The organism is Rhodococcus sp. NPDC058532 (genome assembly GCF_042719255.1).
In the GTDB taxonomy this organism is placed as follows: domain Bacteria; phylum Actinomycetota; class Actinomycetes; order Mycobacteriales; family Mycobacteriaceae; genus Rhodococcus_G.
This window is the reverse complement of sequence record NZ_JBHXNU010000005.1, coordinates 173,015-228,661: the sequence shown is the minus strand read 5'-3', so window position 1 is coordinate 228,661 and position 55,647 is coordinate 173,015. Positions and strand designations below refer to the sequence as shown.

Annotated in this window: 51 protein-coding genes and 1 pseudogene (2 of these 52 only partly in view); 25 read left to right on the top strand and 27 right to left on the bottom strand. The window is 71.4% G+C overall.

What is annotated here, in order from left to right; all coding sequences use genetic code 11:
* Positions 1-563, bottom strand: partial view of a DMT family transporter gene (locus ACFWQG_RS08875; RefSeq protein ID WP_378507225.1) — the 5' portion only. It extends 340 nt beyond the left edge of the window; only the first 563 of its 903 coding nucleotides appear in the window; its start codon is at positions 561-563; its stop codon lies beyond the left edge, outside the window.
* Between the two features lie 5 nt (positions 564-568).
* A complete protein-coding gene (locus ACFWQG_RS08870) occupies positions 569-1,915 on the bottom strand; it encodes a DEAD/DEAH box helicase (RefSeq protein ID WP_378507224.1) in 1,347 nt (448 codons plus the stop codon).
* 155 nt (positions 1,916-2,070) lie between these two features.
* Between ACFWQG_RS08870 and ACFWQG_RS08865 the strand changes: the two genes are divergently transcribed.
* On the top strand, positions 2,071-2,574 hold the full coding sequence (locus ACFWQG_RS08865; protein ID WP_378507223.1) for a DUF4262 domain-containing protein: 504 nt from the start codon (positions 2,071-2,073) through the stop codon (positions 2,572-2,574).
* Positions 2,575-2,603: 29 nt separating this feature from the next.
* On the opposite strand, the gene ACFWQG_RS08860 is transcribed toward ACFWQG_RS08865, so the two are convergent.
* The 5 genes from ACFWQG_RS08860 to ACFWQG_RS08840 form a co-directional block, all read right to left on the bottom strand.
* Positions 2,604-4,097 carry an FAD-dependent oxidoreductase gene (locus ACFWQG_RS08860; RefSeq protein WP_378507222.1) on the bottom strand — a complete coding sequence of 498 codons (1,494 nt, stop codon included), beginning with the start codon at positions 4,095-4,097 and terminating at the stop codon, positions 2,604-2,606.
* A gap of 159 nt (positions 4,098-4,256) precedes the next feature.
* Positions 4,257-5,708, bottom strand: a complete 1,452-nt coding sequence (gndA, locus tag ACFWQG_RS08855) for an NADP-dependent phosphogluconate dehydrogenase (protein WP_378507221.1) — start codon at positions 5,706-5,708, stop codon at positions 4,257-4,259.
* Positions 5,709-5,840: 132 nt separating this feature from the next.
* Positions 5,841-8,000, bottom strand: coding sequence for a DEAD/DEAH box helicase (locus ACFWQG_RS08850; protein ID WP_378507220.1), 2,160 nt, complete (start codon positions 7,998-8,000; stop codon positions 5,841-5,843).
* A gap of 254 nt (positions 8,001-8,254) precedes the next feature.
* A complete protein-coding gene (locus ACFWQG_RS08845; protein WP_378507219.1) occupies positions 8,255-9,199 on the bottom strand; it encodes a M56 family metallopeptidase in 945 nt (314 codons plus the stop codon).
* A 30-nt stretch (positions 9,200-9,229) separates the two neighbouring features.
* Positions 9,230-9,652 (bottom strand): BlaI/MecI/CopY family transcriptional regulator, encoded by a 423-nt coding sequence (locus ACFWQG_RS08840; protein WP_378507218.1) that lies wholly within the window; start codon positions 9,650-9,652, stop codon positions 9,230-9,232.
* A 120-nt stretch (positions 9,653-9,772) separates the two neighbouring features.
* Between ACFWQG_RS08840 and ACFWQG_RS08835 the strand changes: the two genes are divergently transcribed.
* Positions 9,773-11,083, top strand: a complete 1,311-nt coding sequence (locus tag ACFWQG_RS08835) for an alpha/beta hydrolase (RefSeq protein WP_378507217.1) — start codon at positions 9,773-9,775, stop codon at positions 11,081-11,083.
* On the top strand, positions 11,080-13,638 hold the full coding sequence (locus tag ACFWQG_RS08830) for a bifunctional lysylphosphatidylglycerol flippase/synthetase MprF (protein WP_378507216.1): 2,559 nt from the start codon (positions 11,080-11,082) through the stop codon (positions 13,636-13,638). Before ACFWQG_RS08835 ends, ACFWQG_RS08830 begins: the two co-directional genes overlap by 4 nt.
* 13 nt (positions 13,639-13,651) lie before the next feature.
* Here ACFWQG_RS08830 and ACFWQG_RS08825 read toward each other — a convergent pair whose 3' ends face one another.
* Genes ACFWQG_RS08825 through ACFWQG_RS08815 form a run of 3 tightly spaced genes read right to left on the bottom strand, consistent with a single transcriptional unit; the run spans position 13,652 to position 17,117 of the window.
* Positions 13,652-14,581, bottom strand: coding sequence for an ABC transporter ATP-binding protein (locus ACFWQG_RS08825; RefSeq protein ID WP_378507215.1), 930 nt, complete (start codon positions 14,579-14,581; stop codon positions 13,652-13,654).
* A complete protein-coding gene (locus tag ACFWQG_RS08820; protein WP_378507214.1) occupies positions 14,578-15,690 on the bottom strand; it encodes a FecCD family ABC transporter permease in 1,113 nt (370 codons plus the stop codon). The genes ACFWQG_RS08825 and ACFWQG_RS08820 overlap by 4 nt, the downstream gene beginning before the upstream one ends.
* Positions 15,687-17,117: a FecCD family ABC transporter permease gene (locus tag ACFWQG_RS08815; protein ID WP_378507213.1), complete on the bottom strand. Its 1,431-nt coding sequence runs from the start codon at positions 17,115-17,117 to the stop codon at positions 15,687-15,689. Before ACFWQG_RS08815 ends, ACFWQG_RS08820 begins: the two co-directional genes overlap by 4 nt.
* Positions 17,118-17,261: 144 nt before the next feature.
* Here ACFWQG_RS08815 and ACFWQG_RS08810 point away from each other — a divergent pair, with 144 nt between their 5' ends.
* Positions 17,262-18,032 carry a hypothetical protein gene (locus tag ACFWQG_RS08810; protein WP_378507212.1) on the top strand — a complete coding sequence of 257 codons (771 nt, stop codon included), beginning with the start codon at positions 17,262-17,264 and terminating at the stop codon, positions 18,030-18,032.
* 182 nt (positions 18,033-18,214) lie between these two features.
* Here ACFWQG_RS08810 and ACFWQG_RS08805 read toward each other — a convergent pair whose 3' ends face one another.
* Both ACFWQG_RS08805 and ACFWQG_RS08800 read right to left on the bottom strand, forming a co-directional pair.
* A complete protein-coding gene (locus ACFWQG_RS08805; protein ID WP_378507211.1) occupies positions 18,215-18,469 on the bottom strand; it encodes a hypothetical protein in 255 nt (84 codons plus the stop codon).
* A gap of 514 nt (positions 18,470-18,983) precedes the next feature.
* A pseudogene (locus tag ACFWQG_RS08800) lies at positions 18,984-19,815 on the bottom strand (DNA-binding domain-containing protein); the annotation flags it as partial.
* Positions 19,816-19,864: 49 nt separating this feature from the next.
* Between ACFWQG_RS08800 and ACFWQG_RS08795 the strand changes: the two are divergent.
* Positions 19,865-20,347 (top strand): PaaI family thioesterase, encoded by a 483-nt coding sequence (locus ACFWQG_RS08795; protein ID WP_378507210.1) that lies wholly within the window; start codon positions 19,865-19,867, stop codon positions 20,345-20,347.
* On the opposite strand, the gene ACFWQG_RS08790 is transcribed toward ACFWQG_RS08795, so the two are convergent.
* Complete coding sequence (locus ACFWQG_RS08790) at positions 20,344-21,750, bottom strand: NAD(P)/FAD-dependent oxidoreductase (RefSeq protein ID WP_378507209.1); 1,407 nt, start codon at positions 21,748-21,750, stop codon at positions 20,344-20,346. The two genes, ACFWQG_RS08795 and ACFWQG_RS08790, sit on opposite strands and share 4 nt — an antisense overlap.
* A gap of 325 nt (positions 21,751-22,075) precedes the next feature.
* Between ACFWQG_RS08790 and gdhA the strand changes: the two genes are divergently transcribed.
* A complete protein-coding gene (gdhA, locus tag ACFWQG_RS08785; protein ID WP_378507208.1) occupies positions 22,076-23,425 on the top strand; it encodes an NADP-specific glutamate dehydrogenase in 1,350 nt (449 codons plus the stop codon).
* A gap of 227 nt (positions 23,426-23,652) precedes the next feature.
* Complete coding sequence (locus ACFWQG_RS08780) at positions 23,653-24,252, top strand: hypothetical protein (RefSeq protein WP_378507207.1); 600 nt, start codon at positions 23,653-23,655, stop codon at positions 24,250-24,252.
* Here ACFWQG_RS08780 and ACFWQG_RS08775 read toward each other — a convergent pair whose 3' ends face one another.
* Complete coding sequence (locus ACFWQG_RS08775; protein WP_378507206.1) at positions 24,253-25,272, bottom strand: tyrosine-type recombinase/integrase; 1,020 nt, start codon at positions 25,270-25,272, stop codon at positions 24,253-24,255.
* Positions 25,273-25,509: 237 nt separating this feature from the next.
* Between ACFWQG_RS08775 and ACFWQG_RS08770 the strand changes: the two genes are divergently transcribed.
* Positions 25,510-26,025, top strand: coding sequence for a hypothetical protein (locus tag ACFWQG_RS08770; RefSeq protein WP_378507205.1), 516 nt, complete (start codon positions 25,510-25,512; stop codon positions 26,023-26,025).
* A 423-nt stretch (positions 26,026-26,448) separates the two neighbouring features.
* Here the strand turns inward: ACFWQG_RS08770 and ACFWQG_RS08765 are convergent, their stop codons facing one another.
* Together ACFWQG_RS08765 and ACFWQG_RS08760 are read right to left on the bottom strand one after the other, a co-directional pair.
* A complete protein-coding gene (locus tag ACFWQG_RS08765) occupies positions 26,449-27,015 on the bottom strand; it encodes a zeta toxin family protein (protein WP_378507204.1) in 567 nt (188 codons plus the stop codon).
* Positions 27,012-27,389, bottom strand: a complete 378-nt coding sequence (locus ACFWQG_RS08760; RefSeq protein ID WP_378507203.1) for a hypothetical protein — start codon at positions 27,387-27,389, stop codon at positions 27,012-27,014. Before ACFWQG_RS08760 ends, ACFWQG_RS08765 begins: the two co-directional genes overlap by 4 nt.
* 993 nt (positions 27,390-28,382) lie before the next feature.
* Between ACFWQG_RS08760 and ACFWQG_RS08755 the strand changes: the two genes are divergently transcribed.
* Both ACFWQG_RS08755 and ACFWQG_RS08750 read left to right on the top strand, forming a co-directional pair.
* A complete protein-coding gene (locus ACFWQG_RS08755; RefSeq protein WP_378507202.1) occupies positions 28,383-28,910 on the top strand; it encodes a DUF6328 family protein in 528 nt (175 codons plus the stop codon).
* Between the two features lie 67 nt (positions 28,911-28,977).
* A complete protein-coding gene (locus tag ACFWQG_RS08750) occupies positions 28,978-31,095 on the top strand; it encodes a catalase (RefSeq protein WP_378507201.1) in 2,118 nt (705 codons plus the stop codon).
* A gap of 28 nt (positions 31,096-31,123) precedes the next feature.
* Here the strand turns inward: ACFWQG_RS08750 and ACFWQG_RS08745 are convergent, their stop codons facing one another.
* The 3 genes from ACFWQG_RS08745 to ACFWQG_RS08735 form a co-directional block, all read right to left on the bottom strand.
* The gene (locus tag ACFWQG_RS08745; protein WP_378507200.1) at positions 31,124-31,582 is read right to left on the bottom strand and encodes a cupredoxin domain-containing protein; all 459 of its coding nucleotides are present in this window, start codon (positions 31,580-31,582) and stop codon (positions 31,124-31,126) included.
* A gap of 76 nt (positions 31,583-31,658) precedes the next feature.
* Positions 31,659-33,455 (bottom strand): glycoside hydrolase family 15 protein, encoded by a 1,797-nt coding sequence (locus tag ACFWQG_RS08740; protein WP_378507199.1) that lies wholly within the window; start codon positions 33,453-33,455, stop codon positions 31,659-31,661.
* 22 nt (positions 33,456-33,477) lie between these two features.
* Complete coding sequence (locus tag ACFWQG_RS08735; protein WP_378507198.1) at positions 33,478-34,440, bottom strand: TIGR03557 family F420-dependent LLM class oxidoreductase; 963 nt, start codon at positions 34,438-34,440, stop codon at positions 33,478-33,480.
* 157 nt (positions 34,441-34,597) lie between these two features.
* Here ACFWQG_RS08735 and ACFWQG_RS08730 point away from each other — a divergent pair, with 157 nt between their 5' ends.
* Both ACFWQG_RS08730 and ACFWQG_RS08725 read left to right on the top strand, forming a co-directional pair.
* Complete coding sequence (locus ACFWQG_RS08730) at positions 34,598-34,843, top strand: CsbD family protein (RefSeq protein WP_378507197.1); 246 nt, start codon at positions 34,598-34,600, stop codon at positions 34,841-34,843.
* A 212-nt stretch (positions 34,844-35,055) separates the two neighbouring features.
* Positions 35,056-35,259 (top strand): hypothetical protein, encoded by a 204-nt coding sequence (locus ACFWQG_RS08725; RefSeq protein WP_378507196.1) that lies wholly within the window; start codon positions 35,056-35,058, stop codon positions 35,257-35,259.
* A 33-nt stretch (positions 35,260-35,292) separates the two neighbouring features.
* On the opposite strand, the gene ACFWQG_RS08720 is transcribed toward ACFWQG_RS08725, so the two are convergent.
* Positions 35,293-35,448 (bottom strand): DUF6131 family protein, encoded by a 156-nt coding sequence (locus ACFWQG_RS08720; protein ID WP_378507195.1) that lies wholly within the window; start codon positions 35,446-35,448, stop codon positions 35,293-35,295.
* A 374-nt stretch (positions 35,449-35,822) separates the two neighbouring features.
* On the opposite strand from ACFWQG_RS08720, the gene ACFWQG_RS08715 reads away from it, so the two are divergent.
* The 3 genes from ACFWQG_RS08715 to ACFWQG_RS08705 all read left to right on the top strand — a co-directional run bounded on the left by ACFWQG_RS08715 (position 35,823) and on the right by ACFWQG_RS08705 (position 38,176).
* Positions 35,823-36,329: a DUF2231 domain-containing protein gene (locus ACFWQG_RS08715; protein ID WP_378507194.1), complete on the top strand. Its 507-nt coding sequence runs from the start codon at positions 35,823-35,825 to the stop codon at positions 36,327-36,329.
* Positions 36,326-37,519 (top strand): glutamate--cysteine ligase, encoded by a 1,194-nt coding sequence (locus ACFWQG_RS08710; RefSeq protein ID WP_378507193.1) that lies wholly within the window; start codon positions 36,326-36,328, stop codon positions 37,517-37,519. Before ACFWQG_RS08715 ends, ACFWQG_RS08710 begins: the two co-directional genes overlap by 4 nt.
* Before the next feature lie 219 nt (positions 37,520-37,738).
* Positions 37,739-38,176: an STAS domain-containing protein gene (locus ACFWQG_RS08705; protein ID WP_378507192.1), complete on the top strand. Its 438-nt coding sequence runs from the start codon at positions 37,739-37,741 to the stop codon at positions 38,174-38,176.
* A 127-nt stretch (positions 38,177-38,303) separates the two neighbouring features.
* Here the strand turns inward: ACFWQG_RS08705 and ACFWQG_RS08700 are convergent, their stop codons facing one another.
* Positions 38,304-41,210 (bottom strand): FAD-binding and (Fe-S)-binding domain-containing protein, encoded by a 2,907-nt coding sequence (locus ACFWQG_RS08700; RefSeq protein WP_378507191.1) that lies wholly within the window; start codon positions 41,208-41,210, stop codon positions 38,304-38,306.
* Positions 41,211-41,357: 147 nt separating this feature from the next.
* Here ACFWQG_RS08700 and ACFWQG_RS08695 point away from each other — a divergent pair, with 147 nt between their 5' ends.
* On the top strand, positions 41,358-43,172 hold the full coding sequence (locus ACFWQG_RS08695; protein WP_378507190.1) for a thiamine pyrophosphate-requiring protein: 1,815 nt from the start codon (positions 41,358-41,360) through the stop codon (positions 43,170-43,172).
* A complete protein-coding gene (locus ACFWQG_RS08690) occupies positions 43,153-44,265 on the top strand; it encodes an enolase C-terminal domain-like protein (RefSeq protein WP_378507189.1) in 1,113 nt (370 codons plus the stop codon). The genes ACFWQG_RS08695 and ACFWQG_RS08690 overlap by 20 nt, the downstream gene beginning before the upstream one ends.
* 3 nt (positions 44,266-44,268) lie before the next feature.
* Here ACFWQG_RS08690 and ACFWQG_RS08685 read toward each other — a convergent pair whose 3' ends face one another.
* Positions 44,269-45,285 carry an SDR family oxidoreductase gene (locus tag ACFWQG_RS08685; protein ID WP_378507286.1) on the bottom strand — a complete coding sequence of 339 codons (1,017 nt, stop codon included), beginning with the start codon at positions 45,283-45,285 and terminating at the stop codon, positions 44,269-44,271.
* Between the two features lie 115 nt (positions 45,286-45,400).
* On the opposite strand from ACFWQG_RS08685, the gene ACFWQG_RS08680 reads away from it, so the two are divergent.
* Positions 45,401-46,519 (top strand): Ku protein, encoded by a 1,119-nt coding sequence (locus ACFWQG_RS08680; RefSeq protein WP_378507188.1) that lies wholly within the window; start codon positions 45,401-45,403, stop codon positions 46,517-46,519.
* A gap of 19 nt (positions 46,520-46,538) precedes the next feature.
* On the opposite strand, the gene ACFWQG_RS08675 is transcribed toward ACFWQG_RS08680, so the two are convergent.
* Positions 46,539-47,036 (bottom strand): CinA family protein, encoded by a 498-nt coding sequence (locus tag ACFWQG_RS08675; protein WP_378507187.1) that lies wholly within the window; start codon positions 47,034-47,036, stop codon positions 46,539-46,541.
* An 87-nt stretch (positions 47,037-47,123) separates the two neighbouring features.
* On the opposite strand from ACFWQG_RS08675, the gene ACFWQG_RS08670 reads away from it, so the two are divergent.
* From ACFWQG_RS08670 to ACFWQG_RS08660, 3 genes are read left to right on the top strand one after another with little or no spacing between them, the layout of a single operon-like run.
* Entirely contained in the window at positions 47,124-48,131 is a 1,008-nt protein-coding gene (locus ACFWQG_RS08670; protein WP_378507186.1) for an iron-containing redox enzyme family protein, read from the top strand.
* A gap of 28 nt (positions 48,132-48,159) precedes the next feature.
* Positions 48,160-48,861 carry a methyltransferase gene (locus tag ACFWQG_RS08665; RefSeq protein WP_378507185.1) on the top strand — a complete coding sequence of 234 codons (702 nt, stop codon included), beginning with the start codon at positions 48,160-48,162 and terminating at the stop codon, positions 48,859-48,861.
* Positions 48,842-49,084 carry a CDGSH iron-sulfur domain-containing protein gene (locus tag ACFWQG_RS08660; protein ID WP_378507184.1) on the top strand — a complete coding sequence of 81 codons (243 nt, stop codon included), beginning with the start codon at positions 48,842-48,844 and terminating at the stop codon, positions 49,082-49,084. Before ACFWQG_RS08665 ends, ACFWQG_RS08660 begins: the two co-directional genes overlap by 20 nt.
* 21 nt (positions 49,085-49,105) lie before the next feature.
* Here ACFWQG_RS08660 and ACFWQG_RS08655 read toward each other — a convergent pair whose 3' ends face one another.
* Together ACFWQG_RS08655 and ACFWQG_RS08650 are read right to left on the bottom strand one after the other, a co-directional pair.
* Positions 49,106-49,813: a SigB/SigF/SigG family RNA polymerase sigma factor gene (locus ACFWQG_RS08655; RefSeq protein ID WP_378507285.1), complete on the bottom strand. Its 708-nt coding sequence runs from the start codon at positions 49,811-49,813 to the stop codon at positions 49,106-49,108.
* A 74-nt stretch (positions 49,814-49,887) separates the two neighbouring features.
* Complete coding sequence (locus ACFWQG_RS08650) at positions 49,888-50,301, bottom strand: ATP-binding protein (protein ID WP_378507183.1); 414 nt, start codon at positions 50,299-50,301, stop codon at positions 49,888-49,890.
* 138 nt (positions 50,302-50,439) lie between these two features.
* Here ACFWQG_RS08650 and ACFWQG_RS08645 point away from each other — a divergent pair, with 138 nt between their 5' ends.
* On the top strand, positions 50,440-50,613 hold the full coding sequence (locus ACFWQG_RS08645; RefSeq protein ID WP_378507182.1) for a hypothetical protein: 174 nt from the start codon (positions 50,440-50,442) through the stop codon (positions 50,611-50,613).
* Here ACFWQG_RS08645 and ACFWQG_RS08640 read toward each other — a convergent pair.
* Positions 50,597-51,055: an ATP-binding protein gene (locus ACFWQG_RS08640; RefSeq protein WP_378507181.1), complete on the bottom strand. Its 459-nt coding sequence runs from the start codon at positions 51,053-51,055 to the stop codon at positions 50,597-50,599. The genes ACFWQG_RS08645 and ACFWQG_RS08640 overlap by 17 nt on opposite strands.
* 267 nt (positions 51,056-51,322) lie before the next feature.
* Here ACFWQG_RS08640 and ACFWQG_RS08635 point away from each other — a divergent pair, with 267 nt between their 5' ends.
* Together ACFWQG_RS08635 and ACFWQG_RS08630 are read left to right on the top strand one after the other, a co-directional pair.
* Positions 51,323-52,051: a GAF and ANTAR domain-containing protein gene (locus ACFWQG_RS08635; RefSeq protein WP_378507180.1), complete on the top strand. Its 729-nt coding sequence runs from the start codon at positions 51,323-51,325 to the stop codon at positions 52,049-52,051.
* 93 nt (positions 52,052-52,144) lie between these two features.
* On the top strand, positions 52,145-52,885 hold the full coding sequence (locus ACFWQG_RS08630; protein WP_378507179.1) for a GAF and ANTAR domain-containing protein: 741 nt from the start codon (positions 52,145-52,147) through the stop codon (positions 52,883-52,885).
* Between the two features lie 27 nt (positions 52,886-52,912).
* Here ACFWQG_RS08630 and ACFWQG_RS08625 read toward each other — a convergent pair whose 3' ends face one another.
* The gene (locus ACFWQG_RS08625) at positions 52,913-54,907 is read right to left on the bottom strand and encodes an alkaline phosphatase family protein (RefSeq protein WP_378507178.1); all 1,995 of its coding nucleotides are present in this window, start codon (positions 54,905-54,907) and stop codon (positions 52,913-52,915) included.
* A gap of 94 nt (positions 54,908-55,001) precedes the next feature.
* Between ACFWQG_RS08625 and ACFWQG_RS08620 the strand changes: the two genes are divergently transcribed.
* Positions 55,002-55,647: the beginning of a flavin-containing monooxygenase gene (locus ACFWQG_RS08620; protein ID WP_378507177.1), read on the top strand. Its footprint extends 800 nt past the window's final position; only the first 646 of its 1,446 coding nucleotides appear in the window; its start codon is at positions 55,002-55,004; its stop codon lies beyond the right edge, outside the window.

Genomic DNA, 55,647 nt, shown 5'->3' with positions numbered 1-55,647 from the left:
GCGAATCCCTCGATCGTCGGCTTCGTCAACGCGACCGCGACGCCGTACATGGCGCCGCACCCCGCACCGAGCAGCAGCGCGCGCGGCCCGTCCGCGATCGGTGCGCGCGCGAGCGCGAGCGCGGCGCCGCACCCGCCGACCACCACCGCCAGCGGCAGTGCCCAGCGCGCGGCGGGCGCGGTCGCCGCTCCCTCGGTCGGGTTCCCGACGGTCAGGAAGACGACCAGCGACAGCGCCAACGCGGTCGCCGTCACCCACGTCCGGGGCGTCATCCGGGTACCCGTGAAGCGGGCGGACAGCGGCAACGCGAACAGCAACGTGCTCACGATCAGCGGCTGCACCACCAGGACCGACCCGACGCCGAGCGCCGCCGCCTGGAACGCGTACCCGCCGACGTCGCCGCCGACGCCGATCCACCACCGCGGGGACCGGACCAGCTCACGCATCAGGGCGTCGCCGTCGCCGACTCCGGACGCCGCGGACTGCTGCGCGACGGACCCGACCGCGAACAGCAACGCCCCGGTCATGGCGAGGGCGACGGCGAGCCACGGCAGGTCGGTCACACAGGTCAGCTTCCCCGGTTCGGCTTCCGCTGTCCGCGCGAACGCCCGCCGCCTGCGCCGGGCGAGCGTCCGTCCCGCGACCGACCCCCCGCACGCCCGTCTCGCGACCGGCCGGGGGTGCGCCTGTCCCGGGACCCGGTCGTCTCGGACGGTGTCTGTGCCCGCGGCGGATCCTGACCGGCCAGCGGGACCCCGGACGGTTGCCGGGCACCGGTCAGCGCCGACAGTTGATCGCTGCCCGGACGCACCGGGATCCCGTCGACGGCGACGCCCGCGGCCGCCAGCACCGCCGCGACCGCGTCACGCTGATCCGGGGTGACCAGCGTCACCACCCGCCCCGACGCGCCCGCGCGCGCCGTGCGGCCGGCGCGGTGCAGGTAGTCCTTGGGGTCGGCGGGCGGGTCGACGTGCACCACCAGGGACACGTTGTCGACGTGGATGCCGCGCGCCGCCACGTCCGTTGCGACCAGGACCGGCACCGCGCCGCCGGCGAACGCGGCCAGCGCGTGCGCTCGGAACGCCTGCGACTTGCCGCCGTGCAGCGTGCCCGCGCGCACCCCGACCGAGGCCAACTGCGCCACCACCCGGTCCACCCCGTGTTGGGTGCGGGCGAAGAGCAGCGTCCGGCCTCGCCGGGCCGCGATCTCGGCGACCACCGCGGGTTTGTCCGCGTGCTCGACGATCAGCACGTGGTGATCGGAGACCGCGACCGGCGCCGCCGCCGCCGCGGTCGCATGCGTGACCGGGTCGTGCAGGTAGCGCTCGACCAGGGTGTCGACGTCGGCGTCGAGGGTCGCCGAGAACAGCAGTCGCTGCCCGGCGGCGGGAGTCCGGTCGAGGATCGTCGTCACCTGCGGGAGGAACCCGATCTCCGCGAGATGATCGGCCTCGTCGATCGCGGTGACGACCACGTCGTCGAGGACGAGCGCGTGCTGGTCGAGCAGATCCGCCAGCCGACCGGGGGTCGCGACCAGCAGGTCCACCCCGCGCGCGAGCCGCTGCGCCTGCGCCTTCGTCGGGACGCCGCCGGTGGCCGCCGCGATCCGCAGCCCCAACGCCAACGCGGACTCGTCGAGCGCCGATTCGATCTGCGTCGCCAGCTCCCTGGTCGGGGCGAGCACCAGGCCGCGCGGGCGTTTCGGCGCGCTGAAGGTGCCCTTGATTCGGAGCAGCATCGGCAGCCCAAACGCGAGGGTCTTGCCGGAGCCGGTCGGCCCGCGACCGAGCACGTCTCGGCCGGCGAGGATGTCGGGGATCACCGCCTCCTGGATCGGGAACGGCGCGGTGATCTGCTCGCGCCGCAGCGACTGCACCAGCGTCGCTGGTAACCCGAGGTCGGCGAACGTGGCCATGGGACTCCTTCTGCGCCGAGGGGGGATCGACGCAGGTCGAGGCTACCGCCGCCGCCGGTGTCGGCACCGTGTCGGTGGGTCGGTGCACCATGTTCTTCGAACACAATTTCGAGATTCGTGGTGGTGGGTGCGGTACCCGAGCGAAGGGGAAGTCAATGTGTGAGACCTGTGGCGGCACGTCGGAGGAGCGGATCCGGCTAGACATGCGGCGCACGATCGAGCGGTACGGGTGGGCGCTGCAGTACGTGGAGTCGACCGTCGACCGCAGCGGCGTGCATCCCGCCTACTGCTACACGGTCGGCCTGACCGGTCACGGGCTCCCGGAGCTGGTGATCACCGGGCGGGTGTCGGACCAGTCGGCGGTCGTGCTGAGTGAGCTCGGATCGGTGCTGCTCGACGGCAGCCGGCTCGGGCCCGGCGACGAGGTGACCGTCGGTGGGCTCGACGTCTGCCTGGTCGAGGTGCGGGAGTGCGAGTCCTGGCTGCTGCGTGCCGTCGAACACCACGGGCGGATCCGGGCGCTGCAGGTGGTGTGGGCGGACTGCCAGGGCCGGTATCCGTGGGAGGGGGCGCACGGCTCAACCGAATGGACCGGCGCCGTCGCCCACCTGCAGCCGCTGCTCGGGCCGCCGCCGGGCGGGATCGTGGTGCCGTCGTGACCGGCCGTCGGGCTCGCGGGAAGGGGTTCTCACCCGCCGACCAGGGGGCCGCCGCGGACGTCGAAGCGTTCGCGGACGGTGTCGAGGGTGCGGCGGTGGTGGGCGCGGTCGCGGTGGTTCGCCGCCGCGAATCGCGCCGTCCCGAGCAGCCGCCGATGGATCGGATACCAGCGGTCGAAGTCGAGACCACAGTCGCGAAACACCGTGGCGGGGAGGGCGTCCGCCAGCATTCCGAGGTTGTACATCGCCAACGCCATTGCCGTGTACGGAAACACGTGCTTGCCGCCGCCGGCGAACAGGCCGCCCACGTCGAGTTCGTAGAGGGGGACATCCCGGATCCGGCCCGCGAACATCAGATGCGCGAGGTAGTAGCCCATGAACGAGGGCAGGTGAAGGACGGCCGAACGGGGGTGCACGACCACCACGTTCCCGGTCGGCGAGACGTACGGCTCGTAGTCGCCGTCGACCTTGATGTAGCCGGTGCAGTTCACGATCCACGTGCCCGCCGTCATCGGCTTGGTCGCCCCGCTGCGGAAGACGGCGGTGGGTCCCCCGCCGCGATCGACGGCGTCAACGAAGTGGTCCATGACGACCTCGTGCACACCGGCGGTGATCGCCGACGTCTCCGCTTCCGATTGGACGCCGAGCAGGAAGTTGCTCGCCCCCGGGGTGGGGCCGGTGCCGTGCGTCGCGCGGTACCAGCGCGCGACGGCCGCCTCGTTGGTCCCGTCGAACCGCCTGGCTGCCTCGGCGGCCACGGCGTTCGGGAGCTGCCCTCGCCACCAGCGTCGGGAATTCCCGGGGAACGCGCGGTCCCGGCTGATGAAGAACGTGCCGGATCCCGCGACCAGGGTGACCTCCCGGCGCGGGTCCGCGGTGACGAGGGCGTGCGCGGTGTCCATCGCGGTCTTGCCCCCGCCGATCACCCACACCGGTGCGTCGCTCGCCCGAATCTCGCCCGCCCGCACGTCGCACTGGTCGGGGGACACCGACCGGACCCGCGAACTCGACGCGGGGAGGGGGTCGTTGGGCGCGATTCCGAGCCCATAGGCCTTGATCAGACGCTGTGCGTGCACGACCAGCCGCCGCCCGTCGGGCCGGTGGCACTGAATCCGGACGGTCCCGTTCGCCTCGGTGGCGGACTCGAACGACCAGCCGAAATACTCGTCGACGCGCAGGTCGCGGCCGATCACGTCCAGGCAGTGCCGGAAATGGTCGAGGACCTCGGTCTTGGTCGCGAGATGGGACGGGCGCCGGTCCAGACACCACTCGATGTTGCCCGCGGTGAACAGCCCGTGCGGTTGGTGCAATCGGACGTAGGGGTAGGTGTCCACCCACATGCCACCGGCCTGCCCGCGCCGGTCGATCAGGATGACCCGCGCGTCGTGGGACAGGTATCGGCTCGCCGCGAACAGGGCGTTCATCCCGGCGATGCCCGCGCCGACGATGCAGGCGTCGCACGTCTCCGGGGCGGGATCCGTGCCGGATGCGTCCGCGCCCGGGTGTGTGCTCGTCTGCGCCATGGCGACCCCCCGACGGTGTCAGGCCGTCCGCCACCGCTCCTCGATGACGGTCGTTGTCCAGCCTATTCGGCGCGGCAAGGACCGTTACCGGAGCGAACGTCGCCGCGCCGCGGCCGTCCCTTGGGTGTCGTATCGAGTCGACACCCAAGGGACGGGACGTCAGGCCTGGATCTCGCTGCGGTCACCGCTCCAGAGGGTGTGGAACTTGCCCGGGCGATCGGTGCGCTCGTAGGTGTGCGCGCCGAAGAAGTCGCGCTGTCCCTGCGTCAACGCGGCGGGCAGGCGCTCGGCGCGCAGGCCGTCGTAGTAGGACAGCGACGACGCGAACGCGGGCACCGGGATGCCGAGGGTCGTCGCGGTCACCACGACGCGCCGCCACGAGTCGATCGCGTTCTCGATCGCGTCCTTGAAGTACGGCTCCACGATCAGCGAGGTCAGCTCCGGGTTGGTGTCGTACGCCTCCTTGATCCGGTTCAGGAACCGGGCCCGGATGATGCAGCCGCCGCGCCAGATGGTCGCCATGTCGCCGGGGGTGAGATCCCAGCCGTACTCGTCGCTGCCCGCACGGATCTGGTCGAAGCCCTGCGCGTACGCGACGATCTTCGACGCGTACAGCGCGCGGCGGATGTCCTCGGTGAACTGTGCCGCGTCCGTTGGCTTGTCGCCGAGCACGCCCGACGCCAGTCCCCGTGCGGCCGCGCGCTGCGCACGCGAACCGGACAGGGCGCGCGCGAACACGGCCTCGGCGATCCCCGTCACCGGGACACCAAGGTCGAGCGCAGACTTGACCGTCCAGCGGCCGGTGCCCTTCTGCTCGGCGGCGTCGACGATGACGTCCACCAGCGCGGCACCGGTCGCCGCGTCCTTCTGTCGCAGCACCTCCGCGGTGATCTCCACCAGGTAGGACTCGAGGTCGCCGCCATTCCACTCGGTGAACACGTCGGCGATCCGCTCGGCGTCGAACCCGAGCGCGTCCCGGAACAGGTGGTAGGCCTCACCGATCAACTGCATGTCGGCGTACTCGATGCCGTTGTGCACCATCTTCACGAAGTGGCCTGCGCCGTCCGGGCCGATGTGAGTGCAGCACGGCGTGCCGTCCACCACCGCGGCGATCGACTCCAGCAGCGGACCCAGCGACTCGTACGACTCCTTCGGGCCGCCCGGCATGATCGACGGGCCGTTCAGCGCGCCCTCCTCGCCGCCCGAGATGCCCGCGCCGACGAAGTGCAGGCCCCGCTCGCGGAGCGCGGCCTCGCGCCGGATCGTGTCCGTGTACAGGGCGTTGCCGCCGTCGATGATGATGTCGCCGGGCTCCATCGCGGCCGCGAGCTCCTCGATCACCGCGTCCGTCGCCTCGCCGGCCTTGACCATGATCAGGACCCGCCGCGGGCGCTGCAGCGCGGCGACGAACTCGTCGACGGTCTCGGTCCGGACGAAGTCGCCCTCGCTACCGTGCTCGGCGATCAGGGCGTCCGTCTTGGCGACGCTGCGGTTGTGCAGCGCCACGGTGTGCCCGTGCCGGGCGAAGTTGCGGGCGATGTTCGAACCCATCACGGCGAGCCCGGTGACGCCGATCTGGGCCCGCGCGGCCTGGGAGGTGTTGTCGGTCATGTCCTACAGCTTTCCCTGCCCCCGGAACGAGCGACACTTCAGGGTCTCGAACTCTGGGACGGTGCCGGGAATGCGGCGACGCCGCCACCCGCGATGCGGGAGGCGGCGTCGATGGGATGCCGGGGACGGACGTCAGCGGTCGCGGTGCGGGCCGTCGAACCCGTCGTACGAGCGACGCTCGGTGCGGCTACGGAAGCCGCCCGCCGTCCCGCTGCGCTCACTCCGCTGCGGGCGGTCACCGTACGCGCGATCACCGCGGGAGCGGTCGCCGCCGCGGAAGCCACCGTCCCGCTGCGGGCGGTCGCCGTACGAGGAGCGGTCACCCGTGCGCTGGTAGCCGCCGTCGCGCTGGGGCCGGTCGCCGTAGGACCGGTCGCCCCGGTCGTTGCGCTGGGGCCGGTCGCCGTAGGAGGGTCGGTCGCCGGAGCGCTGGTAGCCGCCGTCGCGCTGGGGGCGGTCGCCGTAGGAGGGTCGGTCGCCGGAGCGCTGGTAGCCGCCGTCGCGCTGGGGGCGGTCGCCGCCGCGGAAGCCGCCGTCCCGCTGGGGGCGGTCGCCATACGGACGATCGTTGCGCTGCGGGCGGTCGCCGTAGGACCGATCGCCGCGGTCGGAGCGCTGGTAGCCGCCGTCCCGCTGGGGGCGGTCGGACCGGTAGCCATCGCGCTGGGGCCGGTCGCCGTAGGACCGGTCGCCGCGGTCGTTGCGCTGGGGGCGGTCGCCGTAGGACCGGTCGCCGCGGTCGTTGCGCTGCGGGCGGTCGCCGTAGGAGGGTCGGTCGCCGGAGCGCTGGTAGCCGCCGTCCCGCTGGGGGCGGTCGGACCGGTAGCCGTCGCGCTGCGGGCGGTCGCCGTAGGAGGGGCGGTCACCCGTGCGCTGGTAGCCGCCGTCGCGCTGGGGGCGGTCGCCGCGGTATCCCCGCTCGCCACCGTCGCGGCGCGGCCGGTCGACACCGTCGCGGCGCGGCCGGTCGAAGCCGTCGCGGCGCGGCCGGTCGCCGTACGACCGACCGTTCCCGCCGCGTTCGCCGCGCGGCTCCCGCACCGGCTCGCCGCTCGGAGTGCGCGCACCGGTGATGGTGGCGAGTTCCTCCGAGCCGGGGCCGACGTACACCTCGGTGGCGTCCACGCCCGCGGTGTCGGTCAGGCGGCGCACCATGCGGCGCTGGTTCGGCAGCACGATCGAGACGACGGTGCCCTTCTCGCCCGCGCGGGCGGTGCGGCCGGCCCGGTGCAGGTAGTCCTTGTGGTCGGCGGGCGGGTCCACGTGCACGACCAGGTCGATGCCGTCGACGTGGATGCCGCGGGCCGCGACATCGGTCGCGACGAGCACGGGCGTGCGGCCCGTCTTGAAGCGTTCGAGCACCCGGGTTCGCTGGTTCTGCGCCTTCCCGCCGTGCAGGGCCTCCGCCGCGACCCCGACCGCGCGCAGGCGTTCGGTGATGCCCTCGCAGCCGAGCTTGGTGCGCGCGAACATGATCGTCCGGCCGCCGTCGCGGGCGCCGATCTCGGCGAGTACGGCATCCTTCTGGCCGCGGTCGACGTTGAGCACGTAGTGCTCCATCGTGTCGACGCTGGCGCGCCCGTCCTCGGTTGCGTGCAGGGCGTGATCGGCGAGGAAGCGGCGGACCAGCGACTGCACCTCCCGGTCGAGGGTCGCGGAGAACAGCAGCCGCTGGCCGTCGGCGCGGGTCTGCTCGAGGATCGACCGGACCTCGGGGAGGAAGCCCATGTCGGCCATCTGGTCGGCCTCGTCGAGCGCGGTGATCTCGACCTCGTCCAGGACGCAGGTCTCCTGCCGCAGGTGGTCGCCGAGGCGGCCGGGGGTGGCGACGAGGATGTCGACGCCGCGCGCCAGCTGGTCGACCTGCTTGGTGAAGACCATGCCGCCGACCGCGGACCGGACCTTCAATCCGACCGTGCCCGCGTACGGGAGCAGCGAGTCGACGACCTGAACGGCGAGCTCACGGGTGGGCACGAGCACCAGGGCGCGGGGACGCTTCGGTGCGGGCCGGTCGTCGCGGCCCGCGAGCCGCGCCAGCATCGGCAGCCCGAACGCGAGGGTCTTACCGGACCCGGTCTGCGCCCGGCCGAGGACGTTGCGGCCCGCGATCGCGTCGGGGATGGACATCGCCTGGATCGGCGACGGGATGGTGATGCCGTCCTTGGCGAGGGCAGCGACCACCGGGCCGGGCAGGCCGATCTCGGCGAAGGTGGGCTGTTCGGCGGCAGCCGGGGCCTCGGGGTCGGCGGCACCCTGGTCATGGGCAGCAGGGATTTGGGCAGCGTCGGTCACGCGGATATACCTCTCCGGACGTCGGGCGCGTCGCGGAGAGCGGGCCGATACAGCAGCCGCGCAGAAGAGACGAGCCGGGCACGCGCGCCCCGGTGGTGGGGCAGTGGCGGTGCCGAAAATGTGGTCAACAATGAAATGGGCCGAGAACACGGCCGTCGTCCAGTGTACGGGACCGGATGCGGTGCCAGCACCGGCTGGCCCGTGACCCTCGACTCACTCGCGTCGCGGCGACCGGCGGGTTCCCCTCCGCGGTGTCAGCCGCGGAAGAGTCGATTGAGTTCGACCAGCCACGGGACGGCGACGGCGATCGTCGGGACCACGAGGATCGTGACCGCGGCGAGATAGGCGGCGACCACGATCGGGACGACGGCGCCGGTGTCGGCGAGCCGCCGGATGCGGGTGACGGTGTGCGGGCCGCCCGCGGCGAGGGCGCCTGCGGGGGCGCTCGACCCGGCGCAGGTGACCAGGGCGCGGGCCAGCGGCGTCGGGCCGGTGACCTTGACCGCGGAGTCGTCGGCGAGCATCTCGACGAGCAGTTGGACGGAGCCGAGCGCGGACTTGCTGCGCACCACCTTCGGGAACGCCTCGTGCACCGCGGTGAACGCCTCGATCACCAGATCGTGCCGGGATCGCAGGTGGGAACGCTCGTGCATGAGGATCGCGGTGACCTCGTCCCGGTCGAGGCTGTCGAGCGTCCCCGCGCTGACCACGACCCGGTGCCGGAGACCGGGCAGGCAGTAGGCGATCGGTTCGGCGGCGTCGAGGACCCGAAGGTTCGAGGTCCGGCTGCGATGCGGTTCGCCGCGGTCGAGCAGGTCGACGAGCATCCGGTGCCGGGAGCGGCGCCGCCGGGTCCGGACCGCGACCGCCGCGATCGAGAACATCAGCTTCGCACCGATGAGCACGGTGAGCGCGAACACCACGACGTACGCGGTCCACAGCGGGAGGCCGAGCGCGTCGATCTCCTCCAGGGGGGCGGTCGTTGGGCGGCCGTCGGCGCCCGGCACCAGCAGCTGTGATGCGATCGCCAGCCCGGAACTGAACGCGGAGAGGACGGCGGCGATCGCGATCGCCTGCCACAACACGAGCGCCGCGCCGGGAGCACGGAATGGCCAGGTCGCCCGCGCGAGCAGCGCGGGCACCGGGCCAGCGAGAAGCAGGGCCGTCACGGCGAAGGCCAGTGCGGTCGTGGGGTTCATGACCTACCCATCATGCACGAGGTGCGGCAGTCAACTGGCGCGATCGGTACCGGGGTCGACGCTGCGCAGGTGGCGCTTGCCCGCCTCGGACGACTCCAGTGCGGCGAGGGCCTCGCGCAGGGCTGCGGCCTCGTCGGCGCCGACCTTGCCGACGAAGTGCACCAGCGCGGCGACCCGGCCGTCGGACGCCTGGGCCTGGTCGAGGGCGTCGAACATCAGGCTCGCGACCAGCTCGTCGCGGCCCTGCACCGGGAGGTAGCGGTGTGCCCGATCGTCACGCTGCTGGATGACGAGGTTCTTCTTCGCCAGGCGCTGCAGCACGGTCATGACGGTGGTGTACGCGAGCTCACGGCGGGCCGCGAGGGCCTCGTGGACCTGACGCACCGTCTGGGGTTCGGAACTGGACCACAGGTGGTCCATCACTGCTCGCTCGAGCTCGCCAAGTCCTGCCATGGGGTCCATCGTACGTACCGTCCGACAGTCATGCGTACTACTCGCGGTAGTAGCCGTGTGGGGGTATTGATGGTGAGGCACGCGAGGGCGGTGGGGAACGCGGACAGCGGGAGGACGCGGATGGACTGGGTGTACGACCGGTCGCTGATCTCGGGGCCGCTGCCGTGGGGGGTGACGGTGTGCGCGGCCCTCGGCGCGCTGTGGCTGCTGGTGGGCCGCAGTCGCCCCACCCGCCGGTACCGACGCCGCATCCTTCCGATCTGCGTTGCCGCCGCGTGCGCGGCGACCCTGCTCGGGTGGGTGGTGATCGAACGGTGGTGGCGACCGTTCCCCGACCCCGTCGACCCCGCCGTGTACGGCTGGGTCGGGTGCGCGCTGCTGGCCATCATGCTCGCCGCGGCGCGGCTCGTCGCCGACCGCCGCGTCGCTTCCGCCGCCGCCTCGCTCGCCGCGGCGCTGGCGATCGTCGCCGCCGTCGCGGCGCAGGTCAACCTCGTGTTCGACGCCTACCCGACGGTGCGGGACGCGCTCGGTCTGCCCCCGGCCAACGCCATCGCGTTCGCCGACGTGCCACCGCCGGTGCCCGACCCGGTCTCCGGGATACCGCTCGACGCGCGCTGGGCGCCGCCGCCGGACCTGCCCGCGGGCGGGCGGGTCGTGACGGTCCCGGTTCCCGGCACCGTGTCCGGGTTCGCGGCGCGGGACGCGAAGATCTACCTGCCGCCCGCCTACTTCGCCGATCCGCGTCCGCTGCTCCCGGTGCTGGTGCTGCTGGCCGGGCAGCCCGGCAGCCCCGGTGACTGGTTCGCCGGCGGCGACCTCGCCCGGTCGATGGACGCCTATGCCGCCGGGCACGCCGGACTCGCCCCCGTCGTGGTCGTCGCCGACGGCACCGGATCCACCCTGGCGAACCCGCTGTGCCTCGACTCGCCGCTCGGGAACGTCGCCACCTACCTGGCCGTCGACGTGCCCGCCTGGGTGACCGCGAACCTGCAGGTGAATCCGGACCCCCGGGTGTGGGCGATCGGCGGGCTGTCCTACGGCGGCACCTGCGCGCTGCAGATGGCCACCAACCATCCCGACAAGTATCCGACGTTCCTCGACCTGTCCGGGCAACTCGAGCCGACGCTCGGCGACCGGCACCGCACCGTCGATGCCGCGTTCGGCGGGGACGCGGCCGCGTTCACCGCCGTCAACCCGATGGACCTGATGGCCGCCCGCAGCTACCCGGGCACCGCGGGCGTGTTCGTCGTCGGTCGCGACGACCACGACTACGCCCCCGGCGTGCACACCCTGTACGACACCGCCCGGAAGGCAGGCATGGACGTGACCCTGCTCGAACTGCCCGGCGGCCACAGCTTCGCGGTGTGGTCCGCCGGGCTGCGCGACAACGTGGACTGGCTGGCCCGGCGCATGGGGCTGACCGCGTGACCCCGGTGCGCGACATCCCCGTGATCGACGCCGCGCGCAGGCAGGCGACGCGGCTGACCGACCTCGCCCGCTCCGGCGTGTCCGGCGCCCCGGTGAGCGTCACGCTGCTGGTGCTGATGTGGGTGGTCGGCGCCGCGACCGGCGGGCAGACGGTCCGTCACCTGGCCACCGGGATCACCGCCCTCGAGCACGGCCGACTGTGGACGGTGCTGACCTCCGGTCTGGTGGCGCCCGGTCTCGCCGGACACCTGGCCGCCACCGCCGCGATCGTGCTGATCGCGGCGCCCATCGAACATCGGATGGGGTCGACCCGCTTCGCCGCCGCCGCGGCCGCCACCCAGATCCTCGGCACGCTGATCGCGCTCGGCGCGGCGGCGGCTGTCCGGGGCGTCGACGCGGGCTGGGGCTTCCGGCTGCACATCGGCACCGCGGTCGGGCCAACCCCGTGGATCGCCGGCGTCGCGATGGTGGCCAGCTCCTCGATGACGACGCTGTGGCGGCGCCGACTTCGGGTCGGGCTGCTGGCGCTGCTGATCACCCTCGCGTTGTTCGGCGGGCACCTGCTCGATCTGACTCGGCTGTCCGCTGCGGTCGTCGGGCTGCTGCTCGGCCCGCTCGTCGTCGGCCGCTCCGCCCGCGGCGGGCACCTCGCGGGCACCCGCAGGGAGGGACGCGTCCTGGTCGCGCTGATCGTCGCGGCCGGCGCGCTCGGCCCGGTGCTGGCGGCACTGTCCCCGCACGCCGTCGGACCCCTCGCGGTGCTCCGGGACCTGTTCCGGACGGTGGCGCCGACACCGGCCGAGCTACGGGAGCTGTGCCTGCAGAACCGTGCGGGCGAGGACTGCCGTCGCGGCCTGCTCGCGCTGCGGCTCGGTGGGGTCGGGCCGACGATCCTGAGCCTGATGCCCTCGCTGCTGCTGCTCGTGCTCGCCGACGGGTTGCGGCGCGGCCGCCGGTTCGCCTGGATCGCCGCCTGCATCGCCCAGCTGGCGCTCGTCGCGCTGGCCCTGGTGAACGTCGGGATCCGCTACATCGGGTTCGTGCCGGAGCAGTCGCTGTTCTACGGCCTCGACACCCCGACCGTGTACCGCACGATCGCGCCGTTTCTCACGCCGATTGCGGTCTTGCTCGTGCTGCTGGTCACCCGCCGGTTCTTCACCGTCGCCGCTCCGCGCGGTACGTACCGGCGGCTGTGGCTGCGCGTGACGGCCCTGACCGCCGCGCTCGCCGGGTGCTACCTGGCACTCGGGATGCTGGTGCGCGCCGGCTTCGACCGCGCTCCCACCCTCGGGTCGCTGCTCGCCGACTACCCGCAGCGCCTCGTCCCGCCGGTGTACCTGCAGTGGCTGGATCCGCGGTTCCTTCCGGACGACCCGGCCACCACCCTGCTCTACGAGTGGACGGGGGTGCTGTTCTGGGTCGGGGTGGGTGCCGCGGTCGCCGCGACCTTCCTCACCCCGTCCCGCGGCGAGCATCCGGACGACGTCGAACGCGCCCGTGCACTGCTCGAGGCCGGGACCGGGAGCCCGCTGTCGTGGATGACCACCTGGCGCGGCAACCGCTACTGGTTCGCGCCGGACGGGGCGGGCTACGTCGCCTACCGGGTGATCGGCGGGGTCGCGCTCACCACCGGCGATCCGGTTGGGCCGCGAACCTCGTTGCCCGGCTATGTCACCGGGTTCGCGGACTTCGCGACCGAGAATGGGTGGACACCCTGCTTCTACTCGGTCACGGCGGAGCTGCGAGCCGTCACCGACAGCCTCGGGTGGGCAGGCATCCAGGTCGCCGAGGAGACCGTCCTGCACCTCGACACCCTCGAATTCACCGGGAAGAAGTTCCAGGACGTCCGCACCGCCCTCAACCGGGCGACCCGCGCGGGGGTGCACGCCGAATGGATGAGCTTTCCCGACGCGCCACTGGCGCTCACCGATCAGGTCACCGCCATCTCCGAGGAATGGGTCGCTGACAAGGGCATGCCGGAGATGGGATTCACCCTCGGGGGCCTCGACGAGATCGACGACCGGCGGGTCCGCTGCCTGATTGCCGTCGACGAGGACCGGACCGTCCACGGGGTCACCTCGTGGATGCCGGTCCACCGCGACGGCCGCGTCGTCGGCTGGACGCTTGACTTCATGCGCAGGCGCACCGACGGGTTCCGGCCTGCGATGGAGTTTCTGATCGCGTCCGCCGCGCTATCCCTGAAGGAGGAGGGCGCCGAGTTCGTCAGCCTGTCCGGCGCCCCGCTGGCGACGGTGTCCGGTGCCGGGACGACCGACGCCGCGGACACCGAGGAGGCGCGGGAGCGGGGCGCGTTCGCCGCGGTCACGGACGGTGCGCTCGATCTGCTCGGCCGCACCCTGGAGCCGGTGTACGGGTTTCGGTCCCTGCTGGCGTTCAAGGCGAAGTTCCGGCCCGAGTACGTCCCGATGTACGTGACGTTCGCGGACCCCGCCGCCCTGCCCGCGATCGGCAACGCCGTCGGCCGCGCCTACCTGCCGGCCGTGTCGGTTGGGCAGGGCCTGCGCCTGGTCCGCACGATGCTGCGGATCCGTTGAGGGTCCGGCCCGGTCAGCCCGCGGCGGCCGGGTCCGGTCCGCCCGCGGTCCCGTACACGTGTCGGGCGCCGACCGGGACGATCAGCGGCCGGTCCGAGACGGGGTCGTCGATCACCCTGGCCTCGAGACCGAAGACCTCGAGCAGCAGGTCGGGGGTGATGATCTCGCCGGGGGCGCCGGCGGCGACAACCGACCCCTTCGTCATCACGACCAGGCGGTCGCTGTACCGGATCGCGAGGTTGAGGTCGTGCAGGACCATCACGACGGTGCGACCGAGCTCGGAGTGCAGCCGGTCGACGAGGTCGAGCACCTCCACCGAGTGCGCCAGATCGAGGTAGGTCGTCGGCTCGTCGAGGAGCAGGATGTCGGTGCCCTGCGCCAACGCCATCGAGATCCACGCCCGCTGCCGCTGACCGCCGGACAGTTCATCGATGGCGCGGTCCGCGAGGTCGGACACCCCCGTCAACGCCAGCGACTTCGCGACCTCCCCCTCGTCGTCGGAGGACCATTGGCGCAGCCACGACTGGTGCGGGTGGCGGCCACGGGAGACGAGGTCGGCGACGGTGAGCCCCTCGGGCGCGACGGGCGCCTGCGGCAGCAACCCGAGCGTGCGGGCGACGTCCTTGGTGCGCATCGACGAGATCGCCTTGCCGTCGAGCAGCACCCGCCCCGACTTCGGCTTGAGCAGCCGGCCCAGGGTGCGCAGCAGGGTGGACTTCCCGCAGCCGTTGGGGCCGATGATCGTGGTGACCAGACCGGTGGGGATGTCGAGGTCGAGGCCGTCGATGATGACGCGGTCGCCGTAGCCGACGACGAGGTTTTCGGCGGCGAGCCGCCCGTGGTTGTCGGCGGCGGGCCGCCCGTTGGCGTCGGCGGCGGGCCGCCCGTTGGCCTCCGTGGCGAGCCGCCGAGGGTTGTCCGTGGCTGGTGCGTCGGCGCTCATGCGGACACCTTCCGATTGTTGCGGATGAGCAGGTAGATCAGGAACGGACCGCCGAGCGCGGAGGTGACGATGCCGACGGGGAGTTCGACCGGGAGCACGGTGCGACCGATGATGTCGCCGCCGAGGACGAGCACCGCGCCGAGGAGCCCGGACGCGATGATCGGGGGACCGGGCGTGCGGAGTAGGCGCATCGCCAGCTGGGGGGCGGCGAGTGCGACGAAGCCGATCGGTCCGACCGCGGCGGTGGAGATGGCGGCGAGGGCGACCGCGGCGATCAGCAGGACCCCCTGCCCGCTTTGCAGGCGGACACCGAGGGCGCGGGCGGTGTCGTCGCCGAGCCGGAGCGCACCGAGGGTGAACGAGGACGCGATCGCCGCGGTGCCGACGATGGCGACGCCGATCGCGACGGGCCACACCTGCGCCCAGTCGCTGCCGTTGAGTGAGCCGTTGAGCCAGACCTGGGCGCGGGCGACGTCGTTGATGTCCGCGGAGATGAGCAGCCATTGGATCAGTGCGACGAGCATCGCGTTGGTGCCGATGCCGATCAGCACGATCCGGTAGCCCTGCACGCCGCCGCGCCAGGCGAGCAGGGAGATGGCGACCGCGGTGGCGAGTCCGCCGGCCAGTGCGGCGAGGGGCAGGCCGAGGGTGGCGAGCAGGCCGACGAAGCTGCCGCCGCCGCCGACGACGATCAGGGTGACGGCGGCGGCGCTGGCTCCGGCGGTGATGCCGAGCATGTCGGGGCTGGCGAGGGGGTTGCGGAGGATGGACTGGGTGATCGCGCCCGCGATGCCGAGGGCGATGCCGGTGAGCAGGGCGGTGAGCCCCCGCGGCAGCCGCAGGTCCATCACGATGAAGCGTTCGACCTTCGACCCGCCGCCGAACAGGATCTCCGCGACGGTGGGGATCGGGACGGAGAACTCGCCGCGGCCGATGTTGATGCACAGCAACAGGAACACGGCAAGCAGCAGCGCGACCGTGATCGCGACCATCGTGGTGCGGCGGACCAGGGAGACCCCGCCGACCCGGAAGCCGGGGCGGCCGGGGACGGTGGTGGGGGTCGGGGTGGTGCGGGTGTCGGGGACGGTCGCCCGGTCGGTGAGGCTCACAGGGACACCAGCTTCCTGCGCCGGACGAGCGCGATGAAGAACGGCGCACCGAACATCGCCAGCACGATGCCGACCTGCAGTTCGCCGGGCCGGACGACGACTCGGCCGATCACGTCGGCGAGCAGGATCATGATCGCGCCGAGCAGCCCGGCGTAGGGGACGAGCCAGCGGTAGTCGGGTCCGGTGATGAAGCGGGCGACGTGGGGGACGACCAGCCCGATGAACGCGATCGGACCGCACGCGGCGGTCGCGGCGCCGGTGAGGAGGGTGATCGCGATGATGCCGATCGCCCGGCTGCGGGCGACGTTGGTGCCGAGCCCGCGGGCGACGTCGTCGCCGAGGCTGAGGACGTTGAGTCCCGGTGTGCCCGCGAGTGCGATCAGCACGCCGATCACCAGGAACGGCAGCACCTGCCACAGCACCTCGGTGCCGCGGCCCGCGACCGAGCCGACGACCCAGAATCGGTAGCCGTCGAGGCTGGTCTGGTCGAGCAGGATGACGGTGTGCGTCATCGCCTGCAGGAACATCGCGACGGCGGCGCCCGCGAGGGCGAGGTTGAGGGGGCTGGCCCGGTTGCCGCCGATCGACGCGATGCCGAACACGACCAGGCTGGCGGTGAGCGAGCCGGCGAACGCGAACCACAGGTACTGGCTGGGGGTGGACAGGCCGAGCAGGTAGATCGACAGCACCACGAACAGGGCGGCGCCCGCATTGAGACCGAGCAGGCCCGCGTCGGCGAGCGGGTTGCGAGTATGGCCCTGGATCAGGGCGCCCGCGACGCCGAGCGCGATCCCGACGGCGACGGCGAGCGCGGTGCGCGGCACCCGGAGGGTGCGGACGACGAGGTCGGTGTCGGTTCCGGTGGCCTGGAACAGGGCGTGGAAGATCTCGCCGAAGTCCATCGGTCGCGCACCGACCGCGATGCTCGCGACGACGGTCGCGAGGAGCAGGGCCACGAGCGCGGCGAGCCCGAGCAGGCGGCGTCGACGGATCGCGACGAGGGAGTTGTCGGCGCGGATCGGGACGAAGCCCTCGTCGAGTGCGGTGGCGCGGCGGACCACCTCGACCCCGGAGCGGGGGAGCAGCGCGCGGCGGGCGCCGAGCGCTCGGCCGGTGGCGGCGTCCCTGGCGATCAGGTCGAACCACGACTTGCCGACGCCAGCGCCGGTGCTGCCCTCTCGGGTGCCGCGGTTCCACACGAGCAGCCCGACGGCGACGGCGACGGCGACGCCGCCGAACACCAGGCGGTCCATCTGGCCGCCGCCGTTGCCGTCCCGCAGTGAATCGACGATGAACCATCCGATGAGCAGCGGCAGGGCGACGACGCCGAGGTCGACGGCGGTGGCCAGTGCGCGTCGACCGCGCGGGGCGGGGCCGCGGGGGACCTCCCGGATCGCGTAGTCCACGTCTCCGGGGATGGTGGTCACGGCATGCTCCTGGTCGACGGAAGTCGGATCGGCCTTCAGGTTACGTAACCCTATCCAAACCAGGCACCCCGGCTCCCGCCCGGCGATCGACTTGTGGTTAGGCTAACCTACGTTCGATCGTGCTCGATGACGAAGGAGTGAGCAGTGCCGACCACCCTCTTGCTCGACCCGACCCCCGCCGCCGTTGCCCCGCGCGGCACCGCCGCGGTCTCCGCCGCCCTCGTCGAGTCGTGTACCCGGTTGCGGGCGCTGCACCCCGAGTACCCGCGGGTGTACGCCGTCGCGCAGATGGTCGAGCAGCCCAAGCGCCGCTGGTGGGCCGTCGACGAGGGCATCCGCGGCGACCGCCTGGACCGGATGCTCACCCGCGCGCTCGAGGACATCCCGGACCGCGACGCCGCGGGCATCTCTGTCGCATCCGCCCTGATCCACTCCGTCGTCGGCCGGGTCGCCGCACTGGTCGTCATGGAGGGCCGCGCCTGGGACGCCGGCCTCGACAACCTGTCGATCCACATGGACAGCGACGGCTGCATCGACTGGGCGGGCGTCTGGGATCCCGCCCTGCGGGTGCTGCCCGGCGACCGGTGGGACGGAACGCCGGGCGCGGTGACCCTGCCGTGCGAACGCGCCCTCGCGATGTGGACCGCCTGCCGCTGCCGCACCGCGCTGACCGCCATCTTCGACGCCCTCGACCGGCTCGTGCCGCTGGATCGCACGCTGCTCTGGGCGCTGGTCGGCGAGGCGGTGCTCGGGGCCGCGACCATGGTTCCGCTGCGCGGCGACCTCGCCCCGTCGGTTGCCGACCGGCGCGGGCAGGCGCTGCTCGACGCATTCGAGACCGCGGGCCTCCCGGTGCGTTCCCGGGCGGGACGCCCCCTCTGCCGACGCGCGCACACCGACGCCCTTGCCAGTTAGGGAAGCCTTGCCTATAGTTGCGTGTGGGTGATGAACCACCGGACCGTGCCGGAGTCCTGAGGGCTGCAGTGACTCCCGGTCCCTTCCACGGCGGGCCCCGTACCGACTACCGGTACGGGGCCCGCTTGTCAGTTTCAGGAGTCGAGTGCACAGCTGTCAGAAGTGCTGTGCACGGCCACCTGTCATCCCCGGCGCTGACGCGAGCGTCTCGTTCGGCGCGTGCGAGGGTGATGTTGTTGTAGAGCGCTGACCTCTTCAACCCCGTGTTCCTGCAGAGTGTCTCGATCTTGAACTGTCGAGTCTCGTACATCTGGAGCAGGTAGGCCCGCTCTTCGGGTGAGCTTGTGCGTGCGGCCCTTCATTTTGCCGGCAGCAGTAGCGGCGGCGATGGCGTCACGGGTGCGGGCACGGATCAGGTCGGACTCGAACTCGGCCATCAACCCCAACATCCCGACCCTGAAGGAGGTCCCCACGCCGCCGTGGGGACCTCCTTCAGGGATTCAGAGCGTTCCGCGTCGTGGTTGCGTTAGCTCGCCGATGTTCCGGGATACGAACCGGCTAGGAACGCAAAAAACAGGAAGTCGAGCAGCGGGCCGACTACGACGGCGCCCAGGAGGACAGACCAAGCAAGCGCTCGGAGCTTCGGCACACGACGGAGCAGCAAGTAGGTCACGATCGCCCCTGTGGCAGCCGGGAGGATGAAGAGCTCGACCACATGCAATGGCGTTTCCAAGCCGATTGTGGCGGTTGTGACCGCCCAAAACAGCCACATCGCAACTCCACACAGCAATCCGGTCGCGACATACACACCCGTCAGAAGGAGCTGCCGCGGGTACCGATGCGGGCCTGTCGAGGGTGGGGTCATGGGACCTGATCCTTGCTCGGCCCCTGGTCGCTGTAAAGCGATACCCCGAGCACCCCACGAGTGGGGGTGTCTCGAATCCGCCTGGCGCCGACAGTGAGGATGAGCCAGCGTTCGAGTTCGGTCAATGTCAGCGCCGCTGTGGCCTGCGGGTCGTAGGCGCCGCGTTCGACCGGGTTCGAGAACGTGGAGCCCGGCAGCTCGTGGACCATCGACATGGCCGTGCCGATGACCCGCTCGATGATCCCGCAGTAGTGCGGCGCCCGGAGGCCGATATTCCAGCTCGATGCCGTGCTGTTCGCAGCCACGCTTGAGGGCATCGCTCTTGAACTCGGAGGCGTTGTCCAGGTACAGATGCCGCGGTTTGCCGCTCATCGGCCATGCGACCCGGCTGGCCAACCCCAGGGCGTCGAGCCGGACACGTTTGCCGCAGCAGACGTGCGCCAGACACAGCCCCACCGACACCGCGGACGGCGCCTCCAGCGTGATCACCATCCCGACCAGGCACCGACTGTGCATGTCGATCGCGACGGTCAGATGGGGCCGGCCGATCGGCTGCCGGTCGCGCTCTCGACGACCATCAGATCGACCACCGTGTGGTCGATCTGGACCCGTTCGAGGAACTCGTCCACGACCGGGGGTGCGCCACCGGCGGCCTGCACGGCGCGCGCCGCATCGGACCGTGCTGGCTGCGCGCCACCTGCCCCGGATGCAGTGCCGCGATGCGGGCGGCGACCGTGTTGCGCGCTGGCACTCGAACGCCTTGAAGTCGGCACGCCCTGATGATTTGCCGGTACACCACCGCCAAACTGGGTTTCTGCCTCTTCAGGTACGACTTCCGCACCAGCTCTGCGATCAGGTCCTCGACCTCCCCGGAAACCTGCGTCGGCCACGGCCGCCCTCCGACGTGCTTGACTGCAGGAATCGGACTCGTCGCGACGAGCGCGGCGCAGGGACCCAGGGAGTGCACATGAGTGAACCGACCACCGCGCAGGCCGCCTCGACGTTCACGATGGCGGACGCGCTCGACGGACGTAGCCTCGCCGAGGCGGCCACCTTCCTCAACCGGGGATTCGCCGAGTCGATCGGCCTCGAGTTCACCGAGGTCAGCGCCGACCGGGTGAACGCGCACTGGGAGGTCGGCCCGCACCTGTTCCAGCCGGCGGGCATCGTCAACGGCGGCGTCCACTGCACCGTCATCGAGACCCTCGCCAGCATCGGCGGCAGCGTCTGGTTCGGCGACCGCGGGCACGTCGTCGGCGTGAACAACAACACCGACTTCCTCCGCGCCACCCGCAGCGGCATCCTCACCGCCACCGCGACGCCGATCCATCGGGGACGCACCCAGCAGCTGTGGCAGGTACAGATCGTGGACGCCGCGGATCGGCTCGTTGCGCGCGGGCAGGTGCGGTTGGCGAACGTCGAGGACACCGCCCGGCTCGGCGACAGCTAGCCCGCCTCGCGTTCCTCTCCGGTTGCCACCGCCGCCGGATCTCCCATCAGGCCCGCGGCGAGGTTCCGCTCGTGGTTCTGGACGTGCTCGATCGCCAGCCGCGCGAACACCTGCTGTTCGGTGGACGCCATCTGCGCGCGCCCCCGCCCGAGGAACGACACCATCCACGACAGCACCGTGGAGAACTTGCTGCGGAACCCGATCAGGTACATCAGGTGGACGACCAGCCACGCGATCCAGCCGATGAAGCCGGTGATCTCGAGCTTGCCGATCTTCGCCACCGCGCTGAACCGGGAGATCGTCGCCATCGATCCCTTGTCGAAGTACTTGAATGGGCGCCGCGCACCCTCGGGCTCCCCGGCGACCGTGCCCCGGATCTGCCTCGCCGCGTGCTTGCCGCCCTGCATCGCGACCTGGGCGAGGCCGGGCAGGTTGTCGAGCGCCATCATGTCGCCGATGACGTAGACGTTCGGGTGCCCGGGCAGTGACAGGTCCGGGTTGACATGGACGCGTCCGGCCCGGTCGATCTCGGCGCCGGACTGCTCGGCGAGCTGCTTGCCGAGCGGGCTGGCCTGCACCCCGGCCGACCACACCTTGCACTGCGCGTCGACCCGGCGTTCGGTGCCGTCCTTGTCCCGGACGACCAGGCCGCCCGCGTCGACGTCGACGACCATCGCGTTCGGCTGAATCTCGACGCCCAGCTTCTCGAGCCGGGCCGCCGCGTTGGCGCTGAGCTTGCCGCCGTAGACGGGCAGCACCACCGGGGCGCCGTCGAGGAGGATCACCCGTGCGTCGCGCGGATCGATCTTGCGGAACGCGCCCTTGAGGGTCCGGTGTGCCATCTCGGCGATCTGACCGGCCAGTTCCACCCCGGTCGGTCCTGCGCCGACCACCACGAAGGTCAGCAGGCGTGCGCGCTCCTCGGGATCGTCGGACAGCTCGGCCTCCTCGAACGCGCCGAGGATGCGCCCGCGCAGCTCCAGCGCGTCGTCGATGGTCTTCATGCCGGGGGCGAACCGGGCGAAGCCGTCGTTGCCGAAGTACGACTGGCCTGCGCCCGCGGCAACGATCAGGCTGTCGAACTCGCTGACCGTCGTGCGGTCGAGCAGCCGGGACGAGACGGTGCCCGCGTCCAGGTCGATCGTCTCCACGTCGCCGAGCAGCACCTCCACGTTGCGCTGCTTGCGCAGCACCAGCCGGGTTGCCGGGGCGATGTCGCCGACCGAGAGGATGCCGGTCGCCACCTGGTACAGCAGCGGCTGGAACAGGTGATGGGTGGTGCGGGCGATTAGGGTGATGTCGACGTCGTCCCGTTTGAGTGCCTGGGTGGCGAACAGCCCGCCGAATCCCGAGCCGATGACCACCACCCGGTGCCGGGGAGACCCCACCGTCTTGACGCTCATGTCCACACTCCTCGCGCAGATGTCGACGACGGTGCTCACGCTAGTACCGGACGGCGAACATGGCCGGACGAGCAGATTCCTCGACGGCGTGTCGTGGGGATCGACAAGATGATCCGAATCTCACACCGGGGGAATATCACGTCGGCCGGGTTAGGGCTGTGAGGAGAAGTTGTGCTTACCTTTACATGAATATCCGTGTCTTCTGTGCGGAAATGTGGTTGTCGACAGCGTGGTCGCCGGCCGGTGCGGAAGTGGGTTGCCGACAGCGTGGTCGCCGACCGGGTGCGGACATGTGATCCAAACCGAACAGTGAGGAGGACTGTCTGTGAGTGGGCAGGTCCGTGAGCGTGTCGACCAGTACTTTGAGCAGGTCGTGCGCCGCAACGCAGGCGAGCCGGAGTTCCATCAGGCCGTCGCCGAGGTCTTCGAGTCGCTCACCGTTGTGCTCGAACGGCACCCCAACTACGCCGACGGCGCGCTGATCGAGCGCCTCTGCGAGCCCGAGCGGCAGATCATTTTCCGTGTGCCGTGGCAGGACGACAACGGCCAGGTGCACGTCAACCGCGGTTTCCGGGTGCAGTACAACAGCGCCCTCGGCCCCTACAAGGGCGGCCTGCGCTTCCACCCGAGCGTCAACCTCGGCATCGTGAAGTTCCTCGGCTTCGAGCAGATCTTCAAGAACTCCCTCACCGGTCTGCCCATCGGCGGCGGCAAGGGCGGCTCCGACTTCGACCCCAAGGGCCGGTCCGAGGGCGAGATCATGCGCTTCTGCCAGTCGTTCATGACGGAGCTGCAGCGGCACATCGGCGAGTACACCGACGTCCCCGCCGGTGACATCGGCGTCGGCGGCCGCGAGATCGGCTACCTGTTCGGCCAGTACAAGCGGCTCAACAACTCCTACGAGTCCGGTGTGCTCACCGGCAAGGGGCTGACCTGGGGCGGCTCGATGGTCCGCAAGGAGGCCACCGGCTACGGCTGCGCCTACTTCGTCGCCGAGATGCTCAAGACCGCGGGCACCAGCCTCGAGGGCCGCCGCGTCGTGGTCTCCGGATCCGGCAACGTCGCGATCTACGCGATCGAGAAGGTGCACCAGCTCGGCGGCACCGCCGTCGCCTGCTCCGACTCGTCCGGCTACATCGTCGACGACAACGGCATCGACCTCGAGCTGCTCAAGGAGATCAAGGAGGTCCGGCGCGGCCGGATCAGCGAGTACGCCGGCGCCCGCCCCGGCGCCCGGTTCGTCGCCGACGGCAACATCTGGGACGTCCCGTGTGACGTGGCGATGCCCTGCGCCACCCAGAACGAGCTCGACGAAGCCGCCGCGAAGACCCTGGTCGCCAACGGCGTCAAGGTTGTCGCCGAGGGCGCCAACATGCCCACCACCCCGCAGGGCATCGCCCTGTTCCGGGACGCGGGCGTCGCCTTCGCCCCGGGCAAGGCCGCCAACGCCGGTGGCGTCGCCACCTCGGCGCTGGAGATGCAGCAGAACGCCTCCCGCGACTCCTGGAGCTTCGAGTACACCGACGAGCGGCTGTCGATGATCATGCGCGACATCCACGACCGGTGTGTCACCACCGCCACCGAGTACGGCAAGCCCGGGGACTACGTCCTCGGCGCCAACATCGCCGGCTTCGTCAAGGTCGCCGACGCGATGTTCGCCATGGGCGTCATCTAGACCGTCGCACCACACGCCGAAGGCGCCGGGCATCTGCCCGGCGCCTTCGGTGTCCGTCAGGGTGTCCATCACGGTCAAAATGCGCTTTACCTGCCCGAATAGGGCAGACGCGAGGCCGTTGGCCCTCTATTCTAGTGGGTGTTCCTGACGGCCTACGAACCGTTCGGGCCGTCTCCCGCCATCGGTGTCCGCGCAGGGCACCGAGATCTCGGAGAAGGAGCCCCACCATGAAACTCACGAAGGCCACGGTGCTGTCCGTGGCCCTGGTTGCGGCGATGGGTGTCGGCGCTGGCAACTCCTATGCCAGCGAGGTCCCGACGCAGGGTGCCGCCGACGTCGGCTACGAGACCTCGGTACTGCCCGACGGTCGCTCGATCGCGACGGTTCTCGACTCCGGAGCCTTCCGGCTCGCGGCAGGCGGAACGGCCGTCGACGTCGTCAACGACGCGGGCACCCCGCTCACCAGCGTCCCACTCGCCTACGGCATGGGCGATGCCCGCGTGCCGATCGCGGCGAGCATCGGCCAGGGCGGCCGCGAGCTCACCCTCACCCCACAGCTGCCCCCGGTCAGCGTCCAACCCGCCTACAGCCAGACGGCCTACCAGAACATGGTCACCGAGTGGGAGAAGGGCTGGCTCAACGGCGGGCAGTTGCAGGCCAATACCGGTCTCGCGATCGGCCTCGTCGTCGGCTGCGTGCTGTTCCTGTTCGTCGGCTGCCCCCTCGGCGCCGCGATCGGCGGCACGGTCGGTGCGGTCACCGGCGTCATCAACGCCAACCCGGACTTCCAGCCCGCGATGTTCGAGTTCCTCAACTCGCTGCCCTGATCAGGCCCCCGGGCCACCCCTCCCGGCCCGCCGACTCACGAGGTCGTACGCCGGGTTGAGGGCGGCGGCGCCGCGCACCTCGGTGCCCGCACCCGACGTGTACCGCTGGGTCGTGGTCATGGATTCGTGCCCGAGCATCCTCATCAGGGTGTAGACGCTCACGTTCTGGTCCGCCATGGCGGTGGCGAAGGTGTGCCGGAGCTGGTGCACCAGGGCGCCCTTCGCGCGATCGCCGTTGATGCCCGCTCGGCGGTACGCCCGCTCCACGCGGTACTGGAGCGTGCCCCGCGTGATCCGGGTGCCGTCCCGGCCGACGAACATCGGGTCCGTTGCGGCGAACCGCTCCCACGGGCCGACATCCGCACGCCTGCGCGCGGTGCCGGGGAAGCGGGTGGCGCGGCTGTCCAGGTAGTCGCCGAGCACGTCGACGACCACCGGCTCGACCGTGACCACCCGCTGCTTGTTGCCCTTGCCGTGGACGTGGATGACCTTTCCCCGGTCCGCCGCGTCCCGCAGATCTCCGAGGTCGATGGCGATCAGCTCGGCGGACCGCAGGCCCGTCAGCAGCCCGGTCAGGATCAGCGCCAGGTCACGCTCGGGCCATGCCCGGGTGCCCTCGTCGGGTGCCTGCAGTGTGGTGACGAGCCGCTCGACGGCGTCCGCGTGGAAGGCCTTCGGCACCGTCTTCGGCGCCCGGGGGCGCAGCACCGACGACATCGGGTTGGCGACGATCACGTCGGCGGCGAAGAGGAAGTCGCACAGCATGTTCCAGGTCGACCAGCAGCGCCGGATCGACGCGGGCTGGCGACTGTCGGCGTAGTCGGCGAAGGCGACCCGCATCGCCGCCTTGTCGATGACGGCGGGCGTGAGTCGCTCGGGCGGGACGCCGCGACCCGTGGCGAGGGAGTCGGCAACCGTCCGGAAGTCCTGCCGATAGGCCCGCAGGGTGTTGGGCGACGGCTTGGCCGTGCTGCGGTAGACGAGGAACTCCTCGAACCAGTCGTGCAGAGATTCGGGCATGTGTTCGATTGTGCCGGATGGGGCGGTAGGGTGACGAGGGGCGGTTCACTACGGGTGGTGCGGCGAACGCCGTCGGGTTGTTCGGGCCTGCGGACTGGCCGCACGACCCCGATCCGGTGCCGCTCGCGGAAGCGGCACTGCGCAACGGATTCTCGGTGCCGTCGCGCCCGCGCCGTGTCCGGATCGTGCCGCCGCCGATCTGACCCTGTTGACGGACGTCAACAGTACGATCGTCGAATGGATCAGGGCCCACACCGGTTTCGCTACTCGTTTGTCACCGGGGTGATCGCGCCGCACGTCGAGGACCGGGTGCGGGACGGGCTGGGCGCCGGCATCGACGATCATGGGCAGTTGCAGGTCGTTACCGCGACGGGGGAGGGGACCCGCGGGTACGCCGCAGGCATCGACCTCGTCGTCCGGCTCAGCGAGCTGGGGGTCGACGTCGAACGCACCCAGCCGGATCTCGTGGACCGCAGGCTGATCGCGCGGCGCGCCGGCTGTACCCGGCAGGCCGTCGCGCTGTGGGTGAACGGGCAACGCCACCAGGGCGATCCGTTCCCGCTGCCGTTCAACCTCACCCTCGGGCAGACGTGGCTCTGGGGTGAGGTGCAGGCATGGCTAGCCCGGCGGGGGATCGCCGTCGACGACACGATCGCGATCCCCACGATGCGGGACCACATGCGTGTCGACTCGCACATCGCGCACCGTCGAGCCGAGTACCGGGCGCTCTCGGCCCGCGCAAGGGCGCTCTGACCTGCGGTGACGACGAATGACGCGGCCGACTCCCCGGCAATAATGTCATAACGCAGCTTATCGGCAATCGGGTCGGTTCCGGTAGAACCTTCCGCCTCGCGTTCCCACCCCACCCTGACGGGTGGGGTGGGCCCAGTGACCCGACCTGTCGCTGACGAGCTGCAGGCGAGGTTCCTTGAGGTCGAGGCGCCGCTGCGCGGCGGTAAGGGTCTGCGAGCGGTGCACGCCGCGTGAGCGGGCACCGATCAGTGCGTCGCGTTCGGCCGCGAGGGTTGCGAGCCGAAGGCGCACGTACTGCTCGCGGCGTCGGTCGTGGTCGGGATCGGGGGAGTAGTCGAACGGCACCACGAACGAGGTGGCGGTGTTCAGGGCCGTGTCGTTGATTCACCCCGCGGACCCGGACGTTGACGACGGCGGAGCTGGTCAACCGGTCAGGTCGGCCGGTGTCCAGGCGGGCCAGGCGGTGTCGCCGACCGGGTCGCCGTCGACGTAGCGGGCCACGATCCGGGTGAGGTCGGGGGCGGAGTTGTCGTACACGGTGGCGTGATCGGCGCGGCCGATGGCGTCGGCGACCAGCGGCCACAGTCGAGCGAAGCGTTCCCGGATCTTGTCCTCGGGAACCCGGTGGCCACCCTCGATGACCCGCTCGGCGACGCGGGCGACGGACAGGTCGACCGGGACGAGGACCACGTGCAGGGCAAGCACGTACCCGCCGCGGTGGGCCCGGTCGATCAGGTCCAGTTTCGACGGGTGCGAGAACACGGTCTCGGCGATGAACGACTCGCCCTGATCGATCAGTGTGTCCCGGATGGTCGCGGCAATCCGGGCGGCCTCGTACGAATGCTCCTCGGGGCTATCGGGCCACCGCTGTTTCGCGATGACGTCGGCGTTGACGAAGACGCTGCCGGGGAGCAGGGGAGCGAGCCGTTGCTCGACGAACGTCGACTTGCCCGCACCGTTGGGGCCGACGACGAGGTCGAGTCGTCTCACAGGATGATCTGGGTGCCGTCAGGCAGGTGTTTGACGACGCGGCCCTCGTTGTCGAGCGCGATCGTGGCTCGGCCCTGCGCGGCGCGATCGGCGACGTGGTTTCCGGTGGCGAGCGATTCCTCGAGCGCCGCGGCGACCTCGGCGTTGAAGACCACGCCCTCCTCGTCGGACAGTTCGCTCAGCGGCAGCCTGCCAGCGAGGGCGGCCTCGACCCGGCGGCGGGCCACCTGCCGCTGGTTCGACACCTCGCGGCCCACTCGTGCCCAGTGTTCGAGCTGTTGACGCGCGGATCGGTTCTCCCGCTCACCCTCGGACGCGGCCGCGTCGACGAGTTCCGATGAAAACCTGGTCACCTTGTCGACGACGCTCGTCATGGCTCCTCCTTGGGACGATGTGCCACGCTCCGAGCTCCAGTGTAGCAATCTGCTACAGGGTCCGGGCGGGTCCGGGCAGGGAGTGCGGTTGAGCAGGGCGGCGTGCGCGGCGGTTGCGTGCGGGGCAACAACATGCGCGCGATTCCAGGGCGCTCCAACGGTTTTCGTGGATAACCGCAATTATCCATGAAAGTGGGAAGGGGGTCGGCGCCGCCGTCGGGGAGGATCGGCGCCCGCAGCGCCTTGCGAGCGCGTGCCACACGGCGCGTGGGTCGATACGTGCGCGCGAACCGACCATCGCGCGCCGCAGCGCTGATCCGAGTTGCGCGCCCGCGCGCCGGATCGTCACCGTCGAACCCGTGCCGGCCTGCCTCGAGCGGAGGTGCGGGCCCGCCGCGCGGTCCTGGCGGAGTGTGCCGGGACGTGCGGGTGCCCGGTCGGGTTCGGGATCCGAGGGTGCAGGCCTCCACGGGGACACCCCTCCGCCCGCAATCTGACATAATGTTCCTTATCGGGTGGGCGCCGACCTGCGGTGATAATCGGGGTGTTCGGCCCGTCGGCATCCGGCTGTCGTGTCCGTGTCCGCCGCATCCATGTCTGCGTGCGCGTCGTCCGGCGTCGCCGCTTGGGTGGCGTGCCCGGGTTCGTCGGGGTCCCGCGCCGGCCGGTCCGGCGTCGCGCGTATCGGTGGACGCCGGGTCTTGGTTGGTTCCGTCGCATCGGTGCGCTGCTGGCCGGTTGGTCGCCGAACCGCTGCGCTAACGCCGGCCCGGGTCTTCCCCCTCGGCTCCCGGGCCCTACGCAATACGTCACTGTGACGGAATGATTGGTGGCGGGCCCGCAGGCCGGGTCGCGCGTTGTCTTTGGACGCCGCGATGTTCCGGCCGGCCCACCGCCCGGGTTCGCGCCCGATGCGGGTTTGCGGGACCGCGCGGGCGGGTAATCGGTAGGTAGCCACACCGGGCACTGGCCGGTGGTGTGATGGGAAGTGCGATGAGTGCAGGGTCCGCGGATGCGGCTGGCGCGCCGGTCGATCACCCCGAGCGGGACGGCGGCTGGGATCGGGCGGCGCGGAACGAGACGCCCACCGAGCAGCTCGACCGGAACTGGGCGAGCCTGTTGCAGGAGTTGCGGGTCACCCAGACCGGGGTGCAGTTGCTGACGGGATTCCTGCTGATCCTCCCCTTCCAATCCACGTTCGACCGACTCTCCGACTTCGAGCGGGGCGTGTACCTGGCGGCGGTGCTGTCGGCGGTGGCATCGACGGTGCTGCTGGCCGCTCCGGTCGGCATGCACCGGATCCTGTTCCGCCAGCACAAGCTGCAACCCCTGGTCGCGGCAGCGCATCGATGCGCGCTCGCCGGGGTGGTGCTGCTCGGGCTCGCGCTGACCTGCGTGGTGATCCTCACCGTCGGGGTGGTGCTGAACGTGGCGTGGGGCGTGGTGGCGGGGGCTGCGGTGGCGTCGCTGTTCGCCTTCGTCGGGTTGATCTGGCCGTGGTGGTTGCGCAGGCGGTCCTGACGGGTTTGCGGTGCCCGGCCGTGGGGCATGTCCGCTGTCACACGACAGCACACAGGAGGTGCGCTCGATGGCGGACACATCGCCCCGCGACCGGGATCCGGTGCGCGACCCGAAGAATGAACAGCTCGAGCCGTCACGGCTGGACCGCCGCGACACCCGGCTGACCACCCAGCAGGCGATCCTCGTCGACCAGACGGATGATTCGCTCACCGCGGGTGAACGGGGACCGACCCTGTTGGAGGACTTCCACTTCCGCGAGAAGCTCACCCATTTCGATCATGAGCGGATACCGGAGCGGGTTGTGCATGCCCGTGGCGCGGGCGCCTACGGGCACTTCGCGCCGTACGACGACCGGTTGGCCCAGTACACGCGCGCCGAGTTCCTCACCGACCCGGACGTGCGGACGCCGGTGTTCGTGCGCTTCTCCACGGTCGCCGGGTCGCGGGGCTCCGCGGACACCGTCCGGGACGTCCGCGGGTTCGCGACGAAGTTCTACACCAGGCAGGGCAATCACGACCTGGTGGGCAACAACTTTCCGGTCTTCTTCATCCAGGACGGCATCAAGTTCCCCGACCTGATCCACGCGGTGAAACCCGAGCCGGACAACGAGATCCCGCAGGCGCAGTCCGCGCACGACACGTTCTGGGACTTCGTCGGAGCCCAGCCCGAGACGCTGCACGCGGTGATGTGGCTGATGTCGGACCGGGCGATCCCGCGCAGCTACCGGATGATGCAGGGCTTCGGGGTACACACCTTCCGCCTTGTCGACGCCGACGGTCGCGGCACCTTCGTCAAATTCCACTGGCGGCCGCTGCTGGGAACCCATTCGCTTGTCTGGGACGAGTGTCAGCAGATCGCGGGCCGCGACCCGGATTTCAACCGACGCGACCTGTGGGAGGCCATCGAGGCGGGTGGGTATCCGCGGTGGGAACTCGGCGTTCAGCTGATCCCGGAGGCGGACGAGCACACCTTCGACTTCGACCTGCTCGATGCGACGAAACTCGTCCCCGAGGAGGAGGTGCCGGTGCAGCCGGTCGGGGTGATGGTCCTCGACCGGAACCCGGACAACTTCTTCGCCGAAACCGAACAGGTCGCCTTTCACACCGCGAACATCGTGCCGGGCATCGACTTCACCGACGACCCGCTGCTGCAGGCCCGCAACTTCAGCTACCTCGACACTCAGCTGATCCGGCTCGGCGGCCCGAACTTCGCGCAGTTGCCGGTGAACCGCCCGGTCGCGGACGTGGTGACCAATCAGCAGGACGGGTACGGGCAGCAGCGGATCCCGATGGGGCGGACCGCCTACTCGACGAACACGCTCGGCGGCGGATGCCCCGCGCTGGCGGCGGACGGCGCCTTCACCCACTGCCGTGCGCGCGTCGACGGCCCGAAGCTGCGGGTGCGCGCCGAGAAGTTCCGCGACCACTACGGTCAGCCGCGGCTGTTCTGGAACAGCATGTCGGGGGTGGAGCGCGACCACATCGTGTCGGCGTTTGGCTTCGAGCTTGGCAAGGTCCGGGACGCCGACGTCCGGGTGGCGGTGCTCGCCGAACTCAACCTGATCGATCACGATCTGGCGGCCCGGGTCGCGCCGCTGATCGGGTCCGCGGCACCGGATCACGACCTGCTGTTCGACACCAGCGTCCGCTCCCCCGCGCTGTCCCAGGCCGGGCAGGAGCCGGCCGGGATCGAGACGAGGCGGGTCGCGATTCTCGCCGCCGACGGCGTGGACGTGGTCGGGGTGCGGGCGCTGCGCGCGGCGCTGCACGACCGGGGGGCGGTCACCGAGGTGCTCGGACCCGCCGAGGCGGAGTTCGCTGGCGGGTCCGGGGGTGCGCTGCGCGCCGACCGTGCGATCGCGACGATGAACTCGGTGCTCTATGACGCGGTGGTCGCGCCGTGCGGGCCGACGGCGGTGGCGACACTCGTCGACGACCCGGACGCGGTGCGGTTCGTCCGCGAGGCGTACCTGCACGCGAAGCCGATCGCGGCGTTCGGGGCCGGGATGGAGCTGCTGCGCCGGGCGGAGGTGAGCGAACCGCTCGCCGAGGATGTCGGGGTCGTCGCCGAGCACGGCGTGGTGACCTCCGGGGCTGCTGCCGAGGAACTCCCGGCCGAGTTGGTGGAGCGGTTCGCCGACGCGCTGTCCCGGCACCGCGCGTGGGACCGGTTCACCGGCGCCTGACTGCCTGGCGGACCGGCCGCGAGCGGTGTCACTGCACGATCAGGGTGCCCCGCATCTCCGGATGGTAGGTGCAGTGGAACGGGTAGCTTCCCGGTGTCGATGGGGCGGTGAAGTCGGCGTTGGAGCGGCCGTCGACGTCCTCGTCGAAGTATCCGGCGGTGTCCGAGGTGACGGAATGCTCGACGTCGTCCCGGTTACCGACCGTGACCTCGCCGCCCGGGCGGACGGTGAGCACGGGGGGCACGAATGCGTGGCTCTCGATGGACACGGTCTGGTCCGCGGGGACGGTGCCGGTCGTCGATGCCGGGCCGTCGTCGTCGAGGTCGCCGGGTGGAATGTCGTCGTCGCCGTCGTGCATCTCGTGTCCCGGTGTCACCACCGGTGCCTCCGGCGTGGTCGGGCCGTCCGCCGAATCGCATCCCGCGCTCAGCGCCGCTGCCATCGCGGCGGCGGCAACGGCGCCGATGACGGTGCGTGTTCTGGTCATGCCGTCCTCCTCCTGGGTTCGTCGCACGGGGTGGGACTACCCGTAGCGGGCGGGCGGCACACCTCGGCGGCCGGAGTCATCGCCAGTGCCGCACCGTCGTCCAGGGCTGCGCGAGCCGCACCGACGATTCGAGCAGGGCGGCGTGCACGAACGCCTGCGGCAGGTTGCCGCGCAGCTGACGTTGGTCCACGTCGTACTCCTCGGTGAACAGGCCGGGCGGGCCGCAGGCGGCGCGGTTGCGTTCGAACCACCGCATCGCCTCGACCGGGTGTCCCTGCTGGTGGGCGGCGAGGGCCATCAGGAACCCGCACAGCAGGAACGCGCCCTCCGCGGCGGCGAGGGGGCGCGCGTCCTGCCGGAAGCGGTACACGTAGCCGTCGCTGCCGAGTTCGGCGCGCACCGCCTCGTAGGTGGCGACGGTGCGCGGATCGTCCTCCGGGACGGCGCCGCGGATCGCGGCCAGCAGCAGTGCGCAGTCGACGCGGGTGTCGTTGTTCGCGCGCTGCCATCGGCCGGAGGGGTGGGTGCACGTCGCGGCGGTATCGGCGACGATCGCGTCGGCGAGCGCGGTCCAGCGGCTGGCGTCGGTGCGGGACGCGATGCCCGCGACCCCGCGCAGGCCCGCCGCGCACATCAGGCGTGAATGCGCCCAGCGCGCGTCGCCGAGTTCCCAGATGCCCGCGTCGGGTTGCGCCCACCGCTGCTCGATCGCGGTGACGGCCTGCCCGACGGCGCGCAGGTGGGTGCTGTCGAGCCGGTCGCGTCTCCCGGCGGCGCCGAACAGCAGCAACGCCTCCCCGAAGGTGTCGAGTTGGAACTGCCCGTTGACCCAGTTTCCGGTGCGGGCGCCGCCGCCGGGGTAGCCGGGCAGCGGGAGTTCGGTCTCGTCCGGCACGCGGGCGCCGCTGGCGGTGTATGCCGGTTGCAGGTGGGGGCCGTCGGCGAGGAGGCGTTCGGCGACGAACGCGACGGTGCGGTCGAGGAGGGCGTCGCCGCCGGATGCCGCCGCGGCCTGCCCCACGTAGCACTCGTCCCGGATCCAGGCGTACCGGTAGTCGTAGTTGCGGCCCTGCTCGGCCCGCTCCGGCAGCGACATTGTCGCCGCGGCGACCGTGCCGCCGGAGGCGGGGGTGAGGCCGCGGAGCACGGCGTGTGCGTGCTGCGCGTCGCGGGCGGCGATCGACCCGGCTGCGTCGGGAACGACCCGGGACCACTGGTGTTCGGTCTGCTGCCACAGTTCGTCGGCGGGGGTCGGCGGCCCGAGGGTGCGGTCGGACAGTTCGAGGACAAGGTCGTGCACGGCGCCCTCCGGCACGGTGATCGTGGTGTCGAGGGGGCCGGTGCCCGTGCGGGTGGCGCGCGGTGCGCCGGTCCACCGCAGGTGCACGGCGCCGGAGTGGGCGGTCCACACCCCGTCCGTTGCCTGCACCCGGGACATCCGGCGGGACCCGTAGTCCGCGCGCACCTCGAGTGTGGCCCGGACCCGGGCGGCGCCGCGTACCGCGATCACCCGGCGCAGCAGGACGGCGGTGTGCGGGTCCCCCGGGTAGGCGAGCGCCTCGCGGCATTCGATGATGCCCTCGTCGGTCACCCAGCGGCTGTGCCAGATCAGCGACCCGGTCTCGTACCAGCCGCCCCAGACGAAGCGGGTCAGCGGTGTGACCGCATAGCCGCCAGCGCCGCCGATCAGCGACGCGAACACCGCGCCGGATTCCCAGCGCGGCAGGCACATCCACACGCACTCGCCCTGCGGCCCGATCAGTACGCCGCGTTCGCCGTCGGCGAGCAGCGCGTACTCCCGCAGCACCTGGGGCGCGAACGGTGCGCGCCCCAGGTCGACCGGTCCCGCTCTCGCCGTTCGCCGCGATGCCACCGCCGTGCCCTCCCCTGCCGCGTTAGCTGCCGAGTTCGCGAATCGCCGGTCCGAGTTCGCGGGCGTAGAAGTCGAGGAAGCCGTCGGGGTCCGGTCCCGCATTGGTGAGCACGAGGTGGTCGAATCCCGCGTCGATGTAGCGCCGGACCGCGGCGAGATGGGCGTCGACGTCGGGGCCGCAGCCGAACGAGGACCGCATGTCGTCGGCCGTGACGAAGCGGGAGGCGGAGTCGAAGCCGGACAGGGTGGGCAGTTCCGCCTGGACGGGCCAGCCGAGCGCCCCGAACCGGAACAGGGTGCGCGCGGATTCGGCTGCCCCGGATTCGGTGGGCGCCCAGGACAGGGACACCTCCGCGTACCGGGGTCCGGTTCCGCCTGCGCGGGTGTAGCCGTCGACCAGGTCCGGGTCGGGTTCGGTGGTGAACAGGCCGTCGCCTGCCGAGGCGGCGAGGCGTGCCGATCCCCCGCCGCCGGCCGCGACCACGATCGGTGGCGGCGTTGGGGGCAGGTCGAACACGCGCCCGTCGTCCAGGTTCAGGAATCGTCCGCGGTAGGAGTGGAAGCCGCCCGACCACAGCAGCCGGATGATCTCGATGGACTCCCGCAGCATGTCCTGGCGGACGTCGATCGGCGGCCAGCCGCGGCCGACGACGTGTTCGTTGAGGCGTTCCCCGGTCCCGACACCGAGCACGAATCTGCCGTCCGTCAGGACCGCCGTTGTCGCGGCGGCCTGCGCGATGACCGCGGGGTGGTAGCGCAGGAACGGGCAGGTCACCCCGGTCGCCAGGCCGATGCGGTCGGTGCTGGCGCCGATGGCGGCGAGGATGGACCAGGCGAAGCCGGAATGGCCGTGGACGTCGAGCCACGGGTGGAAGTGGTCGCTGATCTCGACGAAGTCGAAGCCGGCGTCCTCGGCGCGGATGGCCTGCCGCACCAGTTCCGGCGGTGCGTGGCCCTCAGCGAACAGCTTGTATCCGACGTCCATGGTGACCTCCCTGATGCCGGTGTCGGTGCCGCTCCCCTGTGACTACCCAGGACGCCGTCCCGGCACACGGCGGTCGTCGTCCGCGGGGTTTATCCGGTCTGCCGCCGGGGAAGTCTCGTTCGGTACCGGTCCACACGAAGCACAGGAGGTGTCCACGATGGCGGACAACAACAGGTCGGGACCCGCGGAAGGCGTGAAGGGTGTCGTCGAGGGGGTCAAGGGCAAGGCCAAGGAAGCGCTCGGCGCGGTCACCGGAAACGATGACATGACCCGGGAGGGGCAGGCCCAGCAGGACAAGGCCGATGCCCAGCGGGAGGTTGCGGAGAAGGAAACCGCGGCGGAGAAGGCCCGGGCGGAGGAACGGGCACAGGAGGCACGGCAGCGCGCCGAGCAGGACCGATGAGGCGTCGCGGGGGCCGTCAGGGCCGCCAGGCGCCGACATCGCAGCCGAGGCCTGCGGCGGGTGACGATGATCCGGTCGTCGTGTGGCCGGATCCTAGCCCGCTGACGCCGTGGTGGGAGGCCGTGCTGCGCCGCGGCGGGCCGCCGCCGCCGACCGTGGCGTGATTCGGCCCGCGTACCGATGCTGCTCGGCCACGAGAACGTGGAGGAGCCATGAGGATCGTCATCCTGATCGCGCTGATCTGGCTCGTCATCGGCGCGGTCGCGGCGGGGCAACGCGGCTACTACAGCAATGACGCCGCAACCGACTGCGCGACCGCGGGGACCATCGCCCTCACCGTGGTCGCTGGACCGCTGAACTATGTCGGGGTGAACCCGAAGATTGCGGATTGTTCCGTTCCCCAGCCGAGTTCGTGACGTTGCTGGCGCGGCTCGGTCGGCGGTCCTTGGTCAGTAGTAGTGGGCGCGGCCGCCGACAGCGTGACCGGCCCTGCCCAGCAGCCACAGGATGAGGCCGATCACCACGAGAACGATCCCGATGGTCCACAGGATCGGGATGTCGAACACGAAGCCGACGATCAGCAGGATGAGCCCGAGGATGATCATGATCGTCTCCTGATCGGAATGTAGGGGTGTTCGGTCCTGGCGGAATGCCCGGACCGTCGGCTCGGGAAACATGTTTGGGTCGGCCGACCGCGGGCATCACTGCAGGCATGAGCAGATTCGATGGGCCAGCAGATCCCGGCACGATGTCGCAGCCGCCCCCGCCCCAGCCGCCCCCGCCGCCGGTGCCGCCCGCGCCGATTCCCGGTCCGGAACCAGATCCCGATCCGCCGGGGCCGATGCCCCCGAGGCCCGCCCCGGTCCCCGGGCCCGGTCCCGATCCGATTCCCCCTGCGCCGCCGCCGGTCCCGGGGCCGATCGCGACGACCGGACGGTGGTGAGGTTTTCCGGCTCCGGTGTCGGGGTACCTCCCGGGCATGAGCATCGACGAACTGTTGAGAGCACCCGAACGCGCTACCGGACTCGACCGGGTCGCCGTTCCCCTGCATCGCCGCCTCACCAGGGTGGCCGACCGCAACCCCGCGGCGGCGGCCGTCCTGCGCGGGCGTTGGGTGGGTCACCCCGTGCATCCGGCGGTGGTGGCGTTGCCGGTCGGCGCCTGGACCGCGGCGGTGGTCCTGGAAATGGTGTTGCGGGACCACCACGCGGCGCGTCGACTGATCGGGCTCGGCCTCGTCTGTGTCCCGGTTGCGGTCGCGACCGGCTGGGCCGACTGGTCGGTCCGTGACGAGCGGGATCGCCGGGCCGGGCTCGTGCACGCGGCGGGCAACACGCTCGGGACCCTGGCGATGCTGCGGTCCTACCTGCTGCGCTCCGGCTCGGCGGGGGCGCGGGCGCAGGCGTGGAGCGTCGCCGGACTCGCCGTCGTCGGGGTGAGTGGCACCCTCGGCGGGCACATCGCCTTCGGCGGTGGCTCGGCATGACCGACGCGGCCGCGGCGAACCCCCACGATCCGCGCCGCCCCTCGATTGGGGTCGAGGAAGAGTTCCTGCTCGTCGATCCCGCGACCGGGCAGCCGTTGCTGTGCAACGAGCGGGTCGCGGCGGCGGCGCGGGCCGAGGGGGTGGCGCTGCAACTGGAGTTGAGTCAGTGCCAGGTGGAGACGAACACCCCGGTGTGCTGGACCAGTCGGGTTCTGCGTGAACAGTTGCTGGCGCTGCGGTCGCAGGTCGCGGCGGTCGCGCTGCGTGAGGGATGTCGGCTGATCGCCACCGGCGCCCCGATCCTTGGGCCGTGGCGACTGCCGATCAGCAGTTCGGAGCGCTACCGGAACATGCAGGACCGGTTCGGCATCCTTGCCGTTGAGCAGGGTGTCTGTGGATGTCACGTGCACGTCGACGTGCCGGACCGGGAGACCGCCGTCCAGGTGTGCAATCACGTGCGGCCGTGGCTGCCGACGATCCTGGCGTTGGCGGCGAACAGTTCGGTGCATCGCGGCCTCGACAGCGGCTACGCGAGTTGGCGATCCATCCTGTGGTCGCGTTGGCCCGCGTCGGGCCCGCCGCCGCTATTCCGGTCCGTCGAGCACTACAACGCGCTGGTGGACACGATGGTTGATTCGGGTCTGCTGATGGACGAGCGGATGGTGTACTGGGACATTCGGCCCTCCTGCCACCTGCCGACCGTCGAGATCCGGGTCGCGGACGTGCAGGGCACCGTCGACGAAACGGTGTTGCTGGCCACCATGATTCGGGCGTTGGTGATGGCGGCGTCCCGCGCCGTCGGTGCGGGTGTCCCGGCCCCGGCGGTGCCCCTCGAAACGCTGCGCGCCGCAACCTGGATCGCGGCCCGGGACGGCCTCACGGGCCCGGCGATCGACCCCGGCGCCGGACGCCCCGCGTCCGCCATCGCGATGCTCGGCCGGCTGGTCGGTCTGGTGCGGGACGAGCTGGAGGAACTCGGTGAGTACGGTTGGGTTCGCGATCAGCTGCACCGGCAGCTCGACGCGGGCAACGGCGCCGACTGGCAGCGGCGGGCACTGCGTGAGCACCGGGATCCGGCGCGGGTGGTCGGGCTCGCCGCGGCGCGGACCCTGCAGGATTCCCTGGCGTTCGCTGTGAGCCCGCCGTCGCCGCCCCTCTCCCCGCCAAACGCCTCCCGCGAAGTGTGCTGACGCCGTGCGCCATGCGCGGCCCGGACGTCGGTTCGGGACGGGAACTGGACGCACGGTTCGTGCATTTCGGCCGCTGCGCTGGTAAGCAAGGAACCGAGGTCCCTGACGCCGACGGCCCAGACCTTGCTGTTGGTTGCCCCCGAGAATCCCCAGGCAACGACAGGCGCTGCCGATCGGGGGCCGCGGTCTTGGCAAACCCGATACGGGAGAGACCCCACCATGCGAGTTCACGTTCATTGCCTCGAGCATCCCCTCGTCGAATCGGTCAACGGTCCGGGCCGGTGTCGAATCAGGGGGCCGGGGCCGACGGTGATGGCGCTCACCGGGGACCTCGACGCGCCCGCGATTCCCGAGTTCGAGGCGCGCGTCGATGCGGCGATTGACGAGGCGGGCCGCACGCTGATCATCGACCTCACCCGGGTCGGCTTCGTTTCGATCTCGGGCGTCCAGGCGCTCGTCGCTGCCCAGCATCACGCCGACCGGGGCGGGGTGGCGCTGCTGCTGGCCACCGACAGTTGGTCGACGCACCGCGCGATGGAGGCGGGGGGCATGGCGGGATGGTTCCGCTGCTTCCCCACCGTGCGGCAGGCGGTGGAGAACCGACGAGCCGAGCTCAGCGCGCACGTCGATCTCGACGTCGTGGTCGGCCTCAGCTGACGCGGGCGACGAGGACGGGCCGCGCCGCGCGTCGACTACGGCCCGCCATGGTCAGGTCAGCTCCACCTGCTCCACGCCGTCCGCCGCGACGAGAAAAGCGATCCTCGTGTCCTGCAGTGTCGGTGCCTCAGCGCTCCCTTCGGTCGTCGTCAACGGGGCGGCGGGTGAGGGCGGCGGCGAGGACCTGCGCCCCGTGCCGCGGCATCGATCCCGGCTGCAGGTCACGCAGCTGGGTGCGGCAACTGAATCCGTCCGCGACCAGCAGCGTGCTCGGGTCGGCGGCACGCACCGCGGGAAGGAGCGTGTCCTCGGCGCAGGCGACGGAGATGTCGTAGTGGCCGCGTTCGAAGCCGAAGTTCCCGGCCAATCCGCAGCATCCGGCGTCGAGGACCTCCGGGTGCACCCCCGCCCGGGTGAGGAGGTCGCGGTCGGCCGGCACGTCGAGGACCGCGTGGTGATGGCAGTGCGGTTGGACCAGCGCGCTGCCACCGAGGTGCGGTGGCTCCCAGTCCGGTGCCCGATCCCGGATCAGCTCCCCGAGGGTCACCGTCTGCCCCGCGAGGCGGCGGGCGTCCTCGTTCCCGGACAGCAGGTTGGGTAGGTCGCTGCGGAAGACCGCAGCGCAGCTCGGTTCGAGCACGACCACCGGATCGCCGGACCGCAGCGTCGGCCGCAACAGCCGCAGGGTGCGGCGCAGGACACGGACGGCGGTGGTCAACTGACCGGTGGAGATCCAGGTGAGCCCGCAGCAGCCGACCCGCTCCGGGACGTGGATGTCGAACCCGACGGCCTCGAGCACGGTGACGGCGTCGCGGGCGATCTGCGGGTCGAAGTTGTCGGTGAAGGTGTCCGGCCACAGCGTGACCCGCCCCCGCTCGGCCTGGGTCCGCCGCGGCGGCCGGCGCCGGTACCAGTCGGTGAAGCGTTCGGTGGCGAACCGCGGCAGGGTGCGGCGGGGGTCGACACCCGCCGCCGCCTTGAGTGCGGTGGACAGTCCGGGCGCGGCGGTGAGCGCGTTGACGGTTCCCGGCGTCGCAGCCGCGGCCCTGGCCAGCAACGGCAGCCAGCCCATCGCGTAGTGCGAAAGGGGGCGAAGCCGGTGCCGGTAATGGTGGGCGAGGAATTCGGCCTTGTAGGTTGCCATGTCGACGTTGACGGGACAGTCGCTCAGACAGCCCTTACAGGCCAGGCACAGGTCGAGCGCGTCCCGCACCTCCGTCGACCGCCAGCCGTCGGTGATCACCTCACCCCGCAGCATTTCAAACAGCAGACGGGCCCGGCCGCGGGTGGAGTGTTCCTCCTCGCCGGTCGCCCGGTAGCTCGGGCACATCACGCCGGATCCGGTGCCGCGGCACGCGCCGACACCGACGCAGCGGGCGGCGGCGCGGCTGAATCGGTGCTCGTCGTCGGGGTACGCGAAGCGGGTTGCCGGTTCGGCGGGCAGGTAGTCGGCGCCCTGCCGCAGGTTCTCGTCGAGCGGGTAGGGGTGCACCACCTTGCCGGGATTCATCCGGTTTCGTGGATCGAACGCGGCCTTCACCTCGCCGAACGCCCGGACGAGCCGATCACCGAACATGATCGGCAGCAGTTCCGCGCGGGACTGGCCATCACCGTGCTCGCCGGACAGCGAGCCGCCGTGATCGACGACGAGGCGGGCACTGTCCTCGGCGAAGGCGCGGTAGCGGGCGACACCGTCGGCGGTGCGCAGGTCGAACGGGATCCGGGTGTGCACGCAGCCGTGCCCGAAATGCCCGTACAGCGAGGCGGTTCCGTAGTCGTAGCGGTCGAGCAGCGCCCGGAAGTCGCGGAGGTAGTCGCCGAGCCGCTGCGGTGGCACCGCCGCGTCCTCCCAGCCCTCGTGCGTCTCCGGCTCCCCCGGCGGGTAGGCGGTCGCGCCGAGCCCGGCCTCACGGGCCGCCCACACCTGGTCCTCGTGTGCGGGGTCGTCGAGGAGGGTGCCGGGCGTGGTGGACCGGGATGCGAGATCCGACATCATCGACCGGGCGGCGCGGTCGGACGCGTCCTTGCTGTCCGCAGTGAACTGCACCATCAGCCAGGCGTTGCCGTCGGGTAGTTCCCGCAGCGCCGCCTCCGCGAGTCGCTGACTGTGTTCGAGGGCGACCAGCCGATGGTCGATGCCCTCAAGCGCCGCCGGCCGGTGGGCAAGGACGTCGGGTACCGCATCGGCGGCGGCGCAGATGTCGTCGAACCCGAGCAGCACGAGGCTCCGCGCGTTCGGCACCCGCACCAGCTCAAGTTCGGCCCGCAGCACCGTCACCAGGGTGCCCTCCGAGCCGACCAGCAGCCGTGCGAGATGAAAGTCGTTCTCCGGCAGCAGGGCATCGAGGTTGTAGCCGGACACCCGCCGCGGAATGTCGGGGTAGGTGCGGCGGATGTCGTCGGCGTACTCGTCGCGCAGCCGCCGCAACCCCCGGTACAGGTCGCCGCGGGCTCCCCCGGCGGCCGCGACCCGGTCGACCTCGGTCTCCGGGGTGGCCCCGACCCACATCCGCAGCCCGTCGTAGGTGAGTACCTCCAGCCGACGCACCGAGTCGGCCATCTTCCCGTACGCCTGCGCGGTCGACCCGCACGAATTGTTGCCGATCATCCCGCCGATCGTGCAGCTGACGTGAGTCGACGGTTTCGGCCCGACCATCCATCCGTCGGCGGCGAGCCGGTCGTTGAGACCGTCCAGCGAGATGCCCGGCTGCACCAGCACCGTCCCGGCCGCGGGGTCGACCGACTCGACGCGGGTGCAGTACTTCGTCCAGTCCAGCACCACCGCGGTGTTGCAGCATTGCCCCGCCAGGCTGGTGGCGCCGCCTCGGGAGAGCACCGGCACGTCGTGGTCGCGGCACACCGTGACGGCCGTCTCCGCGTCGCCGGGGGTGCGGGGCACCACAACACCGATCGGGACCTGGCGATAGTTCGAGGCGTCGGTCGAGTAGGCCGCGCGGCTGCCCGGGTCGAACCGGACCTCACCCGCGATGCGCCCGCGGAGGGCCTCCTCCAGCGCCTGGTAGAGGGGCGACATTCGATTCGGATCCTCTCGCCGCAGGTATCGGTCCGCCGCGGATGGGGTACCACGATCCGGGCGAGCGCAAACGGTCCCGTCGTTTACCGCGACCGCCGCGCGGGTACCTCGCGGGGAGGGCGACGGATGCGTCGAGGAGGACGATTCATGAGCAGCACCAAGGTTTCTGACTACATTCTCGAACGCCTGCGGGAATGGGGGGTCGAGGTCACGTTCAGCTATCCGGGTGACGGGATCAACGGGATCCTCGCGGCCTGGGGGCGCGCCGACAACGACCCGAGGTTCGTCCAGTCCCGGCACGAGGAGATGTCGGCGTTCGAGGCCGTCGGCTACGCCAAGTTCACCGGCAGGCTCGGGGTGTGCTTCGCGACGTCGGGACCGGGGGCGATCCATCTGCTCAACGGCCTCTACGACGCCAAGCTCGATCACGTCCCGGTGCTCGCCATCGTCGGGCAGACGAACCGCAGCGCCCTCGGCGGCTCCTATCAGCAGGAGGTCGACCTGATGAGCCTGTACAAGGATGTCGCCAGCGAGTACCTGCAGATGGTGACCGTCCCGGAGCAGCTGCCGAACGTTCTCGATCGGGCGATCCGGACCGCGGTGACCCGGCGGGCACCGACCGCGGTCATCGTTCCCGCCGACGTGCAGGACCTCGACTATGCGCCGCCGGAACACGCTTTCAAGATGGTCCCCTCCAGCCTCGGGTTCGAGAAGGCGACCGGACGGCCCGGCGACGACGCGATTCGCCGCGCCGCGGACGTCCTGAACAGCGGATCCCGGGTGGCGATGCTGATCGGTTCCGGCGCCCGCGGCGCGGTCGCGGAGGTCACCGAGGTCGCGGAGCTGCTCGGGGCGGGGGTGGCGAAGGCGCTGCTGGGCAAGGACGTGCTGCCCGACGACCTACCGTGGGTGACCGGCTCCATCGGTCTGCTCGGCACCCGGCCCAGCTACGAGATGATGGCGGGCTGCGACGTGCTGCTCACGGTCGGGTCGAGCTTCCCGTACTCGCAGTTCCTGCCCGGCTATGAGCAGGCGCGCGCGGTGCAGATCGACATCGATCCGCGGATGATCGGCATGCGCTACCCGTACGAGGTGAACCTCGTCGGGGACGCAGGCGCGACCCTCCGCGCGCTGCTTCCGCTGCTGCGCAGGCAGCCGGACCGGTCCTGGCGGGAGTCCATCGAGTCGGCCGTCGACCGGTGGTGGCAGACGATGCACGCGCAGGCGATGCTCGACGCCCCGCCGGTCAACCCGATGCGGCTGTTCGACGAGTTCTCCCGGCGGCTGCCCCCCGACGCGATCGTCACCGCCGACTCGGGGTCGTCGGCGAACTGGTATGCCCGCAACATCACGATGCGCGGTGAGATGCGCGGATCCCTGTCCGGCACGTTGGCCACGATGGGGCCGGGGGTGCCGTACGCGATCGGTGCGAAGTTCGGCAGACCGGATCGGCCCGTCGTCGCGTTCGTCGGGGACGGCGCGATGCAGATGAACGGCCTCGCCGAACTGATCACCGTCAAGCGGTACTGGCATGAGTGGAGCGATCCCCGCCTGGTCGTTGCGGTACTACATAACGACGATCTCAACCAGGTGACGTGGGAGATGCGGGCGATGAGCGGTGCACCGAAGTTCGTCGAATCGCAGGCCCTCCCCGATGTGGACTACGCCGGCTTCGCCGCCGGACTCGGCCTGAACGGGATCACCGTGGAGGACCCCGATTCGGTCGGGGCGGCCTGCGAGCAGGCGCTCGGCGCGGACCGGCCCAGTGTTCTCGACGTCCACTGCTCGCCGCACATGCCGCCGATTCCTCCGCACGCGACCCTCGACCAGGCGCGGATGACGGCGGCGGCGGTCCTGCAGGGCGATGAGAACGCGTGGGACCTGGTGAAGATCGGGATCAAGGCGAAGGCCACTGAGCTTCTGCCGCGTCGAGGGGGTGATCGTGGACCGGACGACGGGTGACCGTATCGGCAGCGTCCGGGCGTCGGCGTACACGGTGCCGACCGAGACCCCGGAGGCCGACGGCACCCTCGAATGGGACAGCACCACGATGGTGCTGGTGGAGGTGCGGGCGGCGGGCACCGTCGGGACGGGATGGACCTATGGGCCCGCGGCGTGCGCGGCGTACATCGACTCGGCCCTCGCCGGGCTGGTGCGCGGCGCCGATCCGCTCGCCGTTGGTGGGGTGTACGAGCGGATGGTGCGGGCGGTCCGCAACGACGGTCGGCCCGGGGCGGTCGGGTATGCGATCTCCGCGGTGGACGCGGCGGTGTGGGATCTGAAGGCGAGGATGCTCGACGTCCCGCTGTGCTCGTTGCTCGGCCGGATTCACGAGTCGGTTCCGGTTTACGGCAGCGGCGGCTTCGTCAACTACGACCGGACGCGCCTGCGTGACCAACTGCTGGGGTGGGTCGGGGAGCAGGGAATCCCGCGGGTCAAGATCAAGATCGGTGAGGCGGCCGGGGCGCGGCCCGGCCGCGATCTCGCGCGGATCGCCCAGGCGCGGCGCATCATCGGCGACGACGCGGCGCTGTACGTCGACGCGAACGGCGGCTACTCGCGCAAGGAGGCGATTCGGGTGGCCCGCCGCGCGGACGAGCAGCGGGTGAGCTGGTTCGAGGAACCGGTCAGCTCCGACGATCTCGTTGGCCTGCGGCAGGTCCGGGCCGCCGTGCACCCGGATGTTACCGCCGGCGAATACGGCGGTGATCCGGGCTACTTCCTGCGGCTGTGCGCGGCGGAGGCCGTGGACTGTCTCCAGATCGACGCGTCGCGTTGCGGGGGCATCACCGGGTGGACCCGGGTCGCACCGATCGCGGCCGCCCACGGGCTGCAGGTGTCGGCGCACTGTGCCCCGCACCTGCACGCTCACGTGGCCGCGGCGACCCCAAACATCCGGCACCTGGAGTGGTTTCACGATCACGTGCGGCTCGAATCGATGTTCTTCGACGGCGTCCTCGACCCGTCGGGCGGTGCGGTCACCCCGGATGCGGCTGCGCCCGGCACCGGGCTCACCCTGCGGACCGCCGACGTCGAGCGGTTCCGGGTGCGGTGAGCGTCAGCGCCTGCGGCGGACCCCGGCGAGCGCACCCGCGCCGCCCAGCACCGCCGCCGCCGCGGCCACCGCGCGATGGTGCTGCGACGCCCACAGTTGCGGGCACCGGGTGGTCGCGCGCGCGTCGAAGATCCCCGTCGCGCCGTGGTCGCGTCCGTCCGGGCCGTCCGCGGGCTCCCACAGGTTCGTCGCCTGATCGTCCGGCCGGGGGGTGTCGGTCTGCTGGGAGTCGAAACCCGTTGCGGCGAGGTACCGGTCGAGCAGTCCGGGGACGATCGCGTTCGCGAGCAGCGTGCCGACGGTGCTGCCGCCCACCCAGTACTCGCGCCTGCGCGGGTGGTCGGCGGCGAACAGCACCGCCCGCGCCGCGACGGCGGGCTGATAGATCGGGGGCACCGGCTGCGGGTGGTGCGGGAGGCGCGAGAGCACCCAGGAGAACTGGGGGGTGTTCACCGCGGGCAGCTGCACCATCGTGGTGCGGACGGCGCTGCCGTCGTGGAGCAGTTCGCAGCGCACCGACTCGGTGAAGCCCTGGATGGCGTGCTTCGCCCCGCAGTACGCGGACTGCAATGGGATGCCCCGGTAGGCCAGGGCCGAGCCGACCTGCACGACGACACCGTGGTTGCGTGGGCGCATCCGTGCGAGCGCCGCCATCGTGGAGTACACGTAGCCGAGGTAGCTCACCTGCGTCACCCTGGCGAATTCGGCGGGCGTGATCCGGTCGAACGGGGCGAACACCGACGTGAACGCCGCGTTCACCCACACGTCGATCGGTCCGAGCTCGGCCTCGGCGTCCCCCGCGGCGGCGTCGACCTCCACCGGGTCCGCGACGTCGACGGCGAGGGGGAAGGCGGTGCCCCCCGCCGCGTTCACGTCGTCGGCCGCGCCACGCAGCCCCTCGGTCCCGCGCGCGAGCAGCGCCACCGCAGCCCCTCGCGCAGCGAATGCGGTTGCCGTGGCGCGCCCGACGCCCGCACTGGCGCCGGTGACGACGACGACCCTCGGATGATCCCCATGAATCACTGCGACTGACCTCCCTGGACGTGGTGGACGCGTTGCCGATCCGCATGCCCGCATGCGGCGGTCGCGAAACCCGCCGCGTTTCCCGGCGCCGTGTGCTGGGTAGCCGACGGGCATGCGTTCGATGTGGAAGGGAACGGTGGCGTTCGGTCTGGTCGCGATTCCGGTCCGCCTGTACGCGGCGACCGAGAACCGGAACCTGACGCTGCATCAGGTGCACGTCCGGGACGGAAGCCGGATCCAGCATCGCCGGTTCTGCGCGGCCGAGGACGCGGAGGTCCCCTATGACGAGATCGGTCGGGGGTACGAGACCGAGGACGGCAGGGTCGTGATCCTCACCGACGACGACCTGGCCGACCTTCCGCTGCCGAGCGCCAACACGATCGACGTCCTCGGATTCGTCCCGATCGAGTCGGTCGACCCGATCTACTTCGACAGGAGCTACTTTCTCGAACCGGAGAAGTCGGCGGTCAAACCGTTCGTGATGCTGCGCGACGCCATGCACAAGTCCGGCCGGGTCGCCGTCACCAAGATCGCGCTCCGGCAACGGGAGTCGCTCGCCCTGCTGCGCGTGTACCGGGATGTCGTCGTGATCGACACCATGCTCTGGCCCGACGAGGTGCGCAGCCCGGACTTCGCGTTCCTCGACACCGATCCGCCGCAGGTCACGGCGAAGGAGATGACGATGGCGGCGGGCCTCATCGAGGCGATGTCCGAGCCGGTCTTCGACCCGGACGGCTATCACGACGACTACCGCGCCGCATTGACGGCCCTGGTGGAGGCGAAGATTGAGGGGCACGAGACCGTCGAACGGCCAGGGGAACAGCCGACCGCCGACACCGACGTGAGCAGCCTCCTCGATGCGCTCGCGAAGTCCGTCGAATCGGCGGCGGCGCGGACGCCCGGTCAGCGGGCCGAGCCCACGAAACCCAACGAGACCGACGACAGTGAAGGAGGGAGCACGATGCCGAGGAAGGGATCGGATCCGCATCTGAAGGATCAGGAACTGTACGAGGACCTGCGGGACCGGGGTGACTCGAAGGAGAAGGCCGCTCGAATCTCCAACGCGGCCGCGGCCCGGGGGCGCAGCGCCGTCGGCCGCAAGGGCGGTGCCGGGCAGTCCTACGAGGACCGCACCGTTCCGGAATTGCGCAAGCGTGCCAAGGAAATCGGGCTGACCGGATACTCGTCGATGAACAAGAAGACATTGATCGACGCGCTGCGGAATCATTGACCGGTCACCCGGCTGCCGGTCACCGGGCGGGGTCGACGACGCGGGCGGTGAGCAGTTCAACGGCGCGGGCCACGGTGGCCTCGACGACGCGGGCGGGGTCACCGTCGAAGTGCCGTTCCTCCACCGTGGTTCGACCCGCACCCGCGATTGCGAACCAGACGGTGCCGACCGGGCGGCCGTCCTGTTCGGAGGGCCCGCCGACCCCGGTCACCGCGACGGTGATGTCGGCGCCGAGCAGTGCGGCGGCCGAGTCCGCCATCATCCGGGCCGCCTCGGCGCACACCACCGGGCCCGCGGGGACGCGGAGCAGCCCGTGCTTGACCTCGCGTGCGTAGGCGACGATGCCGCCCCGGAACCAGCTCGCCGCGTCCGGGGCGGCGCCGAGCGCGGCCGCGACCCGGCCCGAGGTGAGCGATTCGGCGCAACCGACCGTGAGGCCGCGCGCGAGCGCGGCCGCCGCGAGTCGCGAACACACCTCGGTGGTGTGTGCGGCGTGCGGCGGCGGTCGGTGCCTCATGAGCGGTGGACTACCCGGTCCGGGCCGATGCCACACCGGGTGCGGCAGGCGGGTTTGCCGGGGCCGGGTGCGGGGTATCCCGGTCGGATGGGTGACAACGACGACGACGGCTCCGCGCGGTTGCCGATGCCGCGCGGCCCGCTGTCCTGTGCGGTCGTGTCCGTCCTGCGCGGAGGCCCGGCCGGGTCGATGGGTAGGCCACCGGACCCCGAGCACGCGGATCCGCTCGGTGGGGACCTGCAGTTGGCGCTGCAGGTGTGCTACGAGGTGCACTATCGCGGTTTCGTCGGCGTCGACCCCGACTGGGAGTGGGATCCGGACCTGCTCGGGGTGCGGGCGGCGATGGAGCGGCGGTTCCTGGACCGGCTGCATACCGCGCTGCCCGGCGGCACCGACGCCGACGCCGCGCTCGCCGAGGTCGCCGCGGACGGTGTCGATGACGGGTCCGTCGCGGCGCACCTGCGGGACACCGGGACGTGGCAGCAGATGCGCGAGTACTTCGCGCACCGGTCGATCTACCACCTCAAGGAGGCCGACCCGCTGGTGTGGGCCGTGCCCCGGCTGCGGGGCGCGCCGAAATGCGCGTTCGTCGCCGTCGAATTCGACGAGTTCGGTGCGGGCAGGCCGGGACACATGCACTCGAGGCTGTTTGAGGATCTGCTCCGCGCCGCCGATCTCGACCACCGCTACCTCGGCTACCTGGACGATGTGCCCCCCGAGACCCTGGCAACGGTCAATCTGGTGACGCTGTTCGGGTTGCGGCGCAGCCTGCGGGGCGCGCTCGTCGGGCATTTCGCGACCGCGGAGACGACGACCCCACCGAGTGCCAGGGCGCTGGTGCAGGCGCTGCAACGGATGGATGCGCCGCCCGCATGCACCCGCTTCTACGCCGAGCACGTCGAGGCCGACGCGGTGCACGAGCAGGTGCTGCGCCACGACGTGGTCGGGGCGCTGCTCGACGACGAGCCGGCGCTCGCGTCCGACGTGGTGTTCGGGGTCCAGGCCACGCAGCTGCTCGAGTCCAGGCTCGCCGAGCACCTGCTGCACTGCTGGCGCGGGGGGACGAGTTCCCTTCTGCCGGTGCATGAGACATGAGCCGGCGAGAGATGGCGAGGGCAGGCGGATGACCGTGCGCAACGGCCCCCGGCCGGACACCGTTCGGCCCGGCCCCGACCGGATCGTGCGCCTGCCCGGCGTGTACCGGCCGCAGGAGGACACCCACCTGTTGTGTGCGGCGCTCGCGTCGCTCACCCTCCCCCGCGGATCCCGCGTCCTGGACTACTGCACGGGATCCGGCGCGGTCGCGGTGGCCGCCGCGCGGCGCGGTGCCGACCGGGTCGTCGCCGTCGACGTCTCGGTGCGGGCGGCGGTGTCGGCGTGGACCAACGCCCGCCTGCGGCGGCTACCGATCGAGGTGCGCCGCGGCGGTCTCGACGTCGCCCGCCGCTGCGGGCCGTACGACGTCGTGCTGGCGAACCCGCCCTACGTCCCGGTCGGCGCCGGGGACTCCGCGCGCCGGTCGGGCTGCTGGGATGCGGGCCCGGACGGCAGGGACGTCGTCGGGCCGCTGTGCCGGGAGGCCCGGGCGCTGCTGCGGCCCGGCGGCGTGCTGCTGATCGTGCACTCCGAGGTCACCGACCCCGAACGGACGCTCGCCGAACTGCGAGCCAACGGGGTGCGCGCGGGCCGGGTGCGGCGGGCTCTGATTCCGTTTGGGCCGGTGATGCGCAGCAGGGCGGCGGCGCTGACCGCGCACGGGCTCATCGCGGCGGGACAGGCCTGGGAAGAGGTGGTGGTGATTCGTGGTGACCGGCCGGCGGGATGACCCGCCCGAATGGAACTCGCCGGAGGCGGAGGTGCTCCGGCGCGTGCCGGGCGGCCCGGTGCTGGTGCGGGGTCCGGTGCGGATCACCACCGACGACGGCCGGGTCGTGGTGGCGGACCGGTTCGTTGTCGCCGTGTGCCGCTGCCTGCGCAGTTCGATCCACCCGCTCTGCGACACCAGCCATCGAGCGCTCGCCCACCGCCGGCGCGACGACGGAGGCTGATATGGCGCGCGCTGCGAATGATCAGTCGTCGGACAGGTCGGCACGAAGGTCGGCGAGGGTGCGGGCCAGCAGGCGGGAGACGTGCATCTGCGAGATCCCCAGCCGCTCCGCGATCTGCGTCTGGGTAAGTCCGCTGAAGAAGCGGAGCACGAGGATGGTGCGTTCCCGTTCGGGGAGTCTGTTCACGGCAGGCGCGATCGTGACGAGTCCCTCGACGTTCTCGAGCGCGTCGTCGTCCTCGCCGAGGGCGTCGAGCAGCGGGGCCTCGGCGTCGCCGTCCCTGGCGCCCGCGTCGATCGACACCGTCTGGTAGGCGGAGCTGGCCAGGAGACCCTCCGCCACCTCGACCGGGTCGACGCCGATCTCCCGCGCGATCTCGCCCGCAGACGGGGACCGGCCGAGGGTCTGCGACAGGGTTTCCACGGCGCGCGCGATCGCGAGGTGCAGGTCCTTCAGCTTCCGCGGCACCCGCATCGACCAGCCGGCGTCCCGGAAGTGGTGCCGGATCTCCCCCATGATCGTGGGGACCGCGAAGGCGATGAAGTCCGTCCCCCGGTCGACGTCGAAGCGGTCGACGGCGCTGAGCAGGCCGAGTCGCGCCACCTGGATCAGGTCGTCCTGCGCTTCGCCCCGGCCGCGGAAGCGCCGGGCGATGTGTTCGGCCAGCGGCAGTGCGCGAGTGATGATCTCGTCGCGGACGGCGCTCGCCTGCTCCGGTTCCCGGCGCATCCGCTCGAACAGGTCGGTCAGGTCGTCGTAGGAGTCGGATGGGTTCGGGTCGCGTCCGCGGCCGGCGACCTCCACTAGGCGTCGCCACCCCTCGATCGGACGAACTCGACGCGGGTGCGGAACCCGCCCGCCGCGAGCGGTTCCCGCGTCACGTCGATCGCATCGGTGAGCGCGCGCAGCACGTGCCATACGAAGCCGCGCTCGTCGGGATGGCGGTCCGACGCGGTGTCGGTCCACGCCCGCACTCGGAGCGCACCGGTGGCGGCGTGCAACCGGCAGCTCAGGTCGGCCCCGGGGAGCGCGTCCCCGATCAGGGCCGAGCACACCTCGTCGACCGCCAGCTTCACATCGGCCGCATCGTCGAGGGTGAACCCTCCGAGCAGGGCGACGGTTTCGGCCATCGCACGGAGCACCGGCAGCTCCCCCAGATCGGCGCGGACCCGCACCTCGACCGGGTATCGCGGCACCACCGCACCCGGCCGTGTCACGTCACCTTTCGACATCCGTACCCCCGTCCCTGCAGGTGGACTGTGGTCGCGCCAAGGCTACCGCCGCGGAGGCCGTCGGTCGCGGGCGTTGACGGGTCCGGGGTGGCGCCGACCCGCGGGCAGGGCCACGATCGGGTGGTGGCTACCGATCAGGGACCAGACGAGCAGGCCGACCAGCCGACCGGCCGCGGGGAGAACGCCGACCGGCGGGTCAACGACAGCTGGCCGCACCTGCTGCGGCTCGGAGCGCTGGTGATCGGGTTCGTGATCGTCGGGTTGCTGCTGATCGCGTGGCTCAACCAGATGGCGTGACGAACGGCGGGGTCGGCGGACCGCCGCCGTCCCCGGTCTTGACGAATCCGACGTCGGTGCGAAACCCGTTGGGGTCGAGTGGATATCGATGCGCACTGAGGTTGTCGGTGAGGGTGCGCAGCACGTGCCAGCCAAAGGTGCGTTCGTCGGGATGGTGATCGGTCGCGGTGTCCGTCGACACGCCGACGCGCAGCGCGCCGACGGTGGGGGTGAGTCGGCACACCAGTTCGGCGCCGGGAAGGGCGTCCCGGATCAGCACCGAACACACCTCGTCCACCGCCAGCGTCACGTCCGACACCTCGTCGAGGGTGAAGTCGCCGAGCAGCGCCACGGCTTCGGTGACCGCACGCAGCAGCGGCAGTTCCTCGAAGCCGCCACCCACCCGGACCTCCACGGACGCGGTGGTCCACCTTCCGGTTCGTACCGGGCCGTTCGCCGGCATGCCGCCACCCTCACCTCGATGCGCGGAGCGGTGCGTCCCCTCGGCGAGAACCGCTCCCCTGACGTGCCGCGACGCTTCGATGGGGCGTACCCGGGTGGGGCGGCCGATAAACCCGATGTGCTGCCGGCCAGGCGAGGCGCCGAACGGATGCGGGTTCGGTAGCCTCGATGCCGGGAGTGTCCCACGGTCGGCTCGCTTCGGACCGACACGACGGAGGTGCGCGATGCCTGTGGTCGCCGCACCGCAACGGCCGCCGGTCGGCCTCCGGTGACCGCCCCCGGAAGCCGGAACCCGGTCGCGGCGATCCGCGACTCGCTGACCGCGGCGCTGCGCGCGCGGGTCGATCCGTTGCAGGCGCTGCTCCGTACCTGTTCCGACTGCCTCGACGTCCTCGCGGTGGACGGGATGTCGGTGGTGATGACCACCGCTGCCGGGCATCGTCAGACGTTGTATGCGAGCGATCCGCTGGCCGCGGAAATCGAGGCGCTGCAATTCTCGCTCGGGGAGGGCCCGAGCCTGGAATCAGTCCGGGCCAGGGGGCCGGTTCTGGTGCCCGACCTGGCGGCGCGGACCGCCGGGGGGTGGCCGGTGTTCGCAGGCGAGGTCGGCGCGCTCCCGGTCGCGGCCATCTTCGCGTTCCCGCTGCAATCCGGTGCGCTCGTTCTTGGATCGATGGACCTGTACCGCACCGCCGCTGGGTGGCTGGACACCGACGAACTGGCGGTCGCGCTGCAGGTGGTCGACGTCATCACCCTCGCGGTGCTCGGGCTCGGCACCGAACCGGGGATGCCGGAACACCATTGGTTCGCTGACATGTCGCACAACACCGACGTCGTCCATCAAGCCACCGGAATGCTCGTCGCCCGGTATCAGATCTCGGTTGGCGCGGCGTTGGCGCGGCTGCGCGGCTACGCCTTCGCCAACGGCCGCCTCGTCGAGGCGGTCGCCCGTGACGTCACCACCCGTCAACTGAACCTTGAGGACATGGATACGTGACCATTCGACCAGCACCGACCCCCACGAACCCGACTACGCTGGGATTCGGGGCGCAGCGAGGCATGTGCACCGGCAAAGCGGCAGGAGATGACAATGCCTTCCAGTGCTGACCGGGAGTCGCGGTTGGTCCACGCCTTTGTGGAAATGGCGGACACGCTCGTCGACGACTACGACATCGCCGACATTCTGCACCAGCTGGTCAACCACTGCGTCGACCTGCTCGACGCCGCAGCCGCGGGACTGCTGCTCTCGGATCAGCGCGGTGGCCTGCAGGTGCTCGCGTGCTCGTCGGAGCGGACGCGGCTGCTCGAACTTTTCCAGATCCAGGTCGACGAGGGCCCCTGCCTGGAGGCGTTCTCCACCGGCGAGGTGGTCGCGGCGAGGGACCTGACGACGGAGATCGAGCGGTGGCCGCGCTTCGCGCCCGAGGCTGTCGCCCAGGGCTTCCGGTCGGTGCACGCGCTGCCGCTGCGGTTGCGGCAGCAGACGATTGGTGCGTTGAACCTGTTCGGCACGCAGCCGGGGAGGTTGTCGGAGCAGGACATCCAGGTTGCCCGCGCGCTCGCCGACACCGCGACGATCGGGATCTTGCAGGAGCGGGCGCTGCGACGTGCGGAGATCCTCACCGAGCAGCTACAGACCGCGCTGAACAACCGGGTGACGATCGAGCAGGCGAAGGGCATCCTCGCGCAGGCCGGTGGCCTCGACATGGGACAGGCGTTCGACGTGCTCCGCGACCACAGTCGCAGCACGAGCAGCCGGCTCTCCGACGTCGCACACGCGGTGGTGACCGGGGAGATGCCGCCTGCGACGTTGCTGACGGCCCGTCTCTGATCTGATCGCAGGTTCGATGCGACACCCTCACCGGCGACCCAGGTCGCGCCACCCGGCGAGCACCGCGTGGACGGCTTCGGCGCCCTGCAGCGGCTGTGGCGGCGCGGGCAGGTCCGCCGGGTACAGCAGGAAGGGCACGGTCTGCGGCCCGCCGAGCCCGCCGTGCGACCCGACCTGCTCCTCGAACGCGGCGACCTCCCCGATGTCCGGTCGGTAGCGGCCGCCGATCATCAGGTCGGCGACGTTGTCGAAGCCGTCGGTGCGGCGGATCCGGTCCAGCGTGCCGGGGCCGAACCCGGCCAGCGGATCCTCCCCGGTCACCACGCCCTCCCGGACATCGACGCTGCCCGCGGGTCCGAGGACGACGGACCCGCCGTGGTCCCGGGCGACGAGGACGAACCCGATGCCGGGGTGTGCGGTCAGGGCGGGCAGCAGTCCCGGATGGTGGGCGTCGATCCATTCGCGGGTCGCCCGGCCGGGGGTCTGCGGGAAGCTGACCAGTCCGAGGTTCCCGGAGGCGAGCACCACCGGCGTCCGCGGGTCCCCCGCCGCGCTGGCCGCCGGGGCGGGCATCCGCAGGCTGGCCTGCACGTAGCCGAGCCCCTCCGCGCCGCGGCCGGTCGCGCCCATCACGCCCGGCTGCGGCGCGGTGCCCGGCTGCCCGCACGCCGCCAGCACCACCTCCTCGAGGGTTGCCCCGTGGCGCTGCCAGAACGTCGGGCCCTGGCTCTGCCCGTGGTCGGACAGCACCACGATCCGGTAGGGGCGGGCGGCCTGCGCGGCGACGGCGACGATCATGCCGATCTCGGCGTCGAGTTTGCGGAGCACGGCGAGGGTTTCGGGCCGTTCGACGCCGGAGTGGTGCGACACCTCGTCGTACCCGACCAGGTCGACGTACACCGGGCTGCGGCCCGCGATGAGGTCGCCGATGACGGCGGCGACCACGACGTCGGTCTCGACGACGGTGGTGAACGCGCGGACCAGGGGGTACAGGCCGCCGCGCCGGATCCGCGGGGTCACCTCGTCGCGGCGCTGACGGTGCGCCTGCCGGACCTCACGGACCGCCTCCGCGACCAGCCGGATGGTGGTGCGGGCCGCGCTCGCGGGGTCGGCGAAGTAGTGGGCGTAGCCGGTGGCGCCGCCGCCCATTCGGGCGCCCCGCATCCGGCTGACGACGAGCACGTTGTCGTCGGCGCCGCCGGTGAAGAGGTTGCCGCGGCTGGCGCCGCCGGCGAGCAGCCCGCCGCGGTGCGCCCGTTCCACCTCGCGGGCGGCGTTGTCGGCGGGGTTGCTGAACACCGCGACGGCATCCCGGGTCTTGTCGTACCACCGGAACGCGGGCACGTTGTGGTTGTCGCCGTACAGGATTCCGAGTTGGCTCGCCCCGGTCTGGCTGCTCCAGTCGGTGTGCCAGGGCACCAGACGGTGGGTGCGCTGGTGCACCAGGGCGGCCAGGTGGGGTACGACACCGTCGCGGATCGCGCGCCGCAGGACGCCGTGCCCGAGGCCGTCGATCTGGATGCACAGCAGCCCGGGATCGTCGGAGCCGGTGGCGGGCGGTCCGCTGCGCCGCAGCCGGGATCGTTGGCGCCGCACCAACATCATCCGGTAGGTGTCGTCGCGGCGGGAGGCGAGGGCGCCCGCGACGACGGACCCGACGAGGGACAGCACCACGGACAGCGCGAGCAGGTCGCGGGCGCGGTCCACGGCGGCGAGCGGGACCAGCCACACCGCGATCACCATCAGCAGCCAGTTGCCCGCGAACGCGCCGATGAACAGCAGCGCCGGCCCGACCCACAGCATCGCCCGCACCAGGATCGGCCACAGGATCACCGACAGCGCACCGAACACCAGGGCGAGCAGCAGCGCCGCGGGCACGGTCGAGAGGGGGCCGCCGCCGGGCACCGCGTGGAGGCGGACACCCGGCAGCGCGAGGTCCGTGAGCACCAACGCCAGCGCGGAGATCAGCCACAGCACCGCGAATTCGGTGGCGGATCGGGCCGCGGACCGCACAGCACGCATCGACGGACCTCCTTCTTCGTCGGATCGTAGGCGGGCGGGCCGGTGCTACCGTCGAGGCACGACGAATGCCCGCACCCGGAAAGGGTGAATTGCGATGGCGATCGAACACGTCGACGTGCTGATCGTGGGTGCCGGTCTGTCCGGTGTCGGGGCGGCCTGCCATCTGCGGCGGGACCGGCCGGGAACCTCGGTGGCGGTGCTGGAGGCGCGGGACCGGATCGGCGGCACCTGGGACCTGTTCCGGTATCCCGGGGTGCGCTCGGACTCCGACATGTACACCCTCGGCTACTCGTTCCGGCCGTGGACCGATGCGATGGCGATCGCCGACGGCGCCGCCATCCTCGACTACGTCCGGGAGACGGCGGCGGAGTACGACGTACAGGAGTGGATCCGGTTCGGGCACCGGGTGGTTGCGGCCCGGTGGGACTCGGCGACGGCCCGCTGGACGGTCACCGCGGACCACCACGGCCCGGTGGAGTTCACCTGCGGGTTCCTGTTCGTGTGCAGCGGCTACTACGACTACCGCGGCGGGTATCGTCCGCGGTTCCCCGGCATGGACGGGTTCCGGGGCGCGGTCGCGGACCCGCAGCACTGGGACGAGACGCTCGACTACACCGGCAAGCGGGTGGTGGTCATCGGCAGCGGCGCGACCGCGGTGACGCTGGTGCCCGCGATGGCGGCGAGGGCGGCGCACGTGACGATGCTGCAGCGCTCCCCCAGCTACGTGCTGTCGTTGCCCG

What these genes read in the sequence shown, in the direction of transcription:
- ACFWQG_RS08870 (WP_378507224.1), bottom strand. Translation starts at nt 1,915, where the DNA reads ATGGCCACGTTCGCCGACCTCGGGTTACCAGCGACGCTGGTGCAGTCG.
- ACFWQG_RS08865 (WP_378507223.1), top strand. Translation starts at nt 2,071, where the DNA reads ATGTGTGAGACCTGTGGCGGCACGTCGGAGGAGCGGATCCGGCTAGAC.
- ACFWQG_RS08860 (WP_378507222.1), bottom strand. Translation starts at nt 4,097, where the DNA reads ATGGCGCAGACGAGCACACACCCGGGCGCGGACGCATCCGGCACGGAT.
- gndA (WP_378507221.1), bottom strand. Translation starts at nt 5,708, where the DNA reads ATGACCGACAACACCTCCCAGGCCGCGCGGGCCCAGATCGGCGTCACC.
- ACFWQG_RS08845 (WP_378507219.1), bottom strand. Translation starts at nt 9,199, where the DNA reads ATGAACCCCACGACCGCACTGGCCTTCGCCGTGACGGCCCTGCTTCTC.
- ACFWQG_RS08840 (WP_378507218.1), bottom strand. Translation starts at nt 9,652, where the DNA reads ATGGCAGGACTTGGCGAGCTCGAGCGAGCAGTGATGGACCACCTGTGG.
- ACFWQG_RS08835 (WP_378507217.1), top strand. Translation starts at nt 9,773, where the DNA reads ATGGACTGGGTGTACGACCGGTCGCTGATCTCGGGGCCGCTGCCGTGG.
- ACFWQG_RS08825 (WP_378507215.1), bottom strand. Translation starts at nt 14,581, where the DNA reads ATGAGCGCCGACGCACCAGCCACGGACAACCCTCGGCGGCTCGCCACG.
- ACFWQG_RS08805 (WP_378507211.1), bottom strand. Translation starts at nt 18,469, where the DNA reads ATGGCCGAGTTCGAGTCCGACCTGATCCGTGCCCGCACCCGTGACGCC.
- ACFWQG_RS08795 (WP_378507210.1), top strand. Translation starts at nt 19,865, where the DNA reads ATGAGTGAACCGACCACCGCGCAGGCCGCCTCGACGTTCACGATGGCG.
- ACFWQG_RS08790 (WP_378507209.1), bottom strand. Translation starts at nt 21,750, where the DNA reads ATGAGCGTCAAGACGGTGGGGTCTCCCCGGCACCGGGTGGTGGTCATC.
- ACFWQG_RS08780 (WP_378507207.1), top strand. Translation starts at nt 23,653, where the DNA reads ATGAAACTCACGAAGGCCACGGTGCTGTCCGTGGCCCTGGTTGCGGCG.
- ACFWQG_RS08775 (WP_378507206.1), bottom strand. Translation starts at nt 25,272, where the DNA reads ATGCCCGAATCTCTGCACGACTGGTTCGAGGAGTTCCTCGTCTACCGC.
- ACFWQG_RS08770 (WP_378507205.1), top strand. Translation starts at nt 25,510, where the DNA reads ATGGATCAGGGCCCACACCGGTTTCGCTACTCGTTTGTCACCGGGGTG.
- ACFWQG_RS08760 (WP_378507203.1), bottom strand. Translation starts at nt 27,389, where the DNA reads ATGACGAGCGTCGTCGACAAGGTGACCAGGTTTTCATCGGAACTCGTC.
- ACFWQG_RS08755 (WP_378507202.1), top strand. Translation starts at nt 28,383, where the DNA reads ATGAGTGCAGGGTCCGCGGATGCGGCTGGCGCGCCGGTCGATCACCCC.
- ACFWQG_RS08750 (WP_378507201.1), top strand. Translation starts at nt 28,978, where the DNA reads ATGGCGGACACATCGCCCCGCGACCGGGATCCGGTGCGCGACCCGAAG.
- ACFWQG_RS08745 (WP_378507200.1), bottom strand. Translation starts at nt 31,582, where the DNA reads ATGACCAGAACACGCACCGTCATCGGCGCCGTTGCCGCCGCCGCGATG.
- ACFWQG_RS08735 (WP_378507198.1), bottom strand. Translation starts at nt 34,440, where the DNA reads ATGGACGTCGGATACAAGCTGTTCGCTGAGGGCCACGCACCGCCGGAA.
- ACFWQG_RS08730 (WP_378507197.1), top strand. Translation starts at nt 34,598, where the DNA reads ATGGCGGACAACAACAGGTCGGGACCCGCGGAAGGCGTGAAGGGTGTC.
- ACFWQG_RS08725 (WP_378507196.1), top strand. Translation starts at nt 35,056, where the DNA reads ATGAGGATCGTCATCCTGATCGCGCTGATCTGGCTCGTCATCGGCGCG.
- ACFWQG_RS08720 (WP_378507195.1), bottom strand. Translation starts at nt 35,448, where the DNA reads ATGATCATCCTCGGGCTCATCCTGCTGATCGTCGGCTTCGTGTTCGAC.
- ACFWQG_RS08715 (WP_378507194.1), top strand. Translation starts at nt 35,823, where the DNA reads ATGAGCATCGACGAACTGTTGAGAGCACCCGAACGCGCTACCGGACTC.
- ACFWQG_RS08710 (WP_378507193.1), top strand. Translation starts at nt 36,326, where the DNA reads ATGACCGACGCGGCCGCGGCGAACCCCCACGATCCGCGCCGCCCCTCG.
- ACFWQG_RS08705 (WP_378507192.1), top strand. Translation starts at nt 37,739, where the DNA reads ATGCGAGTTCACGTTCATTGCCTCGAGCATCCCCTCGTCGAATCGGTC.
- ACFWQG_RS08700 (WP_378507191.1), bottom strand. Translation starts at nt 41,210, where the DNA reads ATGTCGCCCCTCTACCAGGCGCTGGAGGAGGCCCTCCGCGGGCGCATC.
- ACFWQG_RS08695 (WP_378507190.1), top strand. Translation starts at nt 41,358, where the DNA reads ATGAGCAGCACCAAGGTTTCTGACTACATTCTCGAACGCCTGCGGGAA.
- ACFWQG_RS08680 (WP_378507188.1), top strand. Translation starts at nt 45,401, where the DNA reads ATGCGTTCGATGTGGAAGGGAACGGTGGCGTTCGGTCTGGTCGCGATT.
- ACFWQG_RS08675 (WP_378507187.1), bottom strand. Translation starts at nt 47,036, where the DNA reads ATGAGGCACCGACCGCCGCCGCACGCCGCACACACCACCGAGGTGTGT.
- ACFWQG_RS08670 (WP_378507186.1), top strand. Translation starts at nt 47,124, where the DNA reads ATGGGTGACAACGACGACGACGGCTCCGCGCGGTTGCCGATGCCGCGC.
- ACFWQG_RS08665 (WP_378507185.1), top strand. Translation starts at nt 48,160, where the DNA reads ATGACCGTGCGCAACGGCCCCCGGCCGGACACCGTTCGGCCCGGCCCC.
- ACFWQG_RS08655 (WP_378507285.1), bottom strand. Translation starts at nt 49,813, where the DNA reads ATGCGCCGGGAACCGGAGCAGGCGAGCGCCGTCCGCGACGAGATCATC.
- ACFWQG_RS08640 (WP_378507181.1), bottom strand. Translation starts at nt 51,055, where the DNA reads ATGCCGGCGAACGGCCCGGTACGAACCGGAAGGTGGACCACCGCGTCC.
- ACFWQG_RS08630 (WP_378507179.1), top strand. Translation starts at nt 52,145, where the DNA reads ATGCCTTCCAGTGCTGACCGGGAGTCGCGGTTGGTCCACGCCTTTGTG.
- ACFWQG_RS08625 (WP_378507178.1), bottom strand. Translation starts at nt 54,907, where the DNA reads ATGCGTGCTGTGCGGTCCGCGGCCCGATCCGCCACCGAATTCGCGGTG.